We start from the raw sequence: 49255 nt of genomic DNA, 5'->3' as shown, positions 1-49255 counted from the left end.
GAATGATGTAAGTTTGAGGTTCCCTGTCAGGTATCTTAATCTTACTTCATGAAGTGTACTGGGGTCTTTTTGTAATTTCTGGAGGAAATACCTTTCGACATGTATTATCTAATACACCAGGCACCATCCTCTTCCTATTCTATAAATTGATAATTGATGTAAGAGTGATCGACTAGTTTTAGGTCTTTAGGTATTTTTAGGTACAGGATGCTGGTTCCGCCATAGAAATGGGTTGAGCGGCTGAAGGGTTTTTCTCCTGTGAATTGGTTGACTGTGAATGCATGTTGAAATTGGGAGAATTTGAGTTTAACTTTTTCTGGATTTTTTATTGTTAATGTATTTCCCTTTAGTTCTGCTCGAATCGGCTTTTCTAGTTCCGTTATTTCCATGTTATTTACGCCTGAACGTGTTTTAAAGTGAAGTGCTTCAATTTTACCATCGTTCACCGTTTTTCTCTCCACAATTACTGCGGTATTAATAAGTTCATTGTTTTCGGTTGCAATGGTAAGTTCTTGCTCCTCGTACCCGAAGCTCCATCGCTTATTGATGTATTTATTGTCTACCTTATCGATATTTCCCTCAATCGCAGCTTCATATAACTCCGTGCTTTCTTTATCTAGGTCTTGACTATTCTTTATGACTTTATAGGTTACTTCTTTATCCGGCAGTAGCGGACTCACACCTGTACAAATTAGGAGTATAGCAACATATCCGCCTAACATCCAGCGTAAACGACTTCCCTGGAGGATTTTCTTCATCCTGCCACTTCTTAAAATTCTAACAATCGAAAAGATTATAATTAAGATTATAAGAAAAGGTACAAGAAAAGTCATTCCCTCACCTCCATTCTATTTGATAAGGCAATGGAACTAGTAAAAAGCATAGCAACGATTACCAGTACCTTTAGGACAAATACTAAAACGGAGGGTTCGGTAAATATAAATTGATACATGCCTTTCACCCATTCAAAGCCCAAACTTCCCGCACCCAGTATTCCCGCTCCGATAAAAACTCCTGGAATCAATACCGCAAAAGCCTTACTTATTTGCACCAATGTTCCAAATAAATACCCGAGGCCAGAAAATAGTAGAATGTAAAGAATAGTTGAACTGTATCCAATTACTATTTCTGAAAGTGAAGGACTAGCGGAAATATACCCCAGACCACCAAAAATGTTCATGATAATTTTCATTAATGAGGTTGATAGCATCGCCGTTATTCCACCAACGATACTTCCTGTTAGTAAAAATAGCATGTTTGAAAGATTACTGCTTAATTGATTGGTTACAAACGTAAAATCATCCTTTTTATAGGCAGTTGTTGTGATCAGTATTGCTGTAATAAAAGCCCAGATTATAGTAAAAATAATAACCATATCAGCAGAATAGAACTGAATATCAATTTCAATACTTTCACTGCTCGAACCCATCATTCCAACACCGTTAAACGAGAAGAATACCGCTAATAGCTGGATAAAAATGAGCGATATAAATACTTGTTTATATGCCTTTAATTTAAAAGTAAATTGCTTCTTAACATTATCCAGCAAACTAGTCTTTGATAAAGACATCATCTATTCCCCCTTTTGTTTTACTTGTTAAATACACACAAACATCACTTGAAGTGACTTGCGTTAGAGCAAGATCTGCTGCCTTAGCTTTCTGATGATCAGCTTCAGAAAGGTTGTTTTTTACAACCGCATACGTGCGATTTACTCCGATATCCTTCGAATAGATGACCTCTTTATTCCGTGTCCATTCCTCCACGTTTTCTGACAATCCTTGAATGCCAATTGCCCATTCTTTTAATTCTCCTATCGGCATATGCAGATGTTCTCTTCCCTCTTTAATGAGCAGAATATCTTCTAGTAAATCCTCAATTTCCTCTAAGTGGTGACTTGAAAGTAAAATGGTACGGGGATAAGCGATATAATCCTTAAGTAAGGCACGATAAAAGTCTTTGCGGACGGCCGCATCCATACCAGTAGTAGGTTCATCAAACATCGTTAAAGCACATCGAGCACATAATCCTACAATCATATTAAATGTACTTTTCATCCCCTTAGAAAGATCGTTGTAATAGTGGGTTGATTGGAATGAAAAATAGTCAAATAGACGATTAGCGAGCTCATGGTCCCATTTTTCATAAAACATTGCGGATACATTTAGTACTTCTCTCAGTGTTAATGCGGTCGGGAAATTCATTTGGTCATTAATATAAATGACATTGGCAGAGACCATTAAATTATTAAACGACTTCTCAGAAAAAACCTTAATTTCACCTGAAGTCTCTCGCAAGTATCCGGCAATGGTTTTTAAAAGCGTCGTTTTACCCGAACCATTCCGACCTATTAAACCCGTAATCTTATTTTCTTCGATGGTAAAAGATAGATGATTCAACGCTTTTGTTTTTCCATAAACCTTGGTTAAACCCCTGCACTCAATCACGTTCATTCCCCTGCCTCCCCCGTCTTTACATCGTTTATCATTTGAATTAATTCCTCTTTGCTCACGTCCAACCGTTCGGATTCCATGACAATTTCAATAACTAATTTCTTTAAGGTTTGATTTTTCCGTTTGTTGATGATAATTTCCTTCGCATTTGGCGAAACAAACATTCCAAGTCCACGTTTTTTATACAAAATGTTTTCCTCTGCCAAAAGAGTTAGGCCTTTCGCAGCGGTTGCTGGATTGATTGTAAACAATTCTGCGAGCTGGTACTGCGAGTAAATTTTTTGGTCACTGCCAAAATTCCCGTTCAAAATCTCTCTCTCCAGCCATTCTCCAATTTGCAAATAAATTGGCTTGCTTCCGTCCATATTAAGAATCAACCCTTTTCCTCCTTTCTGACATAGTACATTACTGTTGTAATGTACTATACTACTTTAATTTACAAAAAACAATCATTATTGGAAAATTTTCCAGATATTTTTAAACAAAAAGCTCTGTTAAAGATAGATGTTGATTTTTCATACCGAAATCCTAATGAAGGACTAATCTCATTGGGAACTCTCCTGATTTGTCTTTCATCGACCATTTTTACCATTGCACTAATAATCAACAATAAATTTAACAAAGCTAAACAAAAAAAGAAGACAGCTGCAAACTGTCTTCCACTCGATTATGATGCTTTATTTTTGTTGTAAATATCAAATGCAACAGCCGCTAGTAAAACAAGTCCTTTAATTGCTTGCTGCCAGTCGATTCCTAAACCAATTAATGACATACCATTGTTCATAACACCCATTACAAGTCCACCGATAATCGCACCAGGAACCGTACCGATACCACCATATGCAGAAGCACCACCAATGAAACATGCTGCAATGGCATCTAGTTCAAAAAGGTTACCTGCTTTCGGAGTTGCTGCATTCAAACGTGCAGCGAAAATTAATCCTGATAACGCTGAAAGTACTCCCATATTAACGAATACCCAGAAAGTAACTTTCTTTGTTTTAACCCCTGAAAGCTGAGCTGCTTTTTCATTTCCACCGATTGCATAAATATGTCGGCCAACAATTGTTTTTCTCATAACGAAGGTATAAATCAGAATTAATAATGCTAAGATAATTAAAATATTTGGGATACCATTATACGTCGAGAGTACATATGAGAATACTAGAAGAATAGCTACCAAAACAGCAAGTTTTGCAACAAATACACTTGTTGGAGAAACATCAAATTGATATTTCAATTGCGTTCTTCTATTTTTCAACTCAGTAAAGATTAGAATTACCGATAATACAACACCGATGACAATGGTTAAGAGGTGGATCTCTCCTCCTCCAAATAAATCAGGAATAAAGCCTGAACTCATTCCTTGGAAGGACTTTGGAAATGGCGCGATTGATTGTCCTTGTAACACAACCATCGTTAATCCTCTGAACAACAACATCCCTGCAAGTGTAACAATAAATGCCGGTATTTTTACATAAGCAATCCAAAATCCCTGCCAAGCTCCAATGATTGCTCCAATTAATAAAGAAATAATGATAGCAAGGGGTGTAGAGACATGATATGTAACAATTAATATACCTGCAATTGCACCGACAAAGGCTGCAATTGAACCAACTGACAAATCAATATGTCCTGTAATAATGACTAATACCATTCCGATTGCTAGTACTAAAATATAAGAGTTTTGTAGAATTAAGTTTGTTACATTTAAAGGCTTTAACAGGATGCCTTCCGTTAAGATTTGAAAGAGCAGCATAATAAATACTAATGCAATAATCATACTGGATGATCGTAAATTTTTCTTTGCCATACTTACTAACGTTTGCATCTTTTTTACCCCCTCGTCTTCGTCATAAATTTCATTAGATTTTCTTGAGTGGCATCTTTTCTTTCAACTTCACCAGTGATTCTGCCCTCACTCATCACATAGACTCGGTCACAAATCCCCAAAATCTCAGGAAGTTCAGAAGAAATCACTAACACACCTTTGCCTTCATCTGCCAATTGATTAATAATCGTATAAATATCAAACTTTGCCCCAACATCAATTCCTCGAGTAGGTTCGTCTAATATTAATATTTCGGGCTTGGAAAACATCCATTTACTTAAAACGACCTTTTGCTGGTTCCCGCCGCTTAGGTTCCCTGCCTCTTGCCAAATGCTTGGAGTTTTTATTTTTAACTTTTCACGGAATTTTTCAGCTTCAACGATTTCTTGATTTTCATTAATGACATTATTTCTAGAAATCGAAAACAGACTTGGCAGGGAGATATTTTTTCGGATATCATCCATTAAAATTAACCCGTTACCTTTTCGGTCTTCCGACACATAGGCAAGTCCTTTTTTAATCGCCTGGCTGACATTTTTAAATTGGACCTCATCTCCATTCAAGTAGATGTTCCCGCTTATTTTTTGCCCAAATGACTTACCAAAAAGACTCATCGCAAGCTCAGTTCTTCCGGCACCCATCAAACCAGCGATTCCAACAATTTCACCTTTTTTAATGTTAAAATTAATATTGTCCAGTACCTTCCGATCGCTATGTAAAGGATGATAAACATTCCAATTCTTCACTTCAAAAATAACGTCACCAATTCTAGGCTCTCTTTTTGGATAACGATTGGTTAAGTCACGCCCAACCATTCCTTTAATAACACGTTCTTCTGTAATGTTTCCGCCATGTACATCCAGTGTTTCAATGGTTTGTCCATCACGAAGAATCGTTATAGAATCTGCTACCTTTAAGATTTCATTTAATTTATGTGAGATTATAATAGCGGTTATCCCTTGCTTTTTTAATTCTAGTAATAAATTCAAGAGATTCTCACTATCATTTTCATTTAATGCCGCAGTCGGTTCATCCAAAATTAGTAATTTTACTCGTTTTGATAGTGCTTTTGCAATTTCAACCAATTGTTGTTTACCAACACCGATATCAGTAATCTTTGTATGAGGGTTTTCAGACAATCCTACTTTAGTTAAGAGTTCTTTTGTTTTGAGCGTCGTTTCGTTCCAATTGATAATTCCCTTATTTGCCTGTTCATTACCTAGAAAAATATTTTCTGCTATTGATAGATCTGGGATTAACGCTAATTCTTGATGAATAATGACTATTCCCAACTCTTCACTCTGTTTGATATCTTTAAATTCACATACCTTTTCCTCAAAAAGAATATCACCGGTATATGTTCCAATCGGATATACTCCGCTTAATACCTTCATTAAAGTAGATTTTCCTGCACCATTTTCACCCATGAGTGCATGAATTTCCCCTTTTTTCACTTTCAAATTAACATTCTCAAGTGCTTTAACGCCTGGAAACTCTTTTGTTATACTTTTCATTTCTAATATAATCTCAGACATTGTAACACCACACCTTCATAATGTAATAAATGATTTAGTGGTCTTAAGAAAAAACCACTAAATCATTTTTTTATTATCCTTTATTTAAGGTCCTTTTCGGTCCAATATCCACCATCTACTAATACAGATTTATAGTTTTCTATATCAACAGATACAGGCTCTAATAGATAGGAAGGTACGACTTTCTTTCCATTGTCATATGTTTTTGTATCATTCACTTCAGGTTTTTTACCTTTTAATACCGCATCTGCCATTTCAACCGCTTTCTTCGCTAACTCACGAGTATCCTTAAATACTGTTTGTGTTTGCTCACCGGCAATAATTGATTTTACAGATGCTAACTCCGCATCTTGACCTGTAATAATTGGAAGAGGCTGGCTGGCAGAACCGTAACCAATACCTTTTAAGGAAGAGATAATCCCGATACTAATACCGTCATATGGTGATAGTACTGCGTCTACTCTCTCAGAAGCATACTTGGCACTTAATAGATTATCCATTCTCGATTGAGCAGTAGCTCCATCCCATCTTAAAGTAGCTGCTTGTTCAAATGAGGTTTGTCCACTCTTTACTACTAACTTTCCAGACTTAATATAAGGCTCTAAAATTGACATCGCACCATCAAAGAAGAAATATGCATTATTGTCATCTGGTGACCCTGCAAATAATTCAATGTTAAATGGACCTTTTCCATCTTTTAATCCTAATTTTTCTTCAATATAGGAACCTTGTTGTACGCCTACTTTGAAGTTATCAAAAGTAGCATAGTATTCAACATGCTCCGTATTTTTGATTAAACGGTCATAGGCAATGACTTTGATTTTCTCATCGTTTGCTTTTGATAAAACGTCTGTTAATGCTTCACCATCGATAGAAGCTACAACTAGAACGTCTACACCCTTTGTAATCATATTTTCAATTTGGGATACTTGGTTTTCTACAACGTCTTCAGCATATTGTAAATCCGTTTTATATCCTAAGGCTTCAAATTCTTTTACCATGTTGTCACCATCATGTACCCATCTTTCAGAGGACTTTGTCGGCATGGCAATTCCAACATAACCATTTTTTCCGTCACCAGAGGATTCCTTACTGCCGCACGCTGCTAGAACAAACATCATCATGGTTACTACCAAGATTATTGATAACGCTTTCTTCATTGGTATTACACTCCCCTTATTATCTTTTTATGAGTCAGATTGTTTTCCTGTCTCTAGAAAAATAATAACAGTGCAATTAAATTCCGTCTTTTCAAAAAAATGACTATTTTTATAAAAAATTAACATTTTTTTAAACGCTTACAAAAAAGGCGAAAGCAAAAAAGAGCTACTAAACTAGTAACTCCTTTTTTCCATAGACTATTTTTCAATTGACTGCGCCGTTAATCCTCTTCGATACTGGTTGGGAGACACACCTACAAACTTTTTAAATGCCGTACTAAAATAATGCTGGGTTGCATAGCCTGTCTGCTCTGCAATTTCAACCATTTGTAATTCCGTTGTATGTAATAGTTTTATAGCTTTTTCAATTCTCTTTTGTGTTACTAAACCGACAAAGGATGTCCCCAGCTCTTGTTTAATCGTCCTGCTTAAATAGACAGGTGAAACCTGCAGCAGCGAGGCAACCATTTCTAATGTCAGCTCAGGATTCGTATACGTTTCAGTAATAAAGTTTTTCGCCCTTTTGACGATTGGAGAAATGGGAATTTCCTCATATACCTTCTTTAAACAGCTCTTATAAGCAGATGGAACGCCGCCAAAATCCCCTGTCACCGGTTCTGAATAAATTGTAACAGTTACGTCTAAATGGGTTTGGATGCACTTTTCAATTGTTAAAAATATTTCGTCGTACTCACGACCCCATAATAGGATAAAAAGCAACCCTGAAGAGTCATCGAAAACGAGCTTTGGTTCCTTTCCCAAAATTTCTAACACAATATTCTTTACCCCAAACAGGATTAATTCTTTATCACCCTCTTGTAAAAGAGGCTGTTTACTTTCTAATTCCTGACTCCGGACTACAGCCAGCAGATTCGGGCTTTTCTCTGGCAGCCCCCAAAAAATTAGCTGTTCCTTAACTTTTTCATCTATAAAGCTTCCTGCGATCCAGTTTCGGCAAAACTGCTCTTGAATCATTAACGTATTTTGTAAGATTTGATTTGAAGCTACTTCTAAATATTTCTTTTTTGCTGACTGAATTTTATGTTTCTCACGTGTTCTTTCGAGTACTTCTGTTAAATTGCTTGGTTTAATCGGCTTTAAAATATAATCATCCACCTGTAATCGCAGCGCCTCTTGGGCATAGGCAAATTCATCATATCCAGAAATAACGACAACTCTGCAATTTGGAAGACTCCTGCGAATATTTTTAATTAAAGCTAGACCATTCATAATTGGCATATTTAAGTCAGCTAAAAGAATATCAATTTCATATTTTAACGCTAATTCTAAAGCCTCTTCTCCATCTTCTGCTTCTGCTGCAACTTCCATCCCTATTTCGTTCCAATCAATCGAATACCTAATACCTTCTCTAATGATTGGCTCATCATCTGCAATTAAGACCTTTAAAAACTGCTGCAAGCATAACACCCCATTATGTTCTGAAATTTGTCATTTATTTGTATTTAATGGAAGTAAGATTTTTACGGTTGTACCTTTTCCCTGAATACTTTCGACACTTAGACCATACGGTTCCCCAAAGGTTAATTTAATTCTAGCCTGTACATTCATGACCCCGTAACCAATAGAGTTCTTTTTCCTAGTTTCTTCGAGACGATCGAAAGAAACCGCCAAACCTTCATTTAATCTAGATAGTCTTTCCTCAGACATTCCAATCCCATCATCTTTTACATACATGACTAAATTTCCTTCAGCTGCTTCGACGGTAATAGAAATATTCCCCGGCCCCCGCCTTTCCTTTATTCCATGATAAATCGCATTTTCTACAATAGGCTGCAACACTAATTTAACAACTTCGATATTGTTTAGTTCAGGATCAACAGAAACACTATAATTCAATTTATCTTTATATCTAGCTTTTTGTATTTTTAAATAGCTATGAATATGTTCAATCTCATCTTCTAATGGTATGATGTCATTTCCTTTACTCAGACCAATTCTAAAAAGCTGAGATAGTGATTCTACGAGTTCCGCAACATCCAATGCCCCTTTTTTCCGGGACATCCAATTAATCGTATCGAGTGTATTATATAAAAAGTGTGGTTTAATATGCGCTTGAAGCGCCTGCAATTCTGCGTCCCGCTTTTGCCGTCCTTGAATCTGCATTAAGGCAATCAGCTTATTAATTTGTTCAATCATGTTATTAAAGCTTCTTCCCAACATCCCGATTTCATCCGCGCGGTTACCCCGATAACGAATCGATAAATCCCCTGATTCTACTTTTTTCATAACACTATTTAGTTGATTGATTGGCTTTGACATTGAATAGGACAAATAATAGGAGACACCAATAACAAATGCAAGAACAATAAATAAAATACTTATAATATAAAAATTAACCTGCCTGACCTCCATAACAGATTCCGTTGTAGAAAATACCCCTATCGTCGTCCAATTCGTAAAGGGAGACTTTCTATAAATAAACTGCATGTTTCTACCATTTATTTTTTTTGAAAAGGAGTTTGGAGAGTCAGATTTAAACCAACTTAGTTGAATACTATCTACTAGCGATCCCTGGGGGGAATAAATGACCTCACCCTCATCATCAATAACCATCAAATACCCTGATTTACCTAAGCGAACATCCTCAATAATTTCAGAGATTACCCGCAATTTTAAGTCGATTAAGACGACGCCAATCACCTTTTCCGATTCAGGATCTACGATTGCTCGTGCACCTGAAACAATTTCATGATCCGTATAATTGACATGAGATTTTAAGCTTCTGTCTGCAGGATGACCGATAAAATTAAAAATACCTTTATTCTCTACGGCGTCTTGATACCATCTTTCTTCCGTCAGTGATTTGATATTCCTGGGATACAGCTCGTTACTAAGATAATTACCTTCTTCATTAATCACAAGAATCCCCGCAATTTCAGGATTGACCGTAGTGAAACCTTGTAAGAATTTCTTGAGTTGATAATTATCATTTGAATCTAGATCCTCATCACCGTGTAGAAAACGAATAATATCTGGATTGAAAGAGATTAAATAGGAGACATCCTGCATCGTTTCTCCATATGATTCTAGTGATTTATTAGCCTGGCCAATTAATTGGAGTGTATGCTCAGATGCTTGTTTTTCAATGATATTATCTACTGCCATATTTACTAAGGAACCAAAAGCGATAGAAGGGAGAATACTAATTACAAGTAATAGGACAATTATTTTGGTACGAATAGGCAAATCATTTATTTCAAATGATTTTACTTTTTTCATATTATCACTCTTTTCTATGTTGCCTTACTTCGCATAATAGATGTCAACATTCTCTTTTGTCACAACTGTTATACCAGTATCCATTTTCGGTGGTGATTGATTATTGGCTATGTACTGGGCACTTTCCGGTTCTATCAAACCATGTTTAAGTTCAAACAAATATTGTAAGGACCAAAACCCCATATTCCAGGTCCCCTGAGCTATGGTAGCGGATATACGTCCGTCCTTCACCAAATCTAACGTTTGTTTGTCGGTATCGAAACCAATAATTTTTACTTGATTGTCTACTTTTAAATTTTTCGTTGCTTTAGCTACCCCAACACCGCCATTTGCCTCTGTTACAAACACACCTTTTAAATCAGGATGTTCTTTTATGATTTCTACCGCCAAATTTCCTGAAACTAACTCATCACCTTTTCCATCTTCGATTGCTACCACTTCAATATTAGGGTATTGCCTCTCCACTGTCTCTCGAAAACCTCTCGTGCGATCCATGTGATTTTGTTGATTTGGTAAGGTGATAACGGCAACTTTCCCGCTATTGTCGATTAATTTGGCCATTTTATGAGCTACTGTTACACCAGCATTAAAATTATCTGTTCCTAAGAAGGAATAAGCCTTACTGTCAGGTGCATCAGAATCAAACATGACAACAGGTATCCCTGCATTAATCGCTTTGTCAATGGTTGCATTTAATGCATTTGGATGCATCGATGAGATGGCAATACCTGATGGTTTCCTAGCGATAACCTGTTCAAGAACGGTGATTTGCTCATTCACGTCATATTGTGTTGCACCCCGGTATTCTACGGATACATTTAGCGCTTGGGCAGCATCCTCAAATCCTTTCACAACATTCTTCCAATAATCAATCCCAACGAGGAATGTAACCATGACATATTTTTCATCGATATCACCTTGAAGCCCTACTCCGTTTCCATTAGAACTTGCAGGCAATTCCCGCGATTGATAGTTTACTAAATAGATAAGAAAGGCACTGATTAAAATAGCATAAACAAGAATTAGCTTTTTCACATGAAACCCCTTTCAGAAAACTATATTAAAGGATTGGGCAAAATCTATTATACAATGATTCCTGCCATTTGCGATTAGTATATTTACCAAAAACTGCAATTGGACATATAAAAAAGAGACATTAGGTTTCCCCAAGTCTCTTTTCATTAATACATTGATAGAACTTTATTTTAATTCTAAGCGTATTTGATTTCCTGATGGATCAATTTTTAGGCGGAATCCCCTCCATTTATGAATGGGTGAGTGTCAGCGTCTTTACTAAATTTACAGATAATTAAAGTAATTTATTTTTTCTTAACAAATCTTTACATTCCCTTAATTAACATTACCAAAGGGACTACCTATAATCAAAGTGTAAGGTTCAAAATCGAATCAAAGGGGAGAATGATTATATGGATCGCCGTTTATTTTTAACCTATGTTGGAAGTGGTACCGCTGCATTAGTTGCCGCATCATCTGGGATTGGAGCATTAACAGGAAATGCTATGACTGGAGACCATTTAATGAATGGACAGCCATCCGGAAAGGGCAAATCACTTACTTCACCGTTCAAATCAATTAGTCGTACCTGGGAAAACGATGTGGTACTCCCTAAAGGGTACAACTACTCCATTATCGCTTCTTATGGTGATAAGATTAACTCATTGGGTGAAAAATTCGGGGATGCCGCTGACCTTACAGTCTATTTTCCAATGGATAGTTTAAAAGGTGGTAACAATTCTGAAGAAGGTTTGATTTGGGTAAATCACGAATTCCCTGAACCGGAAAACTATATGAAATTGCTAGGAATCAATGAATCTACTTTCAAAAAGGAGAATCTAGCAAACTATCCCGATCTTCTAAAAATGGAAAAAGAGGCTGTCGGCGGTTCTGTCATTCACGTTAAAAAAGAGAAAGACGGCTGGAAGCTTGTAGTTGATGATACATATAATCGCCGTGTCGATGGTAATACTCTAATTGAATTAACTGGTCCTGCACGCGGAAGCAAGTATGTAGGCGGCGCTAAGACTGTGGTTGGTTCATTAGGAAACTGTAGCGGCGGACGTACTTTATGGAATACCGTTCTATCTTGTGAAGAAAACACAGAATATGGCGATGATTATGGCTGGCCTAATTTTACCGATGAACATTACGGCTGGGTAGTCGAAGTTGATCCGTTTGATTCAAAAAGAACTGTACGTAAGCACACTGCCCTCGGCCGCTTTGCCCATGAAAATACAGCAATGGGCTTAACCAATGATGGCAGAGTTGTCGTATATATGGGTGATGATAAAGGCGATGCATGCTTCTACAAATTCATTAGCAGCAAGAAGTTTAATCCTGCCAATCGTGAAGCCAATTTCGATATCCTAGAAAGCGGAACTTTATTTGTAGCCAGTATGAAGGAGCAAAAATGGATTGCTCTCGATCATGCAACAAATTCTAAGCTTCAAGGGCAGTTTGCGGATCAAGCTGAGGTCTTAACGAATGCACGTGCTGCAGGAAAAGCCGTTGGCGGTACACTATTAGATCGTCCAGAAGACGTGGAAATTCATCCTCATGACGGATCCGTTTTCTTAGCATTAACAAACAATACGGGTCACGGTAATTTCCATGGTCAAATTGTTCGATTTGCTCCCGCAAACGGCGATCATGCTAGTGAAGCCTTCACGTTTGAGGTATTTGTTGCTGGCGGACAGCAAAGCGGGATTACTTGCCCAGATAACCTTCACTTTGACAGCAAAGGAAATCTATGGGTTGTGGAAGATTTTGGTGCAACCGAAACGAATCAATATGCTGCTTATAAAAACTGTGGTGTATTCATGATTCCAACGGATGGAAAAGAATACGGGGAACCTTTCCAATTTGCCTCAGGTCCAAAAGGCAGTGAATTAACAGGTCCATGGTTAACGCCAGACGAAAAAACTTTATTCTTAGATGTACAGCATCCTAGCACTTGGAATCTATATCCTAATCAAACCTTTGGACGCTCGTGTTTAATTGCTGTACAAGGCGGAAGCTTCAAATAAGTATATGTGGAAGGGGCTTTTCTCATCATGTTCGTTTGTTCAAACCACGTAAGAGATGCCTTGAAGCTTATGTTTATTCCTCACGTGAAGGTAATTGCAGAGGAAGAAAGCTTTCGTTGTCATCTTTGTAAAAATAAAGCCAAATATAAGCTTTTTAGTTTTGGACATACTCGAAAAAAGACAAAAGAAGCTATCTAAGGAGGTTATTCCATGCTTCAAAACATAGGTATCCCGGGCTTAATTCTGGTTCTTGTCATCGCACTAATCATTTTCGGGCCATCAAAACTCCCTGAACTAGGTCGTGCTGTAGGCTCAACCTTAAAGGAATTTAAAAAATCAACCCGTGATTTAGTATCGGATGATGCCAGCGAAAAAGAACAGCCCAAAAAAGAGGAAAAAATGATTTAAATGAATGGCTGTATTTGTGGAAGATGCGAGCAGTAGGTTGTGCTTGCGTCTTTTTTTAAGGGGGGAAAATGGTTGAGTAAACAACAGGATATGGATTTAATTGGTCATTTCGAAGAATTACGAAAACGACTGATACTTATAATTGGAACCTTTATGGTGTTATTCATTTTAGCTTTTATTTATGTAGAGGATATTTATCAATGGCTTGTACAGGATGTAGAGGTGAAATTGGCCATTTTAGGACCTAGCGATATATTGTGGGTGTATTTAATGCTATCCAGTGTCCTAGCTATTTCAGGAACTATCCCTATGGCCGCTTATCAAATTTGGCTGTTTGTTCGACCAGCATTAAAGGATATGGAACGGAAAGTCACACTTGCCTATATTCCGGCCTTATTCCTCCTTTTTATCGTAGGAATTAGCTTCGGGTATTTTGTCATCTTTCCGATTGTCTTTCAATTCCTTCTCTCCCTGTCGGAGGATATGTTTATGACCTTCTTTACCACAGAAAAATATTTTCAGTTCCTGCTTCATATGACACTGCCATTTGGATTCTTATTTGAACTTCCTGTTGTCATTATGTTTCTGACAAGTCTTGGAGTATTAAACCCATACCGATTACAAAAGATCAGAAAATACTCCTATTTCGTTCTAATCGTTACGGCCGTTTTAATCACACCACCGGATTTATTATCTGATATTTTAGTTATAATCCCACTTATCCTTCTATATGAGTGCAGTGTTTTATTATCAAAGGTAGTGTACCGACGAAAGCAAAGATTAACCCTAGCTGCATGAGTTCTAGTTCTTAAACTCTACCTTTCAAAATAGAATAGTACACCTAGGTATCATAAACAGCCCGCAAGTAGTTAATAGTTTAACTTACTGGCGGGCTGTTATTATTTATTTAGGAATGGAGCCATCTGCATTAATATATCCGGCACCGTATATGTTTTCATCTCTTTCTTGCCATAAACCTGCTCCAGTTTTTAGCGAATCTTTTATTTGCTGAGGCGTTAATTTTGGATTGTGCTGTTTTATTAATGCAACGATTCCTGCACATATTGGTGTCGCCATTGAAGTACCCGATAAAACAAAGTAATCATTCTCAATTCTATTTGCTTTTTGCAGCTTGTCCAAATAGGAGTTAGGCGAACGCAAAGAAACAATATTAACACCCGGTGCGAGGATATCAGGTTTGGTGTAGTTATATATCGTAGGTCCTCTACTTGAAAAACTCGCAACATCATCATCCGTTCTTGTCTCGGCTGTATTGCGATCGTCAAGTGCTCCAACTGTAATGACTTTGTCACTGATACCAGGGCTTGCTATAGTACCTGCCTCAGGCCCTTCATTTCCAGCTGCCACACACACCACTATACCAGAAGCCCAAGCTTCCTCCACTATTTTTACCATCGGGTCATCATTTTCACTTGTATATCGCTGTGCCGTACTTCCCAAGGACATACTGATGATATCAATTCTATTTGCAGGGTTATTTTCATTGTATTGAATACACCATTCAACCCCATCCATAACGGTTTCTAAAGATCCTGACCCAAGTTTATCTAAAACCTTTACCCCAATCAGATATGCTTCTGGTGCAGGTCCTTTGTAAAGAAAATTGGAAGCCGCTCCATTTCCAGCAGCATCTCCTGCACAGTGCGTTCCGTGACCATTATCGTCGTATGGGTCTGTTCTATTATTGATAAAATCAACAAAGTCTACAATTCTACCAGATAAGTCCTGGTGAGGATAGATTCCTGTATCAATCACTGCAATAGTTACGCCATTCCCTGTTAACACTGTATTATTTCTTTGTATATCTTTTGCATTTGCAGAAGGTACAGCTACATCAAGTAGCGCATGAACCTCTCGATTTAAATAGACTTTACGAATATGCTGACAACTCGAGAGCATTTCTTCTAATCCTTTTGGAGTTACATCGGCACTGCAGCATGAAACTCTTGAATACTCACGTTTCATATTATTTAAAAAATTACTATTCATAACTTGCTTTACCTCATTACAACCTGATTCAAAGCACCCCTTTTCAAACTCAATAATAACAGAGAACTTTCTCCCCAATTTAAGAGCCCCTTCAAACATATTATGCATAAAACATGGTGTCCATTTAAAGGGTCTATAAAGATTCAAGAGTCTTTCACGTAAAGGCTTTTCCAACTTATCAGCATGGGCTCGTACCATTTGAACCATCGAATAACCAAACAAAACTATCACTTCCTTTCATATTTTTAATAAAATATGTTTTCTGGAAGAAATAGGAACGGCGGTTGTCCTACTAGATTCGGTGACAGGCACCATTTATTCATTTTTTGTCATTTATACATAACGTTTATTCATTTTTATTTTATTATCAATGATAGTTTACCGGTGAAAACAAAGATTCAAGCTAGCAGCTTGAGTCCTAGTTCTTATTCTCTTGTATTCATAATAGAATGATTTATGACTTCTATTTAAATAGGTAAAGGGGATGTTTTTATGAAGATTCAACGTCTTGGACATGCGATGTATGTACTAAAAAGTAAGGAAGGAAAAAATTATTTAATTGATCCTTTTTTCGATTTGAATCCCGGTTTTCCTAGCGAGCTAAACACTGCCAGCTTTTATCAATCTATCGACTGTGTTTTTCTAACACACGGTCATTTTGACCATACGAGTGGTTTGCCAAAAATACTAGAACACAAACCAGAGATTATGATTGTCGCCCAATATGAACTTGCATTAATTCTTCTACAACAAGGGATTAAAAATGTCCTTCCTATAAATTTTGGCGGTTCAGTATCGTTTGATGATGTAACCGTAACAATGGTTCAAGCAAGACACTCTTCTTCCTATGGAGAAACAACGGGTACTCCGATATATGCCGGGGAGTCAGCGGGATATATTTTTGACTTTAAGGATGACTATACTCTCTATCATTCAGGCGACACTGCTTTAATGGCAGACATGAAGCTAATTCAGGATGTCTATCAGCCTGAAATTGCCATTCTCTCTTCCTCCGGTCATTTTACCATGGGTCCGAAAGAAGCAGCATACGCTGTTAGGAATCTATTAAACGTAAAATACGTAATCCCAAGCCACACCTTCCCAACAAACGAAACCGCTGCATCTCCAGAATCCTTAGCTCAACTATTACAAGCTTTCCCAGTAGTTGAATTTATGATCGATAGAGACAACGAGCTAACAGAACTTCTAAAGGACTATAGAAAGACAGCCGTGACTGCATTAGCCTTTGGAGAAGAAAGAGAGTTTGTAAAGAAGAAATAAAAACGGTGAGGTGACAGGCACCGCCCGTGGACACTGTCCACCTCAGGCGGACAGTCAAAATAAAATGGGTACCGCCAGCGGCGGTACCCATTTTATTTGTTATTCGTTTACTCTTAAGCTTACTGATTTAGGTAAGCCCAGGCATATTGTGCGTAGAGTTCTGCTCCTGTTGTGAGGGCGTCTTCGTCGATGTTGAATTTTCCGTGGTGATGGGCCCATTCTGTGTCTTTATCGGGATTTCCGCTGCCGACTAGAGCAAAGCTGCCTGGTGCATGTTCGAGGTATTCACTGAAGTCTTCGCCGCCCATGGTTGGTTTCTCGTTATAAATCATATCATCCCCAAATGCATCTGCCGCAACATTACAAACTAGGTTTGCACTGTATTCATCGTTAATTACTGCTTTGGTCCCATGAATATATTCCACCTTTGCGGTTGCACCATACATGGCGGCAACCTGGTCAGCGTAATGCTGGAGCTGCACTTCAATATGATTTCTCGTTTCAGGATTGAAGCAGCGGACGGTTCCTTCAATTACAGCATTTTCTGCTATTACATTGAACCTTGTACCGACGACCATTTTTCCAATTGTCAGAACAGCAGGGTGTTGGGCATCAATGGTTCTAGAAACAACAGTTTGTACATTCATGACGAAGGATGAGGCTACGATAGCAGCATCAATACATGCATGCGGCATGGCTCCATGCCCGCCTCGGCCCTTGAACGTAACTTTGAATAAATCTGCTGAAGCAAAGGATGGCCCAGGGGTACACGATACTTTGTGTGTTGGCATTTGAGACCAGATATGAATACCAAAAACGTTATCCACACCTTCCATTGCTCCTTGTTTCACCAACGCTTTTGCTCCCTCTGCTACTTCTTCTGCCGGCTGGAATAATAGACGTACATTACCCGGCAATTCTTCCTTTATTTCATTTAGTGCTTTAGCTGCAATTAATAACATCGCAGTGTGCGCATCATGACCGCATGCATGCATTTTTCCATCCTCTTTGGAGGCATATTCCAAATCCCTATTCAGTTCCTCCACCTGCAATGCATCCATGTCACCTCGGAGGGCAACCGTTTTACCCGGCCTTCCCCCTTGAATTTCCGCAATCACACCTGTGGGTTCGGTCTTTCGATATGTGATTCCTAATTGATCTAGGTACTCGCAGACAAATTGAGTTGTCTTGAATTCTTCCCAGGATACCTCAGGCTCACTATGAAGCCGCCGACGTAATTGTGTTAGCTCATCACTATATGTTTGAATCGCTTCTTTTATTTTTGCATGAATCATAACTATTCCGCCTCCGTTAACTTTTTAGCTGCCTTATAAAGGATCTGGACAGCATTTGCTATATGACGTGAATCGGACCATTCCTCCGGACAATGACTTAACCCAGCTTTACTCGGAATAAACAGCATTCCTACATTCGTAAAATCAGAAAATACCATTGCGTCATGACCTGCACCGCTGTTAATCGAACACTTAGTGATATCTAGTTCACTTGTTTTTTTCTTTAGCAGAGAGACAATATCCTTGTTCATTTCTTTTGGTTGAATATATAAAAGCTGCTCAACACTTACTTCAATTCCCTTTTCACAATAGGAATCCGCTATGTCTTTTACTTTTTGTATGACATTCAAAACGTTCTCTTCCTTACCTGAACGGATATCCACCGAAAAAACCGTTTTATCAGGAATAACATTTGCTCCATTCGGAAAAACATTCAATCTTCCCGTCGTGACAACTGTACCATTCCCCTCCACTTCAGCAAGACCGGGGAATTGGGCAATCATCTGAGCAGCAGTGACCAATGCATCCGCCCTACGATCCATTGGTGTTGTCCCTGCATGTCCAGCCTGCCCCTTGACGGTTACTTCTAATTGAGTTAACCCAACAATAGCCTCTACCACCCCAATTGGAATACCTTTTTCCTCAAGGATTGGACCTTGTTCAATATGCAATTCTAGGTAGGCCTTCATTGTCTTTGGGTCCCTCTTTTTAGGAAGGGAAGGATCTAGACCAATTTTCTTCATCGCATCCACTGCGTAAATACCATCTTTATCTTGTAAACTATTAAAATCTTCGTCAGTTAATAATCCTACAATTCCGCGAGATCCCATTAATCCTCCGCCAAATCGTGCACCTTCTTCTTCAACTAGTGCAATCACTTCTAACGGATATTTTGGTTTTAATTGGTTCTCTTTAAAAAGTGCCGCTACCTCGAGACCTGCTACCACCCCCGCAGGACCATCATAGGAACCACCATTTGGGACGGAATCAAAATGAGAACCAATCATGACGCTTGGTGCATCCTTTAACGTTCCATCAAGCTTTCCAAAAATATTACCAAACCCATCTTCACGAACAGTCAGACCGTATTCGTTCATCTTCTCTTTTATATACTGACGAGCCTGTAAATCTTCAGAACTATACGTAAGCCGGGTGGTACCTTGACCAGGTGTGGCAGTAAAGGTACTCAAAGTGTCAATATGACTTTCCACTCGCGACTGCACCATTTCAAGATTTGTTTCTACTTTTGCATCCATTACTTCAAACCCTTTCTTACAAGAATCCTACAAAGATCCCTGCTAGTACGACTGACACCATGGTTACCGTTATGAAACCGCCAACCAGCATAGGAGGGAGCATATGACTAGTCAGTATTTCTCTTTCTTTTTCATCTTCTGTTAAGGATTTAATTACTTCGTTTGTGATAATGTAATCTGCCGGAAATCCATATAAAGCTGTTAGTGAAACAGCGAACGCCATTTCTTTACTCACTTTTAATAACTTTCCCGCAATGAAAGAGAAGATATACATCCCGATTACCCCTAATACGATTGTGCCGACAAGTGGATAAATAATCTCAAGCATCATACTTGGTGTCGCCTGTTTTAAGCCGTCAAAAATAAAGAGCATGAGCGCTACAAGGGCAAATCCAAAACCATTTGCTTTTTGTAATACCTGCTTTTCAAGGAATCCAACACTTCTTGCGATGACCCCAAACAATAAGCAAAGAACAAACGGGCTAACTGTGACAACTGGAGCTAATAGCGTTGAAGTTTGATAGGCTAGAAATGCAACCAATGATAGCCTTAAAAATTTAAAGAATTCTGTATTATATTTATCTGGCATATTTTTAAAAAGTTTTAGCTCAGGCTTTACAACCGCTGTCGCAGCCGCCACTTCTTCTGCAGCCTTCCCCTGCTCTTTGACTGCAAGCTGCCCGCTGCGATATTGCTGAAGAAGTCTCTTGCCTTCTTTCTTTAAAACAATCGACGTAATCGGATATCCCGCAAATCCCTGCATTACATAGATAACTATGGCGAATACAGATAGTGAAGCTAGACCAGCTTCCTTTGCACCTTCTGACATGATCAAGGCAGATACAACACCACCTACTAAAGGAGGAATGGCTACGACAATTGTCTGATATCCAAAAATGAATGTTCCAATCCCAAATAAAATTGCGATAATTCCTAAAATACCTGAAAGAGCAATAACAATCGTTTTCCACTGATTTTTCAATTCCTGAAGGGACAACAAAGTTCCCATATTGGTAATTAATAGGTACATCATCATCACCGCTACAACTGGCGGCACTCCAGCTACTGCTACGATGTCCTGCGGAAAGAATGTCCAATATCCTAAAAGAAACAAGACCGCACAAACGAATATAGAAGGTACCCATGCCTTGGTTCGTACTGCAACTAAATCTCCGATAAATAAAATGGCCATAAGAATGACTAATGCTAACATCTGCGACATAAGAGTCCCTTCTTTCTTGGATAAATTTACTAATCCTTCGCCTTACGAAAGATTAAAGTTATTACTAGAATAATAATATAATTATACTTTTCAGTCAATTGAAATAATTAGAAAAATTCTTGCAAACGTTTTCTCTATATTTATCAGTAACAATATTTATAATTTGCTATTTTAGAAAATAAAAGAATTATTCTGCAGTAATTCAACAAAAATACACCCCCAATCAAATGATTGAGGGTGTATGCTTAGAGTTTTAGTTTACAATTGGAACAAAAATTTTCTCGTACTGATAATCTCCATTTACTTCATTTATTTTAATAACAGAGGCATTTTCCACCGGTTTAAAATTTTTCAAATCCTCAATTGGCCAATTCATCAAAAAAGTTAGAAGCATATGAATGAAGGCGGCATGTGTGACAATGACAACATTATCATATCGTTGCTGCTGCTTCACACGCTCTACCACCGTATTCATGAACATCGTCGCTCGTAAATACACATCTGCTAAGGATTCCCCGTTCTGAAAACGAAAGTAAAATTGGCCTGCTGCTTTGAATTCCTTTTTCTTTTCAGGAGTACGATCATGAAAGTCATAAAGATTGCCAAGCTCCCACTCTCTTATTAACGGATTCTCGAAAAAAGGAATTCCCTCTGGCAACGAGGAATGAATCGCTTGAGCTGTTTGCATGGTACGTAAATAAGGAGAACTATACAAAATCGTCTTTGGTGTTACGATTGTTTTAAAAAATTCACCGGTTACCTGTGCTTGTTTATGCCCGAGCTCCGTTAAACTATGCTGTGAATCATGAGTATGCGCCATCACGCTTTTATCCACATTATGCTCTGCTTCACCATGACGGATGAGATAAATATTCAACCATTACCAACCCCTTCTACAAGTCTATTATTTCTATTCTACTTCAGCTACCTGCCCCATTACCTCGTAAACGTTCGACAACCTTCTACAACAAAATGTCCTTTTTAGATTTACGTGCCAAACTGCCTTCCAAAGAAAATACCACAGCTCCAAGAACTGTGGTAACGTCAACACTTTATAAATTATTGAAAAACGTGCGGATTACGTCAGCCCCTCCAATAAAGGTTCCAAACGATCCTCCAATGTTGGTCAGGATAATTACCAACAAGACCCTTGTAAATTTATTACGCCAAAAGCCTTTGAGTGAAAAAACATCTTCTGATAGTGTTTCAAAGTCAGCCACACTTGGGCGTTTGATATACGCCTGTACAAGACCCGATACCCAGCCTGCTGCCAGTAATGGATGCAAGGTGGTGATTGGCGCTGCCACAAAGGCTGCTACTATTGCCAATGGATGTCCGAATGCAGCAGTTGCACCGAGTGCTGCTGTAATTCCAGTCCAGAGGATCCAGCTAATTGCTTGATCCATACCAGCGGATGGATTGAGAAAAAAGGTAAACGCAATCAGTGCAACAATGAGCACTGGGATTGCCCAGCCGATAATTTGCGGCGTTTTTGATTTTGGCTTTGTTTTTGTGAGCGCTTGTAAGTCCTGGTCATTGTGGATCTCTTTTGTGATACCTGGAACGTGTGCCGCCCCAAGAACTGCCACAATTTTTTTACCAGGTGCTTCTTTAATCTTTTGAGCTAAATATTGGTCACGTTCATCAATTAAAGGCTTCTTTAATTTAGGAAATGCTTCTGAAATTTCCGCAAGCGAAGCATTCAATGTATCTTGCGTCTTCATTTTCTCAAGCTCTTCTTCTGAAATGGTCTCTTTATTGAAAATACTATAGATAATTGACGTGAGCAGCTGGGCTTTTCCCCAGACACCAACATTCCCCCAAATACGTGAGAAGGTAATTTGGATATTACGATCGGCTAAAACAAGCTCAGCCCCTATTTTTTTAGCAGATTCAATTCCCTGAATCATTTCTTGCCCTGGTTTTGTATCAAATTGCTTGGCTAAGCGGTTTTGAAAAGATGAAATGGCAAGGTTCATGATTAACAATGTAGCCTTCTTTTCTTTTATAACCTTGAAGATATCCATTTCTCTCCATTTGTTGCCTTCCATAATCGACTTGTAGCGTTGTTCATCCAATTCAATACAAACAGAATCAGGCTGTTCCCGGTCAATAACTTCTTTTACTTGCTCCACGCTTAGTTTGGAAACATGAGCCGTACCAATTAATATGATTTCTTTGTCATCCAGTTGAATTCGGGTTATATTTTCTTCCGTCATAATCTACTTCCTTCATCCTAAATATACTTATTTCCTATAAATGTCTCTATCCTTATAATGAAGTAGAACCAAGAGAATTTCAACACATTATATTTTGTTGTATTTAACAAAAAAAGCTTCGTAGAATTGAGGTGGTGGATATTCAACAGTTACTTTTGCTGCAAAAGGTAATCGATTACATTGAAGAAAATATTAAGAAAGAAATTGACCCAGAGATTTTAGCAAAGATGGCGGGTTATTCTCCCTACCATTTTTATCGAGTTTTCCAGAAGCATACAGGTTATACACTGATGGACTATGTGGTAAAAAGGAAGCTTCAATACGCATTACATGAATTGGTTAGTGGTAAAAAGATCATCCAAATTGCAATGGACTATGGGTTTGAAACGCATGCTGGTTTTACCAAGGCCTTTAAAAAATGCTTCGGAAGCCCTCCCAGTCTATATAAGATTCATTGTCCAAAATCACTGCCACAAAAACTAGATTTGAATAGCATTCATCAAAAGAACACAGGCGGAATCGTCATGCAGCCTATGATTGTGAAGAGGCCATCCTTCTTGGTTGCTGGTAAAACATTCTCGATTCATATGGGAAATGTATCGTATACAAGAGATGCACCTGCGATTTGGGATCAAGAAGGGCTGGCAGATGGGTCCATTGAAAGATTTCTTTATCAAACGCTGGCTCCCAAAAAACATGGGGAGTATTGTATCAATTTAAGTCCATCAGAAGCAGAAAATACGTTTATCTATTTATTTTCTGTACATTTAGACAAAGATACATCGATTCCAGAAGGGCTGACATCATTACAAATACCAGCAGCGACTTATGCTGTATTTAGAACTCCCTTGGTTGAGGTAAAGAAGTTCGCTTCTGCCATTAAAGGAACATGGAAATATATATTGGAGGACTGGTTTCCACAATCTTCTTATGAAGTGGATGAAGAAGCATATGACTTTGAATATTACGATGAACATTGTCACCACTGGGATTACGATAAAGTTTATATGGAGATACACATTCCTATCAAAGAAAGGGAGTACATCCTCTAACGGGTTTCGTTACTTATTGAGAACATTTAAGGAAGTGATTTTTTGAATACAAAAAGAACGGTCTTTTTAATAAGTGGTCCTCCTGGATCTGGAAAGAGTACATTGGCTGAAATGATATCTAAAAGTGTAAAAGGGTTATGTGCTCATATAGAGGGGGATCAATTATACAATATGGTAAAGAAAGGATGGGTACATCCTTGTGATGATCATGATCACTTTTTTCTGAATATTTTATGGGATAATATCGTTGCCCTGATTGAAAACTTTGCAAAAAATAATATGAATGTAGTTACTGATTATGTTTTTTCTTTCGAGCAAATATCTTCTATTCTAGATAGGGTAAAAAATTCAGATATTACCATTAAAGTAATCGTAATTAAAAGTGAGATAGATACACTAATTAATAGGGATAGACAACGAAGCGGAGTTGCCTATGTCGGAGAAGAAAGAATTAGACAAATCGTTAAAGGGTTTAATTCGAATAAATTTCCAGAAAGATTCATACTGGAAAATAATGATTCTTATTTAGAGGACCTTGTAACTATCGTTTTGAACGAAGACAGGTTCACAGTAAATTAATTTGTTCTAGTAACTCCAAGCTTTAGATATCGAAATCAATAAAAAGAAATGGCTCAGTATTGTGAACTGAGCCATTTCCTTTATTAAAAAATCAAATACGGTACAAATTGGGTTACCTTTTTGCGATAGGAGACGGAACCCGTTATGAACACTTAGCCTCTGGTTTTTCTCATGATGTGACTATATAGGAATAGAACCGGCATTAAAAGAACCGCACTAACCATAATCGCTATTTTTATCGTAAAGTTGGAAGCAATCACACCAATCACAGGTCCGCCGCCAATTTGCCCAATCGCATCCACCTGACCTTTTACAGAAAAAAAGGTAGCACGTGTAGACGAATCTGGGATGATTTTATTCAACCAAACACTCTCCAATGGGTACATAATACTTCTTGAAATTTGGATGATAATATAAAAGGCTACTAAACCAACAGCGAATGTGGTGAAACCAAAACCAATTAATGAACCGATAATTAACATGCTTCCGATAAAAAGTGCCACGTAAATCTGGTTAAGATTCTGGTGAATGGAACTATTTTCAATAAAATGTAGTGCAGCAAACGTTAAAAGGACGACAATAAATTCAACCCCGCCCATCAACAAAACTAACTGACTGTCCGATAAATTTGATAATCCTGATTGCTCTATAAAGTGAGGAATCCACAATCGGTCAAAACCCTCACTGTAAAAGCCAAAAAACAACGCAATCAGAAAAAGTATTCTCATGAGATAATTCACTCTAGAATAATAAAGAATTTGACCCATATTTTCCTTGATATTCTTCCAAACTGATACTCTCTCCACCTTTCCAGCTGGTTTAAAGTTCTCTTCTTTCATAAAGAAAATCAAAAGCATCGAAAGCACTACCAATCCTATTCCACCCATAATGATAGGCAGATTGAGCGTATAGTAACCTGCAAGTATACTTAATGGAATGGCAAGGACCTTCCCGAGATTTCCTGCCTTAGCACCCTTGACAAAAGCTGATGAAGCTCTTTTTTCCCCAATCTCATCGGCAATCCACGCTTGATGAGAACCACTCGTAAAGGTATATCCAATCCCCCAAATGACTTGAGATAAAATCACAGCTGTAAAAAACGGAAACATGCCCTCAATGACAAAACCTATTCCAATTAAGAAAAAGCCGATAATGACCGATAGCTTTCTGCTTTTTAAATCGGACAGGATTCCAGTCGGAATTTCAAAAATAAAAACAGTCGCCTCCAAAACAGTCCCCACTAATACTAATTGCAATGGATCAAGTTGAACCGTTTTAACTTGATATAACAAGTTTACGGTAAAGATTAAGGTAAAAAGTAATTGTGAAATGAAACAGGTATAAATATAAACCTGATACGGATCCTTTTTCTGTAGTAAGTTCATCTTCTTTCCCCCTCACCATAATCATAAAGCGAGGGACCGCTAATTTCTTTTCCTAATTTGCGATTATCTGCAAAATTTGTTCGATTATTCTAAATCTTGTATACTTAATAATCTAAAGACATTGGTATTATGGGGGTAGGAATTTGGAGTATTTATTTGAAGAAGTAAAAGAAAATATATATGTTTTAGCTATTTGGGATTCTGCTTGGAATTCCTATAATAACTGCTATTTTATTGTACAAAAGGAAGGCATTACTTTAATAGATTCTAGCAAAGAAGAGCATTCTTCCTATTTAGTTCAAGCACTAAAACAAATAGGTAAAACACCAGAAGACGTTACGCTGCTATTAGCCACACATGGCCATGAGGACCATGTCCAAGGAGCTTCTATTTTTAAAAATGCAAAGAAGTATATTCATCCTCAAGAACGCAGCCTGATTGAGTACCCAGAACCAGATCAGTTCCATTTCACTTTGTTAGATCACGGAGTGATTCAAAACTTCGAATACCTTTGGGTTGGTCACCATACTCCTGGATCACTAGCATTCTATCATCAGCCATCTAAAGTCCTTTTCACAGGTGATTTTCTCTGCTTTTTTGGTGATCCACTTTCAAAAGATGGATTAGTCTCAGTTAGCAATGACCTTAGACTTGAATGGCTGGAGTTTTTACGGAATGGAGGCGTTGAAAAGGACAAGCTAAATGGTTTTCTTAATGGACTTATCGCCATGAATGTTTTCGATGTGGATGTTATGTGTACTGGGCATGGAGGAGTACTTGTGGGTGATATTCAGTTATTTGTCTCTGAATTGCTTACTATAGGTAACAAACTACAAGAAACACAGGAAAAAAATTAAATATAATACAATCTTCCAATTATGCAAAACTGACACTCTTTTTGATGCTTCATTTATATCGGTTATTGTTTAAGGCGTTTGTTTGTCCTTGCTTATTTCTTATGAATGATGCCGCAATTGCTATCATTCCAAACCCTAGTATCTTAATCGTTAAATTGCCTAAATAGCTTATATCCTCAATTGTTGTCGCCGTTAAAATAGAACCGAAAAGAACAAATGGAATGGCAATTAGCAATCTCAATTTTCAATCATCCCCTCTGGAAAAGTAGGTTTTGGATTTAACCCGCTCACGTTTTGTAATTTTCAGCTTGTTAAACAGTATTATTTATTGGAATATTTTGTTAACATAAGTTTATCATAGAACGTGTCGGTGGAGAACTTTGAATGTTTAAGATTTTACAAATGACTTTGGGCTTATTGCTTTCTTATAAAGAAATCGAATTGCAAGAGTTAAGGACAGGGATCACTGCGGTAATCTTTTTGCTTGTTGAGTAGCAGTTTAGTGGAAGAGCTACTGTTATATGTTCATGAATAATAAAGTTATTTTAAAAATTGTTATTGAAAAAAATGGTATGGAATTGGACTTTCATGCCATCTTTTTCAAATTCTCTGTATAATAAAAGAAAGAATTTCGAAATTCGTTTAATTAAGACTTGGGCAGTTGACTTGGGGGAAGATAGGATGATACGTAAGTTAAAGAAAGATGACCATGAATCAGTAATTGAGCTAATTGGTCATAAACCAGCAGAAAATCTATTTATTATAGGTGATATTGAAGCATTTGGTTATGATTCTAAATTTCAAGAAATATGGGGGCAATTTCAAAACGACAAATTGATTGCTGTCTTATTAAGATACAACCAAAATTATATCCCATTTAGTGAGCACCATTATGATGTAAATGGTTTTGCAGAAATTATCAATCGTAATCCAGAGCGAATTGAATTAAGTGGATTAAAGCATTTAATTGAACCTTTACAAGAATTTATGAATCGGGATGTTAGAAAACACAGTGAAACATATTATGCGAAATGTACAGGATTAAGTTATAAGGTAGATGAAGAAAGAATAAAGAGTGCAAACTATTTACAGCCGTCAGAATATCAAGAAAATGTAGAAATGTTACGTTCAATACCTGAATTTGCAACTGGAAATTTTAGTGTAGAAGGGAGAGAACATGCTGAAAAGTATAAAACTGGAAGAACTTATATTTTGCGAAACGAACAAGGAACAATGGTTGCGTCAGCATCTACAACAGCAGAAAATTCTCAATCTGCAATGATTGTTGGTGTTGGTACAAGACCAGGTTTTGAACGTAGAGGATATGCAACATTATGTATGGAAAAGCTTTGCAGTGAATTATTAGCAGAGGGGAAATCACTTTGTTTATTTTATGAAAATCCTGCAGCAGGAAAAATCTATAAGCGATTAGGATTTACCGACATTGGGTTGTGGACAATGATTCGTTATGAATCATTATAATCTTCTAACAACAAGAGCTATTGCTCACTTTTGGTTAACTAAAAGTTAACATTGCTTTTTTATTTTGGATAAGAAGATTGTGAAGTGTAGTACTTAAAGTAAAGGATGCGTTGATCCAAGAAGGATTAACGTTTTTTTGTTGAACTTTATTGAAGTAATGGAGAAGGTTAATTAAGGGAGAATTTTATAAATGAGGTTGAACTTTCTTAGGTAATGGAGGGGCAATTATGATGATAATTAGAGCGGTTAAACAAGAAGAATATAGTTTTATCGAAAATTTTGTTTCTGAAATTTTCAAGAATACGAGCTATTCTGATGGTGTAGTTGAAAAAGCTCTTGTAAGAGAGATTCGGGAAAAACAATATTACATCCCACAATTAGATTTAGTTGCTGAGAAGAATGGAGAAATTATAGGACACTGTATACTTTCAAAACTTCCAATAAGTAATCAATGTGAAAGCGAAGTTTTAATGTTATCTCCCGTCTCTGTAGCAATTAATATGCAACGACAAGGTGTTGGCAAGTTTATGTTGCAGGAAGGAATCAAATTAGCTACTGATAGAGGATATAAGGGAATTATTGTTGAAGGAGATTTTAGATATTATCGACGCTTTGGATTTAGAACATCCACTGAGTTCGGTATATATGCTTCCAAGAAAAACTTACCGCCCTCCAAGGAGTATTTAATGGCAATGGAGTTGTGCAAAGATGGGTTGAAAGACATCTGCGGTGAAGTGGACTATACAATTTATCAATCATTAACACATTGAAGTTTATTTAACACTCTAATGGTGGTGCGTTTAAAAAGCCATTTAACATTTTAGATATGTCTAATATGTTAAATGGCTTTTCTTATTTCAATTATCCTTTTCTTCTTCGCTACTTATCGGTACGCCGCCTGCTTTTATTCCCATTGATTCGCGGACCTTGATTAAATCAGCGATTTGCGAATCATTTAATTCGTTGGCCTTTTTCAATATATTATTGGAATACATAAGGATGGTAGCATAATGTTCTAGAGATTCCATTCGAAAATACGCCTCCATCAAATCTCTTCCCCATGTTAGGGCGCCATGATTAGCCAAAAGAACAGCATTATGTGTTTTACAATATGGTGCAATCGAGTCTGGAACTTCTTGTGTTCCCGGCAAAGCATACGGTGCCACTGGTACATTACCTAAAAGAACGATAGCCTCTGGTAATACTGGTTTATCAAGCGGAATTCCTGCTATTGCAAATGATGTAGCAACCGGAGGATGGGCATGAACAACCGCATTCACCTCGGGATTTTCATTGTAGACTCTTAGGTGCATCTTTACCTCGGAGGAAGGTTTCAAGCCTCCTGAAATGATGTTACCAGAAAGGTCCATTTTCACCATCATGTCAGGCGTCATATATCCTTTACTTACTCCAGTAGGCGTTGTCCAAATTTCATTAGGACCCACTTTCACTGAGATATTTCCATCATTCGCTGCTACATAATTTCGGTTATATACTCGTCTTCCGATTTCACAAATCATTTCCCTGGCTTCGATATCAGAATAGTATACTTGATTATCTTGCATATAATAAGGCTCCTTTTTTGCGGAAGTTTTTATGTTTTATTATCCATTACCAATATTCTTATTTTATGGCTGGTAAGTCAATTTGAGTTTGAACTTCTAAAAATAGCAATAAAGAAAACACTTATTAGTCAGATAAAGTAAAGGGGCAGGTCTTCTGCTTATAAAAACACATCAGAACCCGCCCCTTTATTTCCTATCCTTTATTCACCTTCAAATGCCAAACATGACTTCGGAAATCACCCTTCAATTCTGCTGGAATGGTTAGCCCAGCGTATGAGAGTTCATCCCCGCCGTAAACATTGTCTGTTCCCATAACTTGATAATGCTTCGTAACATCAAGGCCCTTTAGCTTCAAGAAAGCAAATGGTGCTGCTGCCTCTGCCAAAACTCGGAAGTAAAATACCATTGCTTCGGTCTTTTCCTTATTTGAAAACAGCCACGCTGTTTCGTTCCCTTCAAAAGGACTTTTTAAGCGATAGAAATCACCAAACTGAATCAATCTTCTAATTTCTTTATAAGAAGCAACCTGTTGTTTGACAATTTCCTTTTCCTCTTCAGACAACTTGGTTAAATCGAGTTCATACCCTAAATTTCCGGACATCGCAACATCACCGCGCATTTCCATGGATGTACTGCGATGAACCTGATGGTTTGGCACAGCGGAGACATGGGCTCCCATCGATACGATTGGATACACTAAACTCGTACCGTACTGAATTTGCAGACGAGATACGGCATCCGTATTATCACTTGTCCAGGTTTGCGGCATATAGTAAAGAATTCCTGGATCAAATCTTCCGCCGCCGCCAGAGCAGCTTTCAAATAATACCTCTGGGAAGCTGGTTGTTATTTTATCCATTACTTTATATAAACCTAGCATATAACGGTGAGCCGTTTCCCTTTGGCGATCAGCAGGAAGTAGAGCGGAACCAATTTCGGTCATATGGCGATTCATGTCCCATTTTACATAGGAAATAGGAGCACTTGCTAAAATATCGCAAACCCGCTTCGTTATTTCTTCACAAACATCTTCTCTAGAGAAATCTAATATAAGCTGATTCCTGCTCTCAGAACGGCTTCTGCCAGGGACATTAAGGCACCAATCAGGATGCTCACGGTACAGATCACTATCAACTGAAATCATTTCTGGTTCAAACCATAGTCCGAATTCCAATCCCATGTCTTTAACGTTGCTTGCAAGTGCATTCAACCCATTAGGTAGTTTTTTATGATCTACAAACCAATCTCCCAGCGATGATCGGTCATCATCACGCTTTCCAAACCAGCCATCGTCCAAAACAAATAATTCGATACCTAGTTCATTGCCCGCTTTGGCAATTTCAAGAATTTTATCTTCATTAAAATCAAAATATGTCGCTTCCCAGTTGTTGACCAAGATTGGACGTTCTTTATCCCGGTAAGTTCCTCTCACTAAGCGGGTACGGTATAATTCATGATACGTCCGTGACATATCTCCAAGACCTTCAGATGAATAAACCATGACTACCTCTGGTGCTTGAAAACTCTCACCCGCATCTAATTTCCAGCTAAAATCAAACGGATTGATACCCATCGTCACTCTCGTATTACTAAATTGGTCCACTTCCGCCTGTGCTAGGAAATTCCCACTGTATACGAAGTTAAATCCATACACTTCGCCGCTATCTTCTGTCGTATCTTTTCTAAGAAGGGCGATAAACGGATTATGCTGATGACTACTTGCCCCTCTTGTACTTTCCACAGACTGAATTCCATGTCGCAATGGTTTCCGCTCGATATGTCTTTCTTTTACATGGGCACCATGGAGGTGTAAGAAATCGAAGTCTGCATCACGAAAATCGACATTCACACTTAACGCTTGCAGTAATTTTACTGACTCTAAACCTTCATTCACAAATCGCACAGAGCGTATGATAACATTCAACTGTTCAAATACGGTATAACTTAAAATCACTTTTAACCCGATTAGCGTGTCCTCCATCGTAATTTCAAGCGTTTCCGCCTCTTCTGCACCTTCTACATAGGTGGCTGGCAGACCTTCTAATGGCGCTTTACCTTGAAAAATCTTATGGGACACAAAGCGTAAGTCAGATACCGTCGACCCATTTTCCAATTGAACCTGATAGGCTGGTTTCCTAAAATCAGTATTCCCATATTGCGGATATTCCTGAGGAAGGGTATCCAGTGAAAACGTCCTGTCATCCTTTTGTTGATACGGATTTCCGGAGAATCCGCGATCAACAAACTGAAGGAAATTGGCGTGGCGATACTCGCCAATCCCTTTACCCCAGTAATAATGAACAAGGTAGCCATCACGCAAGACTCCGAGAACATAGCTTGTATCTTTCGCTTTTAAATGAAACGTTTTAGTTTCAGTATTATAGTGAATAGCCATTCTAAAAAACAACTCCTAAAACTGTTTATTTTATTGCTCCTTTTACAACCCCGCCAATAATCCATTTTTGTGCAAACAGATAGACAATAACCATCGGAGCCATCGCCATTAGGTAAGAAGCAAATGCCAAGTTATAATCTGCTCCAAATTCTGTTTGGAAAACATATTGAACAAGCGGCAATGTTGCATCAGCCGAGTCACTCAAGATGACCAGCGGGAGCAAGAAGTCATTCCATGCCCATAGACAAGTCAAAATTCCGACTGTTGCGTTTATAGGTGTTAATAAAGGGAAAATCACCTTCCAGAATACGCCCCATGTACTGCAGCCATCAACAATGGCAGCCTCTTCCAGTTCAATAGGAATAGAACGGATATAGCCAACATAAATAAAGATATTCATTGCCATTCCATATACCACATAGAGCAAAATCAAGCCAGCTGTATTATTGAGACCTAGTGCTGATGTTTGTTTCACAATCGGCAGCATGATGATTGGAAACGGAATGAATAAGGCACTTACAAAGTAATAATACAAATTTCTAAATAATTTTCGGTGCATATTTCTGGCAATGCCATAGGCTACCAGTGAGTTAGTTAGTAATGTAAACACCAATGTGAAGATTGTAATAATTGAACTGTTCTTGAAGGCGTTAAAGAAATTGGTCACTTCAATCGCTTTTGTAAAGTTCTCCCAATGAAAATTAAGCGGGAGTGATAGGGCTGACTCTGCGAGTTCCTGTGGATTCTTTAGTGCAATTGAAATCGAAATATACAAAGGGATTAGAATAGCCACCGAACCTAATGCTATGAATATCGTGACAGGCCAGTTTGTTCTTTCTCTCATTACATATCCATCTCCCTTTTTTGTAGAACTTTAAGCTGGAATACCGAGATAGCCATAATGACAATAAAGTAGATAACGCCATTTGCAGATTGGAAGGCAAACTCTCCACCGGCTAATCCACCCGTATAAATTAGATACGAAATGGATGTAGTGACCGTCCCTGGCCCTCCTCCTGTCATTGCTACGATCTGATCAAATACCATTAGGGCATTTTTCATAGCCAAAACCATATTGATGGTAAAGAAGGGAGCAATCACCGGAAAAGTAATTTTCCAGAATTGCTGCCAGCGATTGGCCCCATCGAGGCTAGAAGCTTCATACAGTTCGTGCGGAACAGTCTGCAGTCCTGATAAGTACAAAATAATATTGAAGGCACATGATTGCCAGATAAATACAATCAAGATGCCAATCCAGGCAAGGTTAGCATTACCAAGGATATTTTCAGTCAAAAATTCAATTTGGTACTTCTCCCCAAGATTAGGAATAATGCTCGTAAAAACAAAGTTAAAAATAAAACCTACAATCAACACACTCAATATATTAGGCAGGAAGTATACAGCTCTAAAGAAATTCCTTCCCTTGATTTTTGCATTCAGTCCAATGGCAACTGCCAAACTAATTATATTGACTAAAACGCCTGCAAAGATAGCAAATTTAAAGGTAAATAAATAAGAATCTCGAACAGCGGTATCCTTAAACAAGTTAATATAATTTTTAAAACCCACAAAATCGTAGTCAAGGTTAATCCCATTCCAGTTTGTAAAGGAATAATAAATCCCTTGAATCGCAGGAAACGTATGAAAGGCAAAGAATAGCAATGCAGCCGGAATGACCATAAGATAATACGCCATCATTCTGCCATTCATTTTCTTTTTCTTACTTTTGGCCAAGTCAGCGGGAGACGATTGATGGTTATTCAAAATAAGTTGGTCACTTTTCATTTATGATTCACTCCCTTAAAAAGATAGAGAAATTGGAGAAGATGCCTCCAATTTCTCCTGAATAGTTATTTACGACTTTGGACTTTTTCCCAATCCTTTTGGATTTTTTCAAGGGCCGAATCAACGTCCTTATCTTGGGCTAAAGTTTGTAATGTTTTATCAGGATATACACCTGTTGGAATATAGTGGTCAGGGAAATCTGTAACTGCTCCGTTTTCCATCATCACTTTAAGGTCAGCAACAGTAGGATTGTCTTGAGCAATGCCCATCAATGCTGAGAAAGCATTTTGTTCTTCTATATATTGTTTTGCATTCTCATCTTGAAGCATGAATTCAATAAACTTCTTGGCTTCTTTCGGATGCTCAGACTTAGCAGATAAAGCATATAGTAAATCGACACCGGAAATAACCTTGATCTCCTCCGGATTGTTCGTTGCCGGGAACGGGAATACCCCTAGCTCAATATCAGGATTTGCTTTTATAATTTCAGGAATCGCCCAGATACCTTGCAGGTACATAGCAGATTCTCCATTGGCAAACGCAGTGTTTCCATCATTATAGGCGACACCTTGTTGATTTTTATGACCATATTTTGATAAGACAACCATTTTCTCAACTGCTTCTTTATACCTCTTCTCAGCTAGAACTTTTCCTTTATTCAGTTGCTCGTAGAAGTCAGCTCCCTGGGTATTCGCTGCCAATGCATTGAAGGAAGGTAATAATGTCCAGGCATCTTTATACGTATGGTAGAACGGAACCTTTCCTGCCTTTTGGATTGTCTCCGATAATGCAACAAATTCATCCCAAGTTTTCGGAACTTCCAATCCAAGTTCGTTAAAGATTGCTTTATTATAGATGACACCAACTGCATTAGCCGCAAAAGGAACACCATAAATCTTCTCTTGACCTGTGATATCTTTCAACATTTGGATATAAGCAGGCTGAACCTTTTCAAGAACTTTGTCTTTTGAAAGATCTGTAAAGACCCCTGCTTTTGATAGTTCATTATATCCCATATCTCCTCCAATCGAGATAATATCCGGAACATCTCCTTTTGATACTCTTGTTTTAATAACGGTTCCAGCATCTGGGGGGCTAGCTTGTTCAATATCAATATTTGGATTTTCCTTTTCGAATTTCTCTATTAATTTATCAAATGTATCCATCGCTTCACGTTTATAATGGAAAAACTCAATTTTCACCTTTCCATTATCCGCGCCTCCTGCATTATCTCCGCTGCCACATCCCGCAAGCAGGGAAATTGATAGGACACTCGCAGCAAGTAAAGAAACTGTCTTTTTCATCTGTATTCCTCCATTAATGGTATATTTTTATCTTTGAAGCATATATCTATTAATCTATTAAAATATTTGAATGGCATCGGTTTCAGAAGACTCTCTGATCCGCCTCCCTCCGTTTTTTTATATTGAGAATTATTCTTTTTTTGCACTAGAGCTATCACGTATGATCAATTCTGTTGGAAGCATGACCCTCATTGGAAGCTTTCTTCCCAATAAGCGGTCGTACAAGAGTTTAACGGCCGTCCTCCCCATTTCATCTCCGTGGACTTTTACAGTTGAAAGTCGAGGATTGACGTAGGCTGCAGCCTCGATATCATCAAAGCTAACCACCGACACATCATTCGGTACATGGATTCCGGATTCATGCAGTGCACGTAGTACTCCTAAAGCCATTGGGTCACTTGCGACAACAATTGCACTCGGCTGATTTTCGTTTTCGATTAGCTTTTTTGTTAACGAATAACCATTTGCCGGACCCCAATCTTCCTCCAAAATGTATAAGGGATTGTACAGACCCTTTTCTTTGATTACTTTTTCAAATGTGCTTTTACGAACATCTACCTTCTCCGCCATTTTTCCGCTTACAACACCATGGACAAGCCCTTTTCCGCCAACAAAGGCAATTTCTTGATGCCCTAGGTCTAGTAAATAGTCGATGACCTGCTCTGTTGCCCCTTCAAAATCAGATATCACCACATCGACATTGTGATCATGCGGCGGCAAATAATCCACCACAACAATATTATTGTTCTTATAGTAGATTTCTTTAATTTCTTTTGTATCGATGTCACCTATTACAATAAGGCCATCAAGCTCACTTAAAGTATCAGAAGTAATGACACTCTTTCCTACTACCATTGTCGAAACGATATTTATTGGAAACTGGTGACAGGTACTTTCAACGCCCTTTCGAATCGACTGAAAATATGGATCTATGGATTCATCGTTTAAAAAGATTAAACCGATATTAAATGACTCTATTTTTTTCTCCGTTTTCACACTCTTTTTCCGCAGCGGCTTATAATCTAGTTCATTAACGAGATCTAAAATCTTTTTTCGGGTCTCATCTGATACTGATAAGGTTGCGTCATTATTTAAGATTCTTGATACCGTAGCAGTTGAAACATTTGCTAGTTTTGCTATATCCTTTATCGTTACCATTTATTTTTTCACCATCAATTCTAAGTTTAGTTAAATTAACTAAACTTTATATTTGAAATATACCATGTACACCGCTTACATTCAAGCGTTTTTTGCATATTTTTATTCATTTCGCTTTATTTTAGTAAACATAACCTTTAAGCATTCAATAAAAAAGGTAAAATGAAAGATTCACTTTACCTAACTTAACGATTATTTTAACCTGATTGATTGGAATAATACTATTTATACAAGATACTGAGCTTCCTGACCATTCTCATCGACATAAGAGATGACAGACTTGTTGGTTTTTAAATCGATAAACAATGTACATTTCGCATCATCCTTCTGCCAAGACAGGCGAATCACATCGTTGTTGGAATCTAATACATTGAATTCTCCATTAAAAGCCGGGTGCTCATTTCGAAACTTAATCAGTTTTACTAGTCTTTGTACGACGGGTTTGCCAAGTGATTGCTCGATCTCCTCAAGACTGTAATTGTGACGGTTGATTTCTCGTCCATCACCAGTTTTTTCCGCATTTTCATAATCATTTTCACCCGCTAGAAGCCCCACATAATACACTTGCGGTACACCGGGTGTAAAGAATTGAATTGCTCTTGCAGCTAAATAGGCGTCATCATCACAACCCAGCATAGAGTAATAGGTTCCCCTAATTTGGTGAACATCAAAGCCATCTGGAGCCTTATGATTGTCAGACAAAATAAGACTAAGATTGGAGCCTCTTTCTAGGCAGGCATCGACAATTTTTCTTGCTTCCTTCGTATCAATGAGATCATCCAAATCCGGTTTAACCGGGACACCATCATGACAATCCAACATTGTAAACTGCTTATGTGGACGATTCTTGAGGTAGTGCCTAAGATTTTTACTATTTTTATTGATTAAGGTTTCGAGCACAGTGTACGGCAGGATAAAATCGTATATCCAGCAGCCATGCTCTGCCAGCTTATATTGAATACTGTAATGAGAATGAACCTCCGGGAGAAGTTCAATTTCTAAACTATCAGCTAATTCGATAATCCAATCAAGGAACTCATAAATTTCCGGCTCCACAAAAAAGCAGCTCGTTCCCAACTTTTTAATGACATATCCGACAGCATCCAGTCTAACAATTTTTACTTTCTGTTCCTTGAAATTCATAAAAAACTCCGTCAGCAGCTGTTTTACCTGCTCCGACTTGACGTCCAGATCGATTTGTTCTGAAGGGTCTGCTTTACCAAAGGTTGTCCAAACCTTCTGTTCCTCACCCGTTTCCTCTATTGTAAAAGTAGAGTAAGGCAACGGTCTTCTCAGGAACATTTTATCAATATCTGCCTGTACCGGTTTTCCATCCTTCCATAGCTTATCTAAGGTAATAAAGAGGTCTGCGTACTCTGATTTTTTCCCTTTTTTTAGAAAGTCCTGGAAGTACTTGGACTGCTTAGAAATATGATTCACCATCAAATCTACCAATATATCAAAATTTTCCCCTATGGATTTTATATCATCCCATGTCCCAAAGGACGGTTCGACTTCTAAATAAGTCTTTGGTGCAAATCCTCTGTCCCCTGTAGATGGAAAAGGAGGCAGAATATGAACCCCGCCTTTAAATATATCGGAAAAGTGTTCTAAAAGGACATGATTAAGTGACTTTAGATCCCCACCCATTGAATCTGGATATGTGATGAGCTGAACCTGATTTTTTACTGGCATTCTTAAACCTCCTATAATCCGTATTTTTCTTCTATTACTTCAATCCTTGGCAAATCAACCACTGCTCCCGTATATTTCAGCTTGTATGCACTTACGGCAAATCCTAGTTTTAGGGCTTGTTTAATCGAATATCCTTTTACGATTGCAGTGTAAAATCCCGACCAGAAGGCATCTCCAGCACCAGTTGTATCCACTACCTCTGTGGCCAAAGTATGACACTTGATGGTTTCCTTTCCATTGGAAACGATTGCCCCATCTTTACCAAGGGTCATAATCACTAACTTGGCACCTAGCTTTAGAAATTTTGCGATTTGATTCTCATGACTATCTTTACCGAACAATCTTTCCGCATCATCTTCAGAAGGCTTGATGATGTCAGCCTTACGAATGATGGATTTTACATAATCAACGCCATCTTCACCCTTTTGCCAAATCATCGGATGATAATTAGGGTCGAAACACACAAGGATATTGTTGCTTTTGGCCAATTCGATTACCTTTTCAATGGTCTGTCGAGAAGGAGTCATCGAAATCGGCCAGCAGGAAAAGTGAATAAGCTTGGACTGGAGCACAGCTTCTTCCAGTTTTGTAGTAAAGTCCAAATGATAGTCTGCCCCTCTGTAAAAAATCGGTACCGGTGACTCTTTACTTTTGTTTACTACTACCATACTCGTTGAGCACTCTACCTCTTGGACATAGCTAGGATCAATACTCGCCTTATGTAAATGGTTAATTAGAAACTCTCCAAATCCATCTTTACCAACTGCTGATGCTATTAGAGAGTGAATACCTAACCTTTTTACATTCATGGCAATATTTGAGGGGGAGCCCCCAAAATACCTCATGTATGTATTACTTCCATGATTTGCATCATATTCTGTAGATATCATATCAATAAGCAGCTCTCCTATAGCGAGGATATCATTTGTTCTTGTCGGAAATTCCACTTTATCGTCTAGCTTAAACATCTTATTCCTCCATTAATTTTTTTAAAAGCAGAACTTATGCCCCAATGACCTTCTAGAAATTTCAAATATATACCAAAAACATAAATTGTATCTACTCTTCAGCTGACTATAATTCCCTAGTTAAAAACATCCTGCGTAACTAGTAAAATTAGGTTATGTTTACTAAAATAGTTTATCAAGAAAAGAACATTCCTTCAAGACTCAATCTTTCATTTTTTTCCCTTGGACTTTCTGTACTATAAGAAGATGTTTAGGTGGGGATGACCGCTTCAGTGTATAAAAACAGAAAAAGAGTAAACCCTTTAAAAATTCAGGGTTTACTCTTAACTAGATACTTAGATTTTAAGATTTCATTTTCTAAACATTTTCGGAAGGCTTTCTGTATATGGCGCATAAGCAATCCCATTTTCCGTAACAATCCCCGTAATTAATGAATGGTCAGTGACATCAAAGGCAGGATTATAGGTTTGCACACCCTCCGGTGCCATCGATTGCTCATACCATTTAGAAGTAATTTCCTCAGCAGGACGCAATTCAATGTGAATATCATCCCCTGTTTTACATTCTAAATCAACAGTAGATAACGGCGCGCACACATAGAATGGAATATTGTAGTGCTTTGCGAGAATCGCTACACCTGATGTTCCAATTTTATTCGCTGCATCGCCATTTGCGGCAACACGGTCACAGCCGACTAGCACAGCCTGAATTTTTCCTTCCTTCATTACGATGGAAGCCATATTATCACAAATTAATGTGACATCGACTCCAGCTTGCTGCAGCTCCCATGCAGTCAGTCGTGCTCCTTGAAGCAACGGTCTCGTTTCATCTGCATAAACCTTGAAGTCATAGCCTTTTTCCTGCCCTAAATAAATCGGAGCTAATGCCGTACCGTATTTGGCCGTTGCGATGGTTCCAGCATTACAATGAGTGAGTACTCCCCAGCCTGGCTCTAGTAAGGATAGAGCATGTTCACCAATCGCTTCACAGATTTTTTCGTCCTCTGCACGAATGTTTTCCGATTCCTCTTTCAGCGCTGCCTTCACTTCACCAACACTTTTCCCTGCTTCCTGCTTAAATCGAGCCTCCATCCGATTTAATGCCCAGAATAGATTTACAGCGGTTGGGCGTGAACCCGCCAGGTAATCCTTTACTTTCTTGAAATCTTCAAAAAGAGCTTCATAGGTTTCTGCTGTTGATTTCTTTGTTCCTAAATAGGCACCGTATGCCGCAGCAATCCCGATTGCAGGTGCCCCACGTACCTTTAATTGATAAATCGCATCCCATATATCTTCCATTTCCTTTAATTCTAGGAAATTCGTTTCATTTGGTAGCACCGTTTGATCTAATAATACTAATGTATCATTCTCATCATCTAGTCGTACGGATTGTATCACAGTAACTGGGTTTTGCATTACGCTTATACCCCTTTCATAGTTGTAAGTTCTGCAGATTGAAGTACAGTAATAAAATCTGCACCTGTTTTAATTGACTCCCGATTCAGGATAAATGTTTTTCCAACGGTTAAACAAATTGTCTCTGCCAGCACTCTAGCTTCAGTGTCCTCAATCGAAGTTAAATCCTTCACCTTTGCAAGCCCGATAATTCTTCGTAGGAGTTCAAGTCCCGCTACAGCTGCAGTATCTCGTAAAATAGTATCTAAATAATATTCCTTAAATCCTTCATAGCCTGCCACTCGTTCTGTAGCATTTTCGTCCCAGGCTTTGTTGAATTTAACTGTAAATAAATTTACAACATCTTTAATGGTTGTGACAAGATAATTTAAATACTCTTCTCTTGTTTCTTCATCTTCAATCGTAAATTTGCCATTTGCATAGGCAAAAATGAGATTCGCAATCACATTTCCGATATCATAGCCAGCTGGTCCATAAAATGCGAATTCTGGGTCAATTACCTTAGTGGAATCTTCTTTTATAAAAATAGATCCTGTGTGAAGATCGCCATGAAGTAACGACTGAGCATTTGTCAAAAACTCAAATTTTAACTTTGCACTTTCTAGTACTAGTTTTTTATCATTCCAGATGTTTTCTTTTACAAATTCCTTCGAACCTTCAAACACTTCATTACGAGGGCAATCGTAAAAAGGCTCTGTATAAACCAAATCTTCCGTTATTTCACAAAGCTCTGGGTTGATGAATTGCTTAACTAATTCCTTCTTTTCTTTATGTCCCACTACTATATCAGATGTTAATAATAGCGTATTTACTAGAAAAGTAGAAATATGGTCAGCAAATAGCGGGAATTTCTTATGTTTTAACAACGCTGTTCTCATAATCTCGTGATCTGATAAATCATCCATTACCGTGCAGTTCATTATCGGGTCATAATTGTAGACCTTTGGTACAAATCCAGGTGCTAGTTTGTACTGTAGTCCCAGTATTTCGCTTTCAATCCGATTCCGATCAGGTGAAAGCTTAAATTCGTCAGAGATTCGTGCCACTGGTCCCGCCTGCTTAATAATGATAGACTGATTGTTTTTTACATCTTCTATTTTAAAAACATAGTTTAAGTTTCCATCACCAATTTCTTTACAAGTTAATTCCGCTTCTTCTGGAAAAAGTTTAATTGCTTTTGCATATTCAATTGCGTCACTTTCCGTCATGGTGAAATATTCAACTGTGAAATCCTTCATTACGAACCCCTCCAAATTATTTCTTTTTATAATAGGTTAATGCTAGTGCGAGAGCTAGAACGGTTCCTTTGACGATATCCATTGCGTAATACGGCACAGACATCATCACTAGACCATTTTGCAGAATTCCAATTAATACAGCTCCGACGAAGGTACCAAAGGCATTTGGTTTGCCTGCACCTAAAACGGATGACCCAATAAAAGCAGCCGCAACTGCGTCCATTAAATACGGTGCACCTGAGTTAATTTCCGCTGTCATGACACGCGATGCAAGGACAATACCACCGATGGCTGCAAAGGTGGCAGACATGAGATACGCTGCTACTTTATATTTGTTTACTGGAATACCTGATAATCGAGCGGCCTCTTTGTTTCCACCGATCACATACATGTATCGTCCATGTTTTGTAAATTTTAGAAAAATGTGGACAATAAGAACCACGACAATCATGATGATGATAATCCACGGTACTTGTCCAATTTTTGAGAAAGCCTCTGGAATTGTACCTGTAGAGAATGTTCCATCCGGCATGACCATGTTTTGGGATACGGTAGCGCCCTTTGTATAAGTTAAAGCAATCCCTTGAATGATAAACATCGTTGCTAACGTCATTAGCATATCTGGGATTCTTACCTTTACAATCATAAAGGAATTAAATGCACCCACTACAAGTGCTGCACCAATCGCTGCTAATAATGCCACGAAGATGTTTTGCGAAAACCATACAAACATTGAAATCACGACGGCATTGGTTAACGACACTGTTGAACCAACCGATAAATCAAATCCATCCACTGATAAGGAGATGGTAATCCCGACTGCGATGATGGTTACAATTGAAATAGACCTTAGAATGTTAACGATATTTGCTCCATCCATAAATGCTGGACTTGTAATTGAAAAAATCACTATTAACGCTAAGATTGTAATAATCGTACCGTATTTGTACAAAAAATCAAATAATTCAAACCTCTTTTTTGAGGGCATTTTTTGTTGAACTTCTGGGTTCGCATTGCTCATTCTATTTACCCCCTGTTGAATAAAATAATAATTCTTCTTCATTCGTTGAATCTGTCGCAAGCTCTTTGGCTACTTGTCCATCATAAACAACATAAACACGGTCAGTAATTCCTAAAATCTCCGAGAATTCACACGATGCATAAATAATCGATTTGCCGCGTTTTGCTAGTTCAGAAATAAGTTCAAAGATATCCTTCTTCGCCCCAACATCTACACCCTTAGTAGGTTCATCAAATATGTACACTTGCGCATCCGCAATCAGCCATTTTCCAATCGCTACTTTTTGTTGATTTCCGCCTGAAAGGTTTTGAACCCTTGTTTCTTCTGATGGTGTCTTGATTCCTAGGTTGTTAATCATCTGATTCGAAACTTTCTTTTCACTCTTGAAGTCAAGGAAGCTCATAAACTTAGAAAACCTCCCTAGGCTGGCAGCAGTGAGATTAGTAGCTACGGTCTCCTGTACCAATATCCCTTCCTTTCTTCTTTCCTCTGGTACAAAAGCTAAACCGTGTTTTACTGCCTGATTCGGGTCTTTTATTCGTATCTTTTTCCCGTTGATTTTTATTTCACCTGCGGTAACTTTTGAAGCACCAAATATCGCTTTACAAAGCTCGGATTTGCCTGCACCTACAAGTCCGGCAATTCCGACAATTTCACCTGCATTGACGTGCATACTAAAGTTCTTAATCATCCCATTATCATAAAGTCCTTTAACCTCAAGGACATTACTTCCTATATCCACTTTATATTTAGGGAATTGTTCCTCTAACTTTTCCCCGAGCATATACTCTACGACTCTATTTTGTGATGTTTCAGCAATCTTTTCCTTACTGACAAATTCACCATTTTTCATGACCGTGATCTCATCACAAATTTCAAATAGCTCTGGAAGACGATGCGAAATAAAAATAATTCCGACATTTCTGTTTTTTAAATCCCTAACAATCCGAAACAATTCACTCGTTTCTGAATGGCTTAACGGCGCAGTCGGCTCATCCAAAATCAGAAATTTACATTGTTTGACCAAGGATCTTGCGATAATCACCATTTGTTTTTCAGCTAACGTTAATTCACTTACCAAAGTCTTTGATGAGATAGTTACATGAATACTATCTAAAATATTCGTTGCTTTTTCGTGGATATGCTTCCAGCTGACAAATTGCTTTTTTCCCATATCATGAACCGTTTCATTAAGCATAATGTTTTCTCCAACCGTTAAATATGGAATAAGCACTGTATCGACTTCTTGGTAAACAATTTGAATACCAAGATTTTGAGCATCCTTTGGCGAACGAATACTAACCTTTTTCCCATCTAGATAAATATCACCCGTATAATGATTGTAAGCTCCTGAGAGAACCTTCATTAATGTTGACTTACCAGCACCGTTGGCACCAATGAGAGCATGAGTTGTTCCTGTCTCTGTCGAAAAAGAAACATCGTTTAACGCTTTTACACCAGGAAACTCTATTGAAATACTTTTCATTTCCAATCGTGTTGTCATGCTCAGTTCCCCCCTTTCTTTAATATGCCTGAAAATTCTGCCTCTCCATATAATACTATTTCTCGTTAAAGTGGTAAAACACTATGTTTGTATTGGAAAATAATACAATATAATAATAATTAACAAAAAACAGCACAACCCCTGATAATTATTAGGGATTATGCTGCTTTTTTATTATTTTAACTTAATAATTTTTCCTGTTTTAATAGATTGGTAACAAGCTTCAATGACACGCATATTTTGTATAGCATTTTCCCCTGAATAAGAAGGCTCTCCATTTTCCAAAATCACCTGCGAGATATGCTCAACTTCTTCTTTATAGATATCAGCCACTATTTTTTCTTCTCTTGTTTCTTCGCCTTTTTGAACAATAACAAGTCCTTCTCCCCCATGATTATCAGGGCGGAATGCTCTAGGAACCTTTATGTGACCCGCAGTCCCAATAACCTCATACTCTGCTCTAAACACCATGTCAAAACTGCAATCAAAATGTGCATGAACGCCATTTTCCATTTTCATATAACCAAAGGCAGATGTGTCTACTTGATAGTCTGAATCCACATTGGCTTTGACATCGACTTCTACCGGCTCAGCACCTAAAATATTGCAAATGGAATGAATTGCGTAGCAGCCAACATCATAGAGACTTCCCCCTCCCTTATTTGGGTCCATTTTGATATTGCCTTCTGGCTGGGCAAGGAAAAAGGAAAAGCTAGCCCTCATGAATTTAACTTCACCAATCTCACCACTTTTGATGATTTCCCTTACTCTTTCATGCTGCGGGTGAAACTGATACATAAAAGCTTCCATAAATTTAACATCGCTTTTACGGCAGAACTCAACCATTTCCTTTGTTTCTTCAGCTGTTAAGGACGCTGGTTTTTCACACAGAATATGCTTTCCATGTTTGGCTGCTTCAATTGTCCACTTTTTATGTAAATGGTTTGGCAGCGGGATATAAACTGCATCTATCTCTGGATCTTGCAGCATCGCCTCATAACTACTGTATGACTTTGCTATAGTAAATTGCGCTGCTACCTCTTCAGCCTTTCCACTGCCTGAAGCAATTCCTGTAACCACAGCGTTATTTGCCCGTTCAAATGCTGGAATTAATGATTTTTGTGCTATTTTTGCGGTACTTAAAATCCCCCATCTTACCTTTTTCATCTACTCTTCCTCCAACGTTCAATTTTTTATATACCCAATTTTCTCGATAATCTCTTGGCCTTGTGGCCCTTTCATCCACTCCAGAAAGGGTTCAATAGTGGTCTTGGTGTTGTCTTTCAAGGATATCGCATAAAGGTTAGCAGTAAAAGGATATTTTCCACTCGCAATATTCTCAGGAGTTGGTTCGACACCATCTATTGCAAGTAGTTTAATATTTGAATTGTCTCTCATTCCGGTTGCAAAAAAACGGAATGAAAATCCAATTGAATTATCGTAATTCCGGTAATCAGCAACCTGCTCGATAATCCCGCCCATCCCTTCTGGAACATCTTCTTTCAATGGCTCCATGATTGACGTGTCACCCATGATTTTTTCCAGCAGCGTTTGACTGCCTGAATTTTTCGGACGTTGAAAAGCTATTATTCTTTCGTTCTTACCTCCAAGTTCAGACCAGTTCTTTATTTTCCCAGAATAAATGCTCTGAATCTCGGAGACGTCTAAACTATTTACTTTATTATCCGGATTAACAAAAAAGACAAATGCCTCCTTGCCAATGGGCGTCATGACCAGTTCCTTTCCCTGCCTTTTCGCCATTTCCTGCTGTTCCTTCGATGGTTCAGCACCAAAGTAAATGTCCACTTCACCAGACAATAGCCGCTCATAGGAGTAAATGGTATTTGTAAAGCTAACGATGTCCATTACATTATCCACTTTACTGATGTTTTCATAGACTGCGTTAGCAAATGCAGAATAGACAGGGTATGCTGCTTCCGCACCGTCTACTATAGGCATTTCGCCAGGATTCTTTATCGTAAAGGTAGAAGGAGACTCTAGTCTAGGGAGGATATTCCCTGGATTTGTTACGTCATAGGGTGTTAAATCGGTAGAGGAATAACCTCCGCCATACTCAAAGCCATAGGATGGCAGGACCGTTTTACTCCGCTGCCACTGTACAGCTGCTCCCGTACCTATTGCCAAGATGAATACAGTTAAAATTGTCACCACTTGCTTCTTTTTAAAAGTAGGTCGGACCCTTTTCATGAGGAGCGATAAGAAAACAGCAACTACAAATGCTACTTCATAGGATAATGGTGCCCATAGAAACAATCTTCCCTCACCCATTAGCATTGTTATAAAGAAGATTGGCGCCATCGCTATATGTAAAATACTATAAACTAACCATGAATCTGCCCCGTAAAACCCGCCGCTAATCAGCATAAAAACGGCCCAAATTACAGCAGTATACGCAAGCGGAAGGATGAACATAAGCGTCAGTCCCCGTTGATCATCCGATTTAATCAGTTTTCTAGCAGCAATCCACCCAGCAATACAACCGCCAATGATGAGCGGAAGAATCGTCGTAATCAAAAAGTTGTTTGTTGTAATCGTTAAGGTGATGAATGAAATAAGAAGTGGAACTACACCAAAATACAAAAACATCGGAAGCATATTTTTCCCCATAAAAACCCCTTCTAAAAATTCATATATGTATTTAGTGTAATTTTACACTTTTTCATATTAATTTACAACACTTCCTTTAAATGGAACAAAAAAAGCTAGTCTTATTACATAGATTCGTAATTTTATTGACTCTTGGTGACCGTAATAGTTGAAAAAATAAGAAAGTGGTAACCTAAGAGGGTTCTTAGTGACCGTAACGGTTGAAAAAGTGAAAAAGTGGTAACCTAAGAGGGTTCTTGGTGACCCAAAGTGTTGAAAAAACGAGAATGTGGTAACTTAAGAGGGCTCTTGGTGACCTTAACGGCTGGAATAATCATATAGTGGTAACTAGGAGGGCTCTTGGTGATTAAACAGGGGAATTTTCAAAAAAAAGAGTCCAATTCATATTTTAGAATTAGACTCCTTTAATTGGGTCCTGAGATCACTATTTTACTATTTTTTCATAGGTGCTGTCATATCCAGCTTTTGTAAAAGAAGGATTTTTATATGAAAGATAGAATAATATAAATTCTAACTTAGAGTTTGGGCTTTTTGCCTGGTAAGGGGCACTATCATTTCCTTAAAAAATTGGAGGTTTAATCATGGGAAAATTGCAATTTTTATACAAGCTTACTCTTATTCCTTCATTACTAGATGAATCCAATTGGACAGAAAGAGAAGAAGCAATTGTGCAGCACCACTTCGAGGTACTCCAAGGATTGCTTGCTGAGGGAAAATTAATTTTAGCTGGAAGAACATTGAATATGGATCCATCTGGAATGGGGATTGTTATACTCGAGGTGGACTCTGAAGAAGAAGCACGAGAACTAATGGAGAACGATCCTGCTGTAAAAGAAGGAATCATGGAGGCTGCCCTTTTCCCTTACCGAGTAGCATTAATAAGAAAGTGATGGAAGACTAGGCTGAGCCTAGTCTTTTCTAGATTATGAGACCATGGGGACGGTTCTAACGGTCAGAAAATAATATAATTACCATTAAAATTAGATGACTAATTGAAGTACTAATTAAGATTACGATTCTTGTTAGGAATCGTTCCCTGGCAGAGTGAAAAAGATGGGACCAGGGAACGATACCTGTTTAATAAACAATTAAGGCTTAATGCAAAAAAAGCAGCCATAGCTGCCTTTTTTGTGTTCATTTTCTATTAATTTTTGAATGGAACCCGTTAAGACAACTTTTATGGTGTTTTTTTAATTCGTTTTTCCAAAAAAGGCCAAAAGAACCGTCCCCCTGGTCACTAACCCCAGCAGTCCGCCCAAAATACTTGGCAACAGCCATCCTAATCCATTTGTGTAAAGTGGAATGAAGGTGAGTGCTGTTGAAATGGATGCGACTTCAATACCGGCAGTGGTAAGACCATCGTAGATGCTAACAATCCCAGCTCCAATGATTGCACCTATATAAACAGCCCTTGAAACCGGAATATAGGAGTTCAGTAGAGATAATAGTATCAAGACAATCGCAAACGGATAAATTGTAATTAGCAGTGGAATTGAAACAGAAATTAGCTGACTTAATCCTAGATTCGCCATTGTAAAACTAAATAAACAAAGGATGGTGACGACAACAGGATAGGAAAGTCTAGGAAATCGTTGACTAAGATACTCACCACAGGCTGCAACCAACCCTACTGAAGTGGTTAAACAGGCTCCGGTAATAACCAACGCAAGAATAATGGACCCGAACGGACCGAATAACAGTGAAGTAACGGATGAAAGAATAGCTCCGCCATTATCCTGGACTCCAACACCCTCAACACTCGTGGCACCAATATAGGCTAGTGAGATATAGACAAACGATAACCCAAGCCCTGCAATAATCCCGGCCTTAATCGTGTAAGAACGAATAGCTGATGCCTTCTTTATTCCCATTTCTTGCACGCGATTAATCACAACTACTCCAAAAACAAGAGCAGCAATGGCGTCCATTGTTAAATATCCTTCGACAAACCCGCCAAAAAACGCACCGTCTCTGTATTTTCCTACTACCTCCCCAATCGAACCAATCGGCGAAGAAAATCCTCTTATTGAAATCACTACAATTAATAGTAAAAGTAACGGAGTAAGAATTTTTCCAACACGATCAACTAGTTTTGCTGGGTTAAGTGCCAGCCAAAAGGTGATAAGGAAAAATACAAAAGTTGAAATAAATAACCCCAAGCTGCTTTCATTTGGTAGAAATGGGGCAACACCGATTTCATAGGTTACCGTACCGGTTCTAGGTATTCCGAAAAACGGCCCAATTGTTAAATAAATAATTACCGGAAAGAC

Annotated in this window: 43 protein-coding genes (1 of these 43 cut by a window edge); 10 read left to right on the top strand and 33 right to left on the bottom strand. The window is 38.1% G+C overall.

Annotated elements, in window-relative coordinates:
• Positions 1-134 precede the first annotated feature (134 nt).
• The 10 genes from M3189_RS20090 to M3189_RS20045 all read right to left on the bottom strand — a co-directional run bounded on the left by M3189_RS20090 (position 135) and on the right by M3189_RS20045 (position 11254).
• A complete protein-coding gene (locus tag M3189_RS20090; protein ID WP_251637081.1) occupies positions 135-833 on the bottom strand; it encodes a hypothetical protein in 699 nt (232 codons plus the stop codon).
• Entirely contained in the window at positions 830-1570 is a 741-nt protein-coding gene (locus M3189_RS20085) for a hypothetical protein (RefSeq protein WP_251637079.1), read from the bottom strand. The genes M3189_RS20090 and M3189_RS20085 overlap by 4 nt, the downstream gene beginning before the upstream one ends.
• Complete coding sequence (locus M3189_RS20080; protein ID WP_251637077.1) at positions 1551-2453, bottom strand: ABC transporter ATP-binding protein; 903 nt, start codon at positions 2451-2453, stop codon at positions 1551-1553. Before M3189_RS20080 ends, M3189_RS20085 begins: the two co-directional genes overlap by 20 nt.
• Complete coding sequence (locus M3189_RS20075) at positions 2450-2830, bottom strand: GntR family transcriptional regulator (protein WP_251637075.1); 381 nt, start codon at positions 2828-2830, stop codon at positions 2450-2452. Before M3189_RS20075 ends, M3189_RS20080 begins: the two co-directional genes overlap by 4 nt.
• A gap of 290 nt (positions 2831-3120) precedes the next feature.
• The gene (gene mmsB / locus M3189_RS20070; RefSeq protein ID WP_251637072.1) at positions 3121-4284 is read right to left on the bottom strand and encodes a multiple monosaccharide ABC transporter permease; all 1164 of its coding nucleotides are present in this window, start codon (positions 4282-4284) and stop codon (positions 3121-3123) included.
• 5 nt (positions 4285-4289) lie between these two features.
• Positions 4290-5819 carry a multiple monosaccharide ABC transporter ATP-binding protein gene (mmsA, locus tag M3189_RS20065; protein ID WP_251637070.1) on the bottom strand — a complete coding sequence of 510 codons (1530 nt, stop codon included), beginning with the start codon at positions 5817-5819 and terminating at the stop codon, positions 4290-4292.
• Positions 5820-5899: 80 nt separating this feature from the next.
• Entirely contained in the window at positions 5900-6979 is a 1080-nt protein-coding gene (chvE, locus tag M3189_RS20060) for a multiple monosaccharide ABC transporter substrate-binding protein (RefSeq protein WP_285889750.1), read from the bottom strand.
• Positions 6980-7177: 198 nt separating this feature from the next.
• Entirely contained in the window at positions 7178-8398 is a 1221-nt protein-coding gene (locus M3189_RS20055; RefSeq protein WP_251637068.1) for a response regulator, read from the bottom strand.
• A gap of 30 nt (positions 8399-8428) precedes the next feature.
• On the bottom strand, positions 8429-10219 hold the full coding sequence (locus M3189_RS20050) for a sensor histidine kinase (RefSeq protein ID WP_251637066.1): 1791 nt from the start codon (positions 10217-10219) through the stop codon (positions 8429-8431).
• Positions 10220-10243: 24 nt separating this feature from the next.
• Positions 10244-11254: a substrate-binding domain-containing protein gene (locus M3189_RS20045; RefSeq protein WP_251637064.1), complete on the bottom strand. Its 1011-nt coding sequence runs from the start codon at positions 11252-11254 to the stop codon at positions 10244-10246.
• Positions 11255-11646: 392 nt separating this feature from the next.
• Between M3189_RS20045 and M3189_RS20040 the strand changes: the two genes are divergently transcribed.
• The 3 genes from M3189_RS20040 (at position 11647) to tatC (ending at position 14469) form a co-directional block, all read left to right on the top strand.
• Positions 11647-13263, top strand: a complete 1617-nt coding sequence (locus M3189_RS20040; RefSeq protein WP_251637062.1) for a PhoX family protein — start codon at positions 11647-11649, stop codon at positions 13261-13263.
• 210 nt (positions 13264-13473) lie between these two features.
• The gene (locus M3189_RS20035) at positions 13474-13671 is read left to right on the top strand and encodes a twin-arginine translocase TatA/TatE family subunit (protein ID WP_251637060.1); all 198 of its coding nucleotides are present in this window, start codon (positions 13474-13476) and stop codon (positions 13669-13671) included.
• Between the two features lie 90 nt (positions 13672-13761).
• Positions 13762-14469, top strand: coding sequence for a twin-arginine translocase subunit TatC (gene tatC / locus M3189_RS20030; RefSeq protein ID WP_251637113.1), 708 nt, complete (start codon positions 13762-13764; stop codon positions 14467-14469).
• Positions 14470-14574: 105 nt separating this feature from the next.
• Here tatC and M3189_RS20025 read toward each other — a convergent pair whose 3' ends face one another.
• Positions 14575-15903, bottom strand: coding sequence for a S8 family peptidase (locus M3189_RS20025; RefSeq protein WP_251637057.1), 1329 nt, complete (start codon positions 15901-15903; stop codon positions 14575-14577).
• Between the two features lie 270 nt (positions 15904-16173).
• Between M3189_RS20025 and M3189_RS20020 the strand changes: the two genes are divergently transcribed.
• Positions 16174-16962, top strand: coding sequence for a metal-dependent hydrolase (locus M3189_RS20020; RefSeq protein ID WP_251637055.1), 789 nt, complete (start codon positions 16174-16176; stop codon positions 16960-16962).
• Positions 16963-17081: 119 nt separating this feature from the next.
• Here M3189_RS20020 and M3189_RS20015 read toward each other — a convergent pair whose 3' ends face one another.
• The 5 genes from M3189_RS20015 to M3189_RS19995 form a co-directional block, all read right to left on the bottom strand.
• On the bottom strand, positions 17082-18257 hold the full coding sequence (locus M3189_RS20015) for an amidohydrolase (protein WP_251637054.1): 1176 nt from the start codon (positions 18255-18257) through the stop codon (positions 17082-17084).
• A gap of 2 nt (positions 18258-18259) precedes the next feature.
• Positions 18260-19513 (bottom strand): Zn-dependent hydrolase, encoded by a 1254-nt coding sequence (locus tag M3189_RS20010; protein ID WP_251637052.1) that lies wholly within the window; start codon positions 19511-19513, stop codon positions 18260-18262.
• Between the two features lie 16 nt (positions 19514-19529).
• Positions 19530-20735 (bottom strand): hypothetical protein, encoded by a 1206-nt coding sequence (locus M3189_RS20005; protein WP_251637050.1) that lies wholly within the window; start codon positions 20733-20735, stop codon positions 19530-19532.
• 253 nt (positions 20736-20988) lie between these two features.
• Positions 20989-21612 carry a histidine phosphatase family protein gene (locus tag M3189_RS20000; RefSeq protein ID WP_251637048.1) on the bottom strand — a complete coding sequence of 208 codons (624 nt, stop codon included), beginning with the start codon at positions 21610-21612 and terminating at the stop codon, positions 20989-20991.
• A 175-nt stretch (positions 21613-21787) separates the two neighbouring features.
• Positions 21788-22954 (bottom strand): TraB/GumN family protein, encoded by a 1167-nt coding sequence (locus M3189_RS19995; protein WP_251637046.1) that lies wholly within the window; start codon positions 22952-22954, stop codon positions 21788-21790.
• A gap of 155 nt (positions 22955-23109) precedes the next feature.
• Here M3189_RS19995 and M3189_RS19990 point away from each other — a divergent pair, with 155 nt between their 5' ends.
• The gene (locus M3189_RS19990; RefSeq protein WP_251637044.1) at positions 23110-24006 is read left to right on the top strand and encodes an AraC family transcriptional regulator; all 897 of its coding nucleotides are present in this window, start codon (positions 23110-23112) and stop codon (positions 24004-24006) included.
• Between the two features lie 42 nt (positions 24007-24048).
• Positions 24049-24585 (top strand): AAA family ATPase, encoded by a 537-nt coding sequence (locus M3189_RS19985; RefSeq protein ID WP_251637042.1) that lies wholly within the window; start codon positions 24049-24051, stop codon positions 24583-24585.
• Positions 24586-24737: 152 nt separating this feature from the next.
• Here M3189_RS19985 and M3189_RS19980 read toward each other — a convergent pair whose 3' ends face one another.
• Positions 24738-25970, bottom strand: coding sequence for an MFS transporter (locus tag M3189_RS19980; protein ID WP_251637041.1), 1233 nt, complete (start codon positions 25968-25970; stop codon positions 24738-24740).
• Positions 25971-26113: 143 nt separating this feature from the next.
• Between M3189_RS19980 and M3189_RS19975 the strand changes: the two genes are divergently transcribed.
• Complete coding sequence (locus M3189_RS19975) at positions 26114-26827, top strand: MBL fold metallo-hydrolase (protein WP_251637039.1); 714 nt, start codon at positions 26114-26116, stop codon at positions 26825-26827.
• A gap of 49 nt (positions 26828-26876) precedes the next feature.
• Here M3189_RS19975 and M3189_RS19970 read toward each other — a convergent pair whose 3' ends face one another.
• Positions 26877-27068, bottom strand: coding sequence for a hypothetical protein (locus tag M3189_RS19970; protein WP_251637037.1), 192 nt, complete (start codon positions 27066-27068; stop codon positions 26877-26879).
• A gap of 440 nt (positions 27069-27508) precedes the next feature.
• On the opposite strand from M3189_RS19970, the gene M3189_RS19965 reads away from it, so the two are divergent.
• Together M3189_RS19965 and M3189_RS19960 are read left to right on the top strand one after the other, a co-directional pair.
• On the top strand, positions 27509-28309 hold the full coding sequence (locus M3189_RS19965; RefSeq protein WP_251637035.1) for a GNAT family N-acetyltransferase: 801 nt from the start codon (positions 27509-27511) through the stop codon (positions 28307-28309).
• A 227-nt stretch (positions 28310-28536) separates the two neighbouring features.
• Entirely contained in the window at positions 28537-29079 is a 543-nt protein-coding gene (locus tag M3189_RS19960; RefSeq protein WP_251637033.1) for a GNAT family N-acetyltransferase, read from the top strand.
• Positions 29080-29166: 87 nt separating this feature from the next.
• Here M3189_RS19960 and M3189_RS19955 read toward each other — a convergent pair whose 3' ends face one another.
• The 14 genes from M3189_RS19955 to M3189_RS19890 form a co-directional block, all read right to left on the bottom strand.
• On the bottom strand, positions 29167-29874 hold the full coding sequence (locus M3189_RS19955) for a class II aldolase/adducin family protein (protein WP_251637031.1): 708 nt from the start codon (positions 29872-29874) through the stop codon (positions 29167-29169).
• A 193-nt stretch (positions 29875-30067) separates the two neighbouring features.
• Positions 30068-32269, bottom strand: coding sequence for an alpha-galactosidase (locus M3189_RS19950; RefSeq protein WP_251637029.1), 2202 nt, complete (start codon positions 32267-32269; stop codon positions 30068-30070).
• A 25-nt stretch (positions 32270-32294) separates the two neighbouring features.
• A complete protein-coding gene (locus M3189_RS19945) occupies positions 32295-33113 on the bottom strand; it encodes a carbohydrate ABC transporter permease (RefSeq protein WP_251637027.1) in 819 nt (272 codons plus the stop codon).
• Positions 33113-33979, bottom strand: a complete 867-nt coding sequence (locus M3189_RS19940; protein ID WP_251637111.1) for a carbohydrate ABC transporter permease — start codon at positions 33977-33979, stop codon at positions 33113-33115. The genes M3189_RS19945 and M3189_RS19940 overlap by 1 nt, the downstream gene beginning before the upstream one ends.
• Positions 33980-34119: 140 nt before the next feature.
• Positions 34120-35358 (bottom strand): ABC transporter substrate-binding protein, encoded by a 1239-nt coding sequence (locus tag M3189_RS19935; RefSeq protein ID WP_251637024.1) that lies wholly within the window; start codon positions 35356-35358, stop codon positions 34120-34122.
• 129 nt (positions 35359-35487) lie between these two features.
• A complete protein-coding gene (locus M3189_RS19930; protein ID WP_251637023.1) occupies positions 35488-36516 on the bottom strand; it encodes a LacI family DNA-binding transcriptional regulator in 1029 nt (342 codons plus the stop codon).
• 225 nt (positions 36517-36741) lie between these two features.
• Positions 36742-38211: a sucrose phosphorylase gene (gene gtfA, locus M3189_RS19925; RefSeq protein WP_251637021.1), complete on the bottom strand. Its 1470-nt coding sequence runs from the start codon at positions 38209-38211 to the stop codon at positions 36742-36744.
• Positions 38212-38222: 11 nt separating this feature from the next.
• Positions 38223-39179, bottom strand: a complete 957-nt coding sequence (locus tag M3189_RS19920) for a carbohydrate kinase family protein (RefSeq protein ID WP_251637013.1) — start codon at positions 39177-39179, stop codon at positions 38223-38225.
• A 350-nt stretch (positions 39180-39529) separates the two neighbouring features.
• Positions 39530-40594, bottom strand: a complete 1065-nt coding sequence (gene mtnA / locus M3189_RS19915; RefSeq protein ID WP_251637011.1) for an S-methyl-5-thioribose-1-phosphate isomerase — start codon at positions 40592-40594, stop codon at positions 39530-39532.
• Positions 40595-40599: 5 nt separating this feature from the next.
• Complete coding sequence (gene mtnK / locus M3189_RS19910; protein ID WP_251637008.1) at positions 40600-41832, bottom strand: S-methyl-5-thioribose kinase; 1233 nt, start codon at positions 41830-41832, stop codon at positions 40600-40602.
• Positions 41833-41848: 16 nt separating this feature from the next.
• The gene (locus M3189_RS19905; protein ID WP_251637006.1) at positions 41849-42853 is read right to left on the bottom strand and encodes an ABC transporter permease; all 1005 of its coding nucleotides are present in this window, start codon (positions 42851-42853) and stop codon (positions 41849-41851) included.
• A gap of 1 nt (position 42854) precedes the next feature.
• Positions 42855-44357: a sugar ABC transporter ATP-binding protein gene (locus tag M3189_RS19900; RefSeq protein ID WP_251637004.1), complete on the bottom strand. Its 1503-nt coding sequence runs from the start codon at positions 44355-44357 to the stop codon at positions 42855-42857.
• Positions 44358-44531: 174 nt separating this feature from the next.
• Positions 44532-45524, bottom strand: a complete 993-nt coding sequence (locus M3189_RS19895; protein ID WP_251637002.1) for a Gfo/Idh/MocA family protein — start codon at positions 45522-45524, stop codon at positions 44532-44534.
• An 18-nt stretch (positions 45525-45542) separates the two neighbouring features.
• The gene (locus M3189_RS19890) at positions 45543-46985 is read right to left on the bottom strand and encodes a substrate-binding domain-containing protein (protein WP_251637000.1); all 1443 of its coding nucleotides are present in this window, start codon (positions 46983-46985) and stop codon (positions 45543-45545) included.
• A 581-nt stretch (positions 46986-47566) separates the two neighbouring features.
• Between M3189_RS19890 and M3189_RS19885 the strand changes: the two genes are divergently transcribed.
• On the top strand, positions 47567-47875 hold the full coding sequence (locus tag M3189_RS19885) for a YciI family protein (RefSeq protein WP_251636998.1): 309 nt from the start codon (positions 47567-47569) through the stop codon (positions 47873-47875).
• A gap of 300 nt (positions 47876-48175) precedes the next feature.
• Here M3189_RS19885 and brnQ read toward each other — a convergent pair whose 3' ends face one another.
• Positions 48176-49255 carry the 3' portion of a branched-chain amino acid transport system II carrier protein gene (brnQ, locus tag M3189_RS19880; RefSeq protein ID WP_251636996.1) on the bottom strand. It continues 249 nt past the right edge of the window, so 1080 of the gene's 1329 nt are visible here — the last part of the coding sequence; its start codon lies beyond the right edge, outside the window; it ends in the stop codon at positions 48176-48178.

The sequence above is a fragment of the Neobacillus niacini genome (assembly GCF_023715415.1).
GTDB lineage: Bacteria > Bacillota > Bacilli > Bacillales > Cytobacillaceae > Neobacillus > Neobacillus niacini_C.
The sequence above is the reverse complement of the archived record's forward strand: the minus strand, read 5'-3'. Positions and strand labels throughout refer to the sequence as shown.

Coding starts and splice junctions, on each gene's coding strand:
- M3189_RS19965 (WP_251637035.1), top strand. CDS start 27,509: ATGATACGTAAGTTAAAGAAAGATGACCATGAATCAGTAATTGAGCTA.
- gtfA (WP_251637021.1), bottom strand. CDS start 38,211: ATGCCAGTAAAAAATCAGGTTCAGCTCATCACATATCCAGATTCAATG.
- M3189_RS19900 (WP_251637004.1), bottom strand. CDS start 44,357: ATGACAACACGATTGGAAATGAAAAGTATTTCAATAGAGTTTCCTGGT.
- M3189_RS20005 (WP_251637050.1), bottom strand. CDS start 20,735: ATGTCGCAGATGTTAGCATTAGTCATTCTTATGGCCATTTTATTTATC.
- M3189_RS19955 (WP_251637031.1), bottom strand. CDS start 29,874: ATGCAAGATAATCAAGTATACTATTCTGATATCGAAGCCAGGGAAATG.
- mmsB (WP_251637072.1), bottom strand. CDS start 4,284: ATGCAAACGTTAGTAAGTATGGCAAAGAAAAATTTACGATCATCCAGT.
- M3189_RS19935 (WP_251637024.1), bottom strand. CDS start 35,358: ATGAAAAAGACAGTTTCTTTACTTGCTGCGAGTGTCCTATCAATTTCC.
- M3189_RS20035 (WP_251637060.1), top strand. CDS start 13,474: ATGCTTCAAAACATAGGTATCCCGGGCTTAATTCTGGTTCTTGTCATC.
- M3189_RS20050 (WP_251637066.1), bottom strand. CDS start 10,219: ATGAAAAAAGTAAAATCATTTGAAATAAATGATTTGCCTATTCGTACC.
- M3189_RS19895 (WP_251637002.1), bottom strand. CDS start 45,524: ATGAAAAAGGTAAGATGGGGGATTTTAAGTACCGCAAAAATAGCACAA.
- M3189_RS19950 (WP_251637029.1), bottom strand. CDS start 32,269: ATGGCTATTCACTATAATACTGAAACTAAAACGTTTCATTTAAAAGCG.
- M3189_RS19920 (WP_251637013.1), bottom strand. CDS start 39,179: ATGTTTAAGCTAGACGATAAAGTGGAATTTCCGACAAGAACAAATGAT.
- chvE (WP_285889750.1), bottom strand. CDS start 6,979: ATGAAGAAAGCGTTATCAATAATCTTGGTAGTAACCATGATGATGTTT.
- M3189_RS19890 (WP_251637000.1), bottom strand. CDS start 46,985: ATGGGGAAAAATATGCTTCCGATGTTTTTGTATTTTGGTGTAGTTCCA.
- M3189_RS19905 (WP_251637006.1), bottom strand. CDS start 42,853: ATGAGCAATGCGAACCCAGAAGTTCAACAAAAAATGCCCTCAAAAAAG.
- M3189_RS19940 (WP_251637111.1), bottom strand. CDS start 33,979: ATGAATGGCAGAATGATGGCGTATTATCTTATGGTCATTCCGGCTGCA.
- M3189_RS20015 (WP_251637054.1), bottom strand. CDS start 18,257: ATGATTCATGCAAAAATAAAAGAAGCGATTCAAACATATAGTGATGAG.
- M3189_RS20040 (WP_251637062.1), top strand. CDS start 11,647: ATGGATCGCCGTTTATTTTTAACCTATGTTGGAAGTGGTACCGCTGCA.
- M3189_RS20080 (WP_251637077.1), bottom strand. CDS start 2,453: ATGAACGTGATTGAGTGCAGGGGTTTAACCAAGGTTTATGGAAAAACA.
- M3189_RS20090 (WP_251637081.1), bottom strand. CDS start 833: ATGACTTTTCTTGTACCTTTTCTTATAATCTTAATTATAATCTTTTCG.
- M3189_RS20010 (WP_251637052.1), bottom strand. CDS start 19,513: ATGGATGCAAAAGTAGAAACAAATCTTGAAATGGTGCAGTCGCGAGTG.
- mtnA (WP_251637011.1), bottom strand. CDS start 40,594: ATGCAAAACCCAGTTACTGTGATACAATCCGTACGACTAGATGATGAG.
- tatC (WP_251637113.1), top strand. CDS start 13,762: ATGGATTTAATTGGTCATTTCGAAGAATTACGAAAACGACTGATACTT.
- M3189_RS19885 (WP_251636998.1), top strand. CDS start 47,567: ATGGGAAAATTGCAATTTTTATACAAGCTTACTCTTATTCCTTCATTA.
- M3189_RS19945 (WP_251637027.1), bottom strand. CDS start 33,113: ATGAGAGAAAGAACAAACTGGCCTGTCACGATATTCATAGCATTAGGT.
- M3189_RS20020 (WP_251637055.1), top strand. CDS start 16,174: ATGAAGATTCAACGTCTTGGACATGCGATGTATGTACTAAAAAGTAAG.
- M3189_RS19980 (WP_251637041.1), bottom strand. CDS start 25,970: ATGAACTTACTACAGAAAAAGGATCCGTATCAGGTTTATATTTATACC.
- M3189_RS20085 (WP_251637079.1), bottom strand. CDS start 1,570: ATGTCTTTATCAAAGACTAGTTTGCTGGATAATGTTAAGAAGCAATTT.
- M3189_RS19995 (WP_251637046.1), bottom strand. CDS start 22,954: ATGACGGAAGAAAATATAACCCGAATTCAACTGGATGACAAAGAAATC.
- M3189_RS19930 (WP_251637023.1), bottom strand. CDS start 36,516: ATGGTAACGATAAAGGATATAGCAAAACTAGCAAATGTTTCAACTGCT.
- mtnK (WP_251637008.1), bottom strand. CDS start 41,832: ATGAAGGATTTCACAGTTGAATATTTCACCATGACGGAAAGTGACGCA.
- mmsA (WP_251637070.1), bottom strand. CDS start 5,819: ATGTCTGAGATTATATTAGAAATGAAAAGTATAACAAAAGAGTTTCCA.
- M3189_RS19960 (WP_251637033.1), top strand. CDS start 28,537: ATGATGATAATTAGAGCGGTTAAACAAGAAGAATATAGTTTTATCGAA.